At 54.9% G+C, this 53,976-nt stretch carries 67 protein-coding genes, 1 tRNA gene and 1 pseudogene; 26 read left to right on the plus strand and 43 right to left on the minus strand.

From position 1 onward, the window contains the following. Positions 1-103 precede the first annotated feature (103 nt). Both U2949_RS18125 and U2949_RS18130 read right to left on the minus strand, forming a co-directional pair. Positions 104-1,015, minus strand: coding sequence for an MBL fold metallo-hydrolase (locus tag U2949_RS18125; RefSeq protein ID WP_321289203.1), 912 nt, complete (start codon positions 1,013-1,015; stop codon positions 104-106). A gap of 505 nt (positions 1,016-1,520) precedes the next feature. After that, positions 1,521-1,754 (minus strand): hypothetical protein, encoded by a 234-nt coding sequence (locus U2949_RS18130; RefSeq protein ID WP_321289205.1) that lies wholly within the window; start codon positions 1,752-1,754, stop codon positions 1,521-1,523. Positions 1,755-1,920: 166 nt separating this feature from the next. Between U2949_RS18130 and U2949_RS18745 the strand changes: the two genes are divergently transcribed. Beyond that, positions 1,921-2,103, plus strand: a complete 183-nt coding sequence (locus U2949_RS18745; RefSeq protein WP_035267762.1) for a YodC family protein — start codon at positions 1,921-1,923, stop codon at positions 2,101-2,103. A 180-nt stretch (positions 2,104-2,283) separates the two neighbouring features. Beyond that, positions 2,284-2,454 carry a DUF2158 domain-containing protein gene (locus U2949_RS18135; protein WP_221079897.1) on the plus strand — a complete coding sequence of 57 codons (171 nt, stop codon included), beginning with the start codon at positions 2,284-2,286 and terminating at the stop codon, positions 2,452-2,454. 199 nt (positions 2,455-2,653) lie between these two features. On the opposite strand, the gene U2949_RS18140 is transcribed toward U2949_RS18135, so the two are convergent. The 34 genes from U2949_RS18140 to U2949_RS18300 all read right to left on the minus strand — a co-directional run bounded on the left by U2949_RS18140 (position 2,654) and on the right by U2949_RS18300 (position 32,506). After that, positions 2,654-2,902 (minus strand): hypothetical protein, encoded by a 249-nt coding sequence (locus tag U2949_RS18140; protein ID WP_321289209.1) that lies wholly within the window; start codon positions 2,900-2,902, stop codon positions 2,654-2,656. Next, positions 2,899-3,519, minus strand: a complete 621-nt coding sequence (locus U2949_RS18145; protein WP_321289211.1) for a transglycosylase SLT domain-containing protein — start codon at positions 3,517-3,519, stop codon at positions 2,899-2,901. Before U2949_RS18145 ends, U2949_RS18140 begins: the two co-directional genes overlap by 4 nt. Beyond that, positions 3,516-3,917, minus strand: coding sequence for a hypothetical protein (locus tag U2949_RS18150; protein WP_258307787.1), 402 nt, complete (start codon positions 3,915-3,917; stop codon positions 3,516-3,518). Before U2949_RS18150 ends, U2949_RS18145 begins: the two co-directional genes overlap by 4 nt. Before the next feature lie 80 nt (positions 3,918-3,997). Next, positions 3,998-4,432, minus strand: a complete 435-nt coding sequence (locus U2949_RS18155) for a DUF4376 domain-containing protein (RefSeq protein ID WP_321289215.1) — start codon at positions 4,430-4,432, stop codon at positions 3,998-4,000. Further along, entirely contained in the window at positions 4,416-4,826 is a 411-nt protein-coding gene (locus U2949_RS18160; RefSeq protein ID WP_321289217.1) for a hypothetical protein, read from the minus strand. Before U2949_RS18160 ends, U2949_RS18155 begins: the two co-directional genes overlap by 17 nt. Beyond that, entirely contained in the window at positions 4,823-6,391 is a 1,569-nt protein-coding gene (locus U2949_RS18165) for a hypothetical protein (protein WP_321289219.1), read from the minus strand. The genes U2949_RS18160 and U2949_RS18165 overlap by 4 nt, the downstream gene beginning before the upstream one ends. Continuing rightward, positions 6,378-6,590 carry a hypothetical protein gene (locus U2949_RS18170; RefSeq protein WP_321289221.1) on the minus strand — a complete coding sequence of 71 codons (213 nt, stop codon included), beginning with the start codon at positions 6,588-6,590 and terminating at the stop codon, positions 6,378-6,380. Before U2949_RS18170 ends, U2949_RS18165 begins: the two co-directional genes overlap by 14 nt. Before the next feature lie 24 nt (positions 6,591-6,614). Then, on the minus strand, positions 6,615-6,806 hold the full coding sequence (locus U2949_RS18175; RefSeq protein ID WP_321289223.1) for a hypothetical protein: 192 nt from the start codon (positions 6,804-6,806) through the stop codon (positions 6,615-6,617). Then, on the minus strand, positions 6,781-7,155 hold the full coding sequence (locus U2949_RS18180; RefSeq protein ID WP_321289225.1) for a hypothetical protein: 375 nt from the start codon (positions 7,153-7,155) through the stop codon (positions 6,781-6,783). The genes U2949_RS18175 and U2949_RS18180 overlap by 26 nt, the downstream gene beginning before the upstream one ends. A gap of 3 nt (positions 7,156-7,158) precedes the next feature. Continuing rightward, positions 7,159-12,348: a phage tail protein gene (locus U2949_RS18185; RefSeq protein ID WP_321289227.1), complete on the minus strand. Its 5,190-nt coding sequence runs from the start codon at positions 12,346-12,348 to the stop codon at positions 7,159-7,161. A gap of 2 nt (positions 12,349-12,350) precedes the next feature. Further along, positions 12,351-12,749 carry a DUF6950 family protein gene (locus U2949_RS18190; protein WP_321289229.1) on the minus strand — a complete coding sequence of 133 codons (399 nt, stop codon included), beginning with the start codon at positions 12,747-12,749 and terminating at the stop codon, positions 12,351-12,353. Beyond that, on the minus strand, positions 12,746-13,321 hold the full coding sequence (locus tag U2949_RS18195; protein ID WP_222668344.1) for a hypothetical protein: 576 nt from the start codon (positions 13,319-13,321) through the stop codon (positions 12,746-12,748). The genes U2949_RS18190 and U2949_RS18195 overlap by 4 nt, the downstream gene beginning before the upstream one ends. Positions 13,322-13,947: 626 nt before the next feature. After that, entirely contained in the window at positions 13,948-17,265 is a 3,318-nt protein-coding gene (locus U2949_RS18200; protein ID WP_321289230.1) for a phage tail tape measure protein, read from the minus strand. A gap of 5 nt (positions 17,266-17,270) precedes the next feature. Continuing rightward, a complete protein-coding gene (locus U2949_RS18750; RefSeq protein WP_222653334.1) occupies positions 17,271-17,573 on the minus strand; it encodes a DUF1799 domain-containing protein in 303 nt (100 codons plus the stop codon). Between the two features lie 68 nt (positions 17,574-17,641). Then, complete coding sequence (locus tag U2949_RS18205) at positions 17,642-18,052, minus strand: phage tail assembly chaperone (protein ID WP_321289233.1); 411 nt, start codon at positions 18,050-18,052, stop codon at positions 17,642-17,644. 24 nt (positions 18,053-18,076) lie between these two features. Next, the gene (locus U2949_RS18210) at positions 18,077-19,006 is read right to left on the minus strand and encodes a phage tail tube protein (RefSeq protein ID WP_009459047.1); all 930 of its coding nucleotides are present in this window, start codon (positions 19,004-19,006) and stop codon (positions 18,077-18,079) included. Between the two features lie 215 nt (positions 19,007-19,221). Further along, positions 19,222-19,641: a hypothetical protein gene (locus U2949_RS18215; protein WP_321289235.1), complete on the minus strand. Its 420-nt coding sequence runs from the start codon at positions 19,639-19,641 to the stop codon at positions 19,222-19,224. Continuing rightward, positions 19,638-19,964: a head-tail joining protein gene (locus U2949_RS18220; RefSeq protein ID WP_321289237.1), complete on the minus strand. Its 327-nt coding sequence runs from the start codon at positions 19,962-19,964 to the stop codon at positions 19,638-19,640. Before U2949_RS18220 ends, U2949_RS18215 begins: the two co-directional genes overlap by 4 nt. A gap of 1 nt (position 19,965) precedes the next feature. Further along, on the minus strand, positions 19,966-20,964 hold the full coding sequence (locus U2949_RS18225; RefSeq protein ID WP_009459039.1) for a major capsid protein: 999 nt from the start codon (positions 20,962-20,964) through the stop codon (positions 19,966-19,968). A 64-nt stretch (positions 20,965-21,028) separates the two neighbouring features. Further along, positions 21,029-21,382, minus strand: coding sequence for a head decoration protein (locus tag U2949_RS18230; protein WP_321289240.1), 354 nt, complete (start codon positions 21,380-21,382; stop codon positions 21,029-21,031). Between the two features lie 14 nt (positions 21,383-21,396). Beyond that, positions 21,397-22,446: a head maturation protease, ClpP-related gene (locus U2949_RS18235; protein WP_021446719.1), complete on the minus strand. Its 1,050-nt coding sequence runs from the start codon at positions 22,444-22,446 to the stop codon at positions 21,397-21,399. A gap of 20 nt (positions 22,447-22,466) precedes the next feature. Next, a complete protein-coding gene (locus tag U2949_RS18240; protein ID WP_321289243.1) occupies positions 22,467-23,975 on the minus strand; it encodes a phage portal protein in 1,509 nt (502 codons plus the stop codon). Further along, positions 23,975-24,184: a phage head-tail joining protein gene (locus U2949_RS18245; RefSeq protein ID WP_009459028.1), complete on the minus strand. Its 210-nt coding sequence runs from the start codon at positions 24,182-24,184 to the stop codon at positions 23,975-23,977. The genes U2949_RS18240 and U2949_RS18245 overlap by 1 nt, the downstream gene beginning before the upstream one ends. Next, positions 24,184-26,241: a phage terminase large subunit family protein gene (locus tag U2949_RS18250; RefSeq protein WP_321289244.1), complete on the minus strand. Its 2,058-nt coding sequence runs from the start codon at positions 26,239-26,241 to the stop codon at positions 24,184-24,186. Before U2949_RS18250 ends, U2949_RS18245 begins: the two co-directional genes overlap by 1 nt. Then, positions 26,241-26,732: a terminase small subunit gene (locus U2949_RS18255; protein WP_009459026.1), complete on the minus strand. Its 492-nt coding sequence runs from the start codon at positions 26,730-26,732 to the stop codon at positions 26,241-26,243. Before U2949_RS18255 ends, U2949_RS18250 begins: the two co-directional genes overlap by 1 nt. Next, positions 26,729-27,508 carry a hypothetical protein gene (locus U2949_RS18260; protein WP_321289247.1) on the minus strand — a complete coding sequence of 260 codons (780 nt, stop codon included), beginning with the start codon at positions 27,506-27,508 and terminating at the stop codon, positions 26,729-26,731. Before U2949_RS18260 ends, U2949_RS18255 begins: the two co-directional genes overlap by 4 nt. A gap of 219 nt (positions 27,509-27,727) precedes the next feature. After that, positions 27,728-28,522, minus strand: a complete 795-nt coding sequence (locus U2949_RS18265; RefSeq protein ID WP_321289249.1) for a DNA adenine methylase — start codon at positions 28,520-28,522, stop codon at positions 27,728-27,730. 623 nt (positions 28,523-29,145) lie between these two features. Next, positions 29,146-29,526 carry a RusA family crossover junction endodeoxyribonuclease gene (locus U2949_RS18270; RefSeq protein WP_321289251.1) on the minus strand — a complete coding sequence of 127 codons (381 nt, stop codon included), beginning with the start codon at positions 29,524-29,526 and terminating at the stop codon, positions 29,146-29,148. Beyond that, entirely contained in the window at positions 29,523-30,230 is a 708-nt protein-coding gene (locus U2949_RS18275; protein ID WP_321289253.1) for a hypothetical protein, read from the minus strand. The genes U2949_RS18270 and U2949_RS18275 overlap by 4 nt, the downstream gene beginning before the upstream one ends. Continuing rightward, the gene (locus U2949_RS18280; protein WP_321289255.1) at positions 30,214-31,092 is read right to left on the minus strand and encodes a hypothetical protein; all 879 of its coding nucleotides are present in this window, start codon (positions 31,090-31,092) and stop codon (positions 30,214-30,216) included. Before U2949_RS18280 ends, U2949_RS18275 begins: the two co-directional genes overlap by 17 nt. After that, a complete protein-coding gene (locus U2949_RS18285) occupies positions 31,086-31,610 on the minus strand; it encodes a hypothetical protein (RefSeq protein WP_321289257.1) in 525 nt (174 codons plus the stop codon). The genes U2949_RS18280 and U2949_RS18285 overlap by 7 nt, the downstream gene beginning before the upstream one ends. Beyond that, positions 31,597-31,731, minus strand: coding sequence for a hypothetical protein (locus tag U2949_RS18290; RefSeq protein ID WP_321289260.1), 135 nt, complete (start codon positions 31,729-31,731; stop codon positions 31,597-31,599). Before U2949_RS18290 ends, U2949_RS18285 begins: the two co-directional genes overlap by 14 nt. After that, positions 31,728-31,988, minus strand: coding sequence for a hypothetical protein (locus U2949_RS18295; RefSeq protein ID WP_321289262.1), 261 nt, complete (start codon positions 31,986-31,988; stop codon positions 31,728-31,730). The genes U2949_RS18290 and U2949_RS18295 overlap by 4 nt, the downstream gene beginning before the upstream one ends. Continuing rightward, positions 31,985-32,506: a phage regulatory CII family protein gene (locus tag U2949_RS18300; RefSeq protein ID WP_321289264.1), complete on the minus strand. Its 522-nt coding sequence runs from the start codon at positions 32,504-32,506 to the stop codon at positions 31,985-31,987. Before U2949_RS18300 ends, U2949_RS18295 begins: the two co-directional genes overlap by 4 nt. A 103-nt stretch (positions 32,507-32,609) precedes the next feature. On the opposite strand from U2949_RS18300, the gene U2949_RS18305 reads away from it, so the two are divergent. The 5 genes from U2949_RS18305 (at position 32,610) to U2949_RS18325 (ending at position 35,376) form a co-directional block, all read left to right on the plus strand. Beyond that, a complete protein-coding gene (locus U2949_RS18305) occupies positions 32,610-32,813 on the plus strand; it encodes a hypothetical protein (protein ID WP_321289266.1) in 204 nt (67 codons plus the stop codon). Positions 32,814-32,880: 67 nt separating this feature from the next. After that, the gene (locus U2949_RS18310; RefSeq protein ID WP_321289268.1) at positions 32,881-33,192 is read left to right on the plus strand and encodes a hypothetical protein; all 312 of its coding nucleotides are present in this window, start codon (positions 32,881-32,883) and stop codon (positions 33,190-33,192) included. Between the two features lie 479 nt (positions 33,193-33,671). Then, positions 33,672-34,049, plus strand: a complete 378-nt coding sequence (locus U2949_RS18315) for a hypothetical protein (RefSeq protein ID WP_321289270.1) — start codon at positions 33,672-33,674, stop codon at positions 34,047-34,049. A 137-nt stretch (positions 34,050-34,186) separates the two neighbouring features. Further along, the gene (locus tag U2949_RS18320; protein ID WP_321289272.1) at positions 34,187-35,038 is read left to right on the plus strand and encodes a DUF7946 domain-containing protein; all 852 of its coding nucleotides are present in this window, start codon (positions 34,187-34,189) and stop codon (positions 35,036-35,038) included. Between the two features lie 83 nt (positions 35,039-35,121). Beyond that, on the plus strand, positions 35,122-35,376 hold the full coding sequence (locus U2949_RS18325; protein WP_321289274.1) for a hypothetical protein: 255 nt from the start codon (positions 35,122-35,124) through the stop codon (positions 35,374-35,376). Between the two features lie 450 nt (positions 35,377-35,826). On the opposite strand, the gene U2949_RS18330 is transcribed toward U2949_RS18325, so the two are convergent. Beyond that, positions 35,827-36,186 (minus strand): hypothetical protein, encoded by a 360-nt coding sequence (locus tag U2949_RS18330; RefSeq protein WP_149720979.1) that lies wholly within the window; start codon positions 36,184-36,186, stop codon positions 35,827-35,829. 132 nt (positions 36,187-36,318) lie between these two features. Beyond that, complete coding sequence (locus tag U2949_RS18335; protein WP_321289275.1) at positions 36,319-36,666, minus strand: hypothetical protein; 348 nt, start codon at positions 36,664-36,666, stop codon at positions 36,319-36,321. A gap of 245 nt (positions 36,667-36,911) precedes the next feature. Between U2949_RS18335 and U2949_RS18340 the strand changes: the two genes are divergently transcribed. From U2949_RS18340 to ssb, 3 genes and pseudogenes are all read left to right on the plus strand, one after another. Next, positions 36,912-37,133: a hypothetical protein gene (locus tag U2949_RS18340; RefSeq protein WP_321289277.1), complete on the plus strand. Its 222-nt coding sequence runs from the start codon at positions 36,912-36,914 to the stop codon at positions 37,131-37,133. A gap of 1,029 nt (positions 37,134-38,162) precedes the next feature. Beyond that, a complete protein-coding gene (locus tag U2949_RS18345; RefSeq protein ID WP_321289278.1) occupies positions 38,163-38,390 on the plus strand; it encodes a hypothetical protein in 228 nt (75 codons plus the stop codon). Between the two features lie 2 nt (positions 38,391-38,392). After that, positions 38,393-38,731, plus strand: a pseudogene (gene ssb / locus U2949_RS18350) (single-stranded DNA-binding protein); the annotation flags it as partial. A 228-nt stretch (positions 38,732-38,959) separates the two neighbouring features. Here ssb and U2949_RS18355 read toward each other — a convergent pair. Continuing rightward, positions 38,960-39,685, minus strand: a complete 726-nt coding sequence (locus tag U2949_RS18355; protein ID WP_321289280.1) for a hypothetical protein — start codon at positions 39,683-39,685, stop codon at positions 38,960-38,962. A 78-nt stretch (positions 39,686-39,763) separates the two neighbouring features. Between U2949_RS18355 and U2949_RS18360 the strand changes: the two genes are divergently transcribed. From U2949_RS18360 to U2949_RS18370, 3 genes are all read left to right on the plus strand, one after another. Further along, positions 39,764-41,350: a DNA cytosine methyltransferase gene (locus U2949_RS18360; protein WP_321289282.1), complete on the plus strand. Its 1,587-nt coding sequence runs from the start codon at positions 39,764-39,766 to the stop codon at positions 41,348-41,350. Positions 41,351-41,557: 207 nt separating this feature from the next. Next, positions 41,558-41,884: a hypothetical protein gene (locus U2949_RS18365; RefSeq protein WP_321289284.1), complete on the plus strand. Its 327-nt coding sequence runs from the start codon at positions 41,558-41,560 to the stop codon at positions 41,882-41,884. After that, on the plus strand, positions 41,881-42,108 hold the full coding sequence (locus tag U2949_RS18370) for a hypothetical protein (RefSeq protein ID WP_321289286.1): 228 nt from the start codon (positions 41,881-41,883) through the stop codon (positions 42,106-42,108). The genes U2949_RS18365 and U2949_RS18370 overlap by 4 nt, the downstream gene beginning before the upstream one ends. A gap of 27 nt (positions 42,109-42,135) precedes the next feature. Here U2949_RS18370 and U2949_RS18755 read toward each other — a convergent pair whose 3' ends face one another. Next, positions 42,136-42,426, minus strand: a complete 291-nt coding sequence (locus U2949_RS18755; RefSeq protein ID WP_371317349.1) for an HNH endonuclease — start codon at positions 42,424-42,426, stop codon at positions 42,136-42,138. A gap of 199 nt (positions 42,427-42,625) precedes the next feature. Here U2949_RS18755 and U2949_RS18375 point away from each other — a divergent pair, with 199 nt between their 5' ends. The 6 genes from U2949_RS18375 to U2949_RS18760 all read left to right on the plus strand — a co-directional run bounded on the left by U2949_RS18375 (position 42,626) and on the right by U2949_RS18760 (position 46,022). After that, positions 42,626-42,775: a hypothetical protein gene (locus tag U2949_RS18375; RefSeq protein WP_321289288.1), complete on the plus strand. Its 150-nt coding sequence runs from the start codon at positions 42,626-42,628 to the stop codon at positions 42,773-42,775. After that, entirely contained in the window at positions 42,772-44,523 is a 1,752-nt protein-coding gene (locus U2949_RS18380) for a hypothetical protein (protein ID WP_321289290.1), read from the plus strand. Before U2949_RS18375 ends, U2949_RS18380 begins: the two co-directional genes overlap by 4 nt. Before the next feature lie 178 nt (positions 44,524-44,701). Then, positions 44,702-45,058 carry a hypothetical protein gene (locus U2949_RS18385; RefSeq protein WP_321289293.1) on the plus strand — a complete coding sequence of 119 codons (357 nt, stop codon included), beginning with the start codon at positions 44,702-44,704 and terminating at the stop codon, positions 45,056-45,058. Beyond that, positions 45,055-45,348: a hypothetical protein gene (locus U2949_RS18390; RefSeq protein ID WP_321289295.1), complete on the plus strand. Its 294-nt coding sequence runs from the start codon at positions 45,055-45,057 to the stop codon at positions 45,346-45,348. Before U2949_RS18385 ends, U2949_RS18390 begins: the two co-directional genes overlap by 4 nt. 104 nt (positions 45,349-45,452) lie before the next feature. Then, complete coding sequence (locus tag U2949_RS18395; RefSeq protein ID WP_321289297.1) at positions 45,453-45,680, plus strand: hypothetical protein; 228 nt, start codon at positions 45,453-45,455, stop codon at positions 45,678-45,680. An 87-nt stretch (positions 45,681-45,767) separates the two neighbouring features. Beyond that, positions 45,768-46,022 (plus strand): helix-turn-helix domain-containing protein, encoded by a 255-nt coding sequence (locus tag U2949_RS18760; RefSeq protein WP_035272393.1) that lies wholly within the window; start codon positions 45,768-45,770, stop codon positions 46,020-46,022. Here U2949_RS18760 and U2949_RS18400 read toward each other — a convergent pair. The 3 genes from U2949_RS18400 to U2949_RS18410 all read right to left on the minus strand — a co-directional run bounded on the left by U2949_RS18400 (position 45,970) and on the right by U2949_RS18410 (position 47,707). Further along, the gene (locus tag U2949_RS18400; RefSeq protein ID WP_035272391.1) at positions 45,970-47,088 is read right to left on the minus strand and encodes a site-specific integrase; all 1,119 of its coding nucleotides are present in this window, start codon (positions 47,086-47,088) and stop codon (positions 45,970-45,972) included. The genes U2949_RS18760 and U2949_RS18400 overlap by 53 nt on opposite strands. Positions 47,089-47,267: 179 nt before the next feature. Further along, positions 47,268-47,343: transfer RNA gene (locus U2949_RS18405), tRNA-Val, on the minus strand. A 91-nt stretch (positions 47,344-47,434) separates the two neighbouring features. Then, on the minus strand, positions 47,435-47,707 hold the full coding sequence (locus U2949_RS18410) for an HU family DNA-binding protein (protein WP_003799450.1): 273 nt from the start codon (positions 47,705-47,707) through the stop codon (positions 47,435-47,437). A 574-nt stretch (positions 47,708-48,281) separates the two neighbouring features. Here U2949_RS18410 and cobA point away from each other — a divergent pair. The 7 genes from cobA to nirJ all read left to right on the plus strand — a co-directional run bounded on the left by cobA (position 48,282) and on the right by nirJ (position 53,684). Next, entirely contained in the window at positions 48,282-49,064 is a 783-nt protein-coding gene (gene cobA, locus U2949_RS18415) for a uroporphyrinogen-III C-methyltransferase (protein WP_051316258.1), read from the plus strand. A 62-nt stretch (positions 49,065-49,126) separates the two neighbouring features. After that, positions 49,127-49,438, plus strand: a complete 312-nt coding sequence (locus tag U2949_RS18420) for a c-type cytochrome (protein ID WP_266140672.1) — start codon at positions 49,127-49,129, stop codon at positions 49,436-49,438. Beyond that, on the plus strand, positions 49,435-50,595 hold the full coding sequence (locus U2949_RS18425) for a cytochrome D1 domain-containing protein (protein ID WP_321289300.1): 1,161 nt from the start codon (positions 49,435-49,437) through the stop codon (positions 50,593-50,595). The genes U2949_RS18420 and U2949_RS18425 overlap by 4 nt, the downstream gene beginning before the upstream one ends. Further along, a complete protein-coding gene (gene ahbB, locus U2949_RS18430; RefSeq protein ID WP_407654206.1) occupies positions 50,576-51,571 on the plus strand; it encodes a siroheme decarboxylase subunit beta in 996 nt (331 codons plus the stop codon). The genes U2949_RS18425 and ahbB (U2949_RS18430) overlap by 20 nt, the downstream gene beginning before the upstream one ends. Further along, complete coding sequence (locus U2949_RS18435) at positions 51,564-52,049, plus strand: Lrp/AsnC family transcriptional regulator (RefSeq protein WP_026483435.1); 486 nt, start codon at positions 51,564-51,566, stop codon at positions 52,047-52,049. Before ahbB (U2949_RS18430) ends, U2949_RS18435 begins: the two co-directional genes overlap by 8 nt. Position 52,050: 1 nt before the next feature. Beyond that, positions 52,051-52,548: a siroheme decarboxylase subunit beta gene (gene ahbB / locus U2949_RS18440; protein WP_257722694.1), complete on the plus strand. Its 498-nt coding sequence runs from the start codon at positions 52,051-52,053 to the stop codon at positions 52,546-52,548. Positions 52,549-52,550: 2 nt separating this feature from the next. Beyond that, positions 52,551-53,684, plus strand: coding sequence for a heme d1 biosynthesis radical SAM protein NirJ (gene nirJ / locus U2949_RS18445; RefSeq protein ID WP_321289305.1), 1,134 nt, complete (start codon positions 52,551-52,553; stop codon positions 53,682-53,684). Positions 53,685-53,976 lie beyond the last annotated feature (292 nt).

Consider the following 53,976-nt stretch of genomic DNA (forward strand, 5'->3'; position numbering starts at 1 on the left):
GTCGGCGGCAGTGTAAGCGGGAGAGACAAGACAAGTTGCAGAAATAGCCCCTTGACTCCCCTCCCCGTACCTCAATTTCAAACGCGGGCCGCTCGAATCAAGATCATCGACGTGGTACCTGCATCAGTTCCTTGCCCGCCTCGTCATAGGCGATGACCGCCTTGTCCTCAACCGTAAACTCCATCAAGTCACGGCCAGCTACAACCGGGCCTTGATAAGAACTGCGCGTGCGCTCCAGCAAGACTTGCTCAGTGATCTTCGCTCCACCCTCAGGCGAATAAAACACGATATGCGTATAGGCTCCCAACAACGGTTTGCTCTCGGCAAAGACCTGCCCAACCTGCTCCGGTGTTGCAAAATGCTTGAGCGTTTCATTCAAGATAGGGCGGACTTTCAAAAACGCCGGATCAATCAGGGCCACGGAATGCACAAATACATCTGCATTGGCGGCCGCATCAATCAGGCGCTTGTCATACATCGCATCCCCAGAGATCGCTACCTTCTTGTCTTCGTACTCCACAATAAAGCCAAAGGCAGGAATCACCTCGCCACCATGATCAACCTCTACCGCTGTCACGGTAACCCCATTCTTGCTGTAGACCATCCCGCCCTTTTCAAACTCCTGGGTCACAAAGGTCACGCCCTCCACCGGCAGACCCTGATCCTCCACGCGGATACGAATGTCCTCGTCATACGCCTTGGGCAGGTAATCCGTCATGGTCTTGGTCCCCTTGGGACCATATATCTGCAAAGGCACTGTCCGGCCTGGCCAAGGGCGACCAAACCAGCCCGTCAGCCATAAGTCTGGCAAACCTACGGTGTGATCCGAGTGCAAATGCGTGAAGAAATGCGCCGTAATGGAATTGGGCACAACGCCTTTCTGAAATAGCCGCGTCGCCACCCCGCGCCCCGTATCAAACAGCAGAGTTTCTCCGCCCGCCTGTACCAACGTTGCCGGGCCTGCTCGATCCGCATACGGTGCAGGCGTACCCGTGCCCAATAGAGTCACCTTCATCGTGCCAGCCTGACTGACCGCCTCTGCACCTTAAAGTCAACACGCCAAGCTCCACGCTGGTTCGCCTGCCCTGCCTGATGGACGCTTGCAGCACCTCATGAGCAGGGATTACGTGGCAACGCCGTTCCGGCAAGCGACTTACCAATACTTACATGGTTTCAGTATGCTTATATCGCAGCACAAGGGCCCGAACCTGATAGAGCAGCGTTAGTATGGATTGACCTGAAACACAACCCAAACAGGCACAAAAAAAGCACTTAGTTTTACCTAAGTGCTTGATTCGACTAGCAAAAGAAATGGTGGGTGCTGAGGGGTTCGAACCCCCGACCTACGCCTTGTAAGGGATTAGATATTTCTTTTATATCAACTACATACAGAAACCATCAACCATCAAACCATCTACACTATGCTGACCTGCAGATTGTGGCGTTAGGACGACGATTAGCAACTGAATAGATTATCGGACTAATTATTACTGCCGCAATCGTCCAATTCTACTCCGCTTTCAGCTCTCCCAGCTTGCTCCGTTGTAGCGCTGCCAGGTGCCATCCATCGAAATCTTGTACGGAATCCCCTTCTCTTCCAAGAGCTTTAAGAGGCTTTCTGCATGATGTGGCGCGATGTTTTGGTAAATCATCACCCCCGGTGACTTTTCACTGGGAATGCAAGCCTCGTTGGTACTCGCTACAAGGGATACATACGTAGGGGTCAGATGGCCAGCGTTAATCTCAAAATGCATATCAGCCTCCATTATTATCTTCGTGATGCAAGATCAGTGCACCACCCAGACTATAGCTAATGCAGTCAAAGCTGGGACAGCCATTATATTTCGATCGAAATAATTTTCTGGATAATTTAACGACCCGTTGGCATACTGTGGCCTCTATTTACTTGCGGGAGGTTTCATGAGCACGTTCAAGGTCGGCGATGTAGTCCAATTGAAAAGTGGTGGCCCTGAAATGACAGTTATTGACAAGAGCCAAGAAGGCAGCGACGTAAAGTGCATGTGGTTTGTGATTGACAACAGGGCCAGGACTCAGTCAATTCCGGCTCTCGCCCTTATGGCGGTAGAGTTAACAAACCCTTAAATAGACCGCCCTCCGGGCGGTTTTCTGCATTTGGCGTTTGAGATAAGTTAGAGAGCAAAGTCGCACAAACAAACAGCCGTTGTTGTCATTTTATATTTTGTTTGACCTATGACAATGAATTGTTTATTCTTTCGGCTTATAAACTTATGACACTAACTTTCATCCCACTGGTAGAGCGCCATGACAGATCAGATTGCCCCTGGAAACATTGTCACCTTAAAAAGTGGCGGCCCTAAACTGACGGTAGAGGTAGTTACCTCTGATCATAAAGCCAGCGTTTCTTGGTTCGTCGCTGGTGAATACAATTTAATGACAATTCCAGTCACCGCTCTAGAGCTGGTAAAAGACTAGCTAGTACAACGAGACGCTAACCGCCTTTTGGCGGTTTTTTTGTGTAAAGATTCCCCACCTCTTCTGCTGTATTTACTGCAAACACAACCTCTTCCACGTCTCGGCTTCCACCTCTACATAGCGCACTACCCTGATGGGCGTGGCGTCGATCTCCGCGTCAGATCGCCACTGAAACGGCCGCTGTGCGGCGGCGCAGTAGCTACCGCCCCTCGGCGTCGCGCATCCGCTGACGAGCACGATCACGCACAGCATCATCGTCCAGGCGCTCAATCGTTTCAGCTGCATCTCTCGATACCTCCACGGCGGCCATGTCCGCCTGCTCCTGTTTCTGTTCCGCCTCGCGACGCCCTTCCTGCCGCCCTGCTCGCTTGGCCGTGAGCCAGCCGGCAGCGAGCGCGAGCAAGCCCAGCAAATAGGGCCAAATCTGACCAATAATGACTTCGATCATTCGCCCTCCCATTGAAACTGCGTCTCGCGCCCGCGCTCCAACTTGGCCAGCACCTTAGCCGCCGCTTCGGCTTTTGTGATCTTGCCGTCCTTATTCAGGTCAAGACCCGCATTCTGTCGGTAAGTCGTGGGTCGGCTGGCTTTATCCCACAGCGTCCAGCCATCAGCCTTGCCAATGGCCGCTGGCCAGAGGATCGCCATATACACATCGGCCAGTGTCTTGAGTCGGCCTTTGTAAGGCATGAAATACGCCAACACCCATTCAAGCTGCTGCTCGGCCGTCATCCCCGACAGCACGTCCGTGGTCGTGCCCAGACCACGGGCTGTAGCTGGCATGAACTGGATCAATCCTGTCGCCCCACTGCCAGCGGCGTTCTTAATCGACGGGCTGAATGTCTCCGCTGACTCAAACGCTATGCACGCCATCAGATAGTCTGGCTCCACGCCTAGAATCTGACAGATCTCGAACAGGCGGTCACGGAACGCCTGGGACACTTTTCGTCCCCAAGCAAGCTGACGCAGCGGCTTGGTCTCAACCGGAGTGGGTACAGGCTCCGTTTTCTGCGGACGAAAAAAAAGGGCCAGCAGGCCCGTGATCAAACTCAACAACGACTTCATTCTGTTTTCCCTCCAATCGCACCTTCGCGCAGTTCTGTCATGACTTCAAGCAGGTCAGCCTTTCGCCGCTTGTCGAAAAAGTTGAATGCCCAGCGCACCACGGCCCACCCAGGCAACCCGCATGCGAATGCCAGACCAAGCATGGCCACCAAGCCCACCGGGTTGTTTGCCCAGTGATGCAGCTCGTACTGCTGGATCACAGCGGCACCGCCAGAGATCGACGCCACCACAGTGCTGACTACGCCCACAATCCATTCAGACTGCGTGCGCGGCCGCAAAATACACATCACCACCAGCGTAGCCAAGCCCGCACCGATGGCCCCCATCCCTGCTATTCCTCCCATTGCTTTCCAGACGGCCAGACCAGCCGCCGATGTCCCCGTGCTTGTCGGTTCCAAGTCCTTCCCCTTGTGTAATACGGTCGGCATGGCTGTCTCCCGTGAAGCGCTGCAAAAGCAGCAGACGTAAAAAAAGCCGCTTAGGCGGCCGGGTATTCCCAGATGATTTGGTCGACTGCCGTCTTATCCGGCGCCATTTGGACCTGCTCGGCCAGCGCCGCATTGTGCTGCATCAAACTCAGAATCCGAGCCTTGGCCTCTCGACCAACCTGCTGGATCTGTGTGGCGGTGTGCGGGCGCATGGCCCACTCCCCAGTGGAGTCCGCGCACCAGAACGGCGTTACCCAGTCTGCTGGCAGGTCGGCCAGTAGCGAATCGGTCACGCTACCGGCCAGGTTGAGCTGGTCGGTCTCTTTACTGGGATACAGATGGGGGTGACCCAAGGCAGTGGACTCAAACCCTGCCGTGATAGCCTGCCGACATGCCGCGGACAGGGATGCAATCTTGGCGTCCTTATGCTCTTGCATCTTCAAGGTGGCAGTACGCAGCTTACTGGTATCAATCTTGATGTTCATCGTCTGACTCTATGTGGTGGGTGTCGCCAGGCTCCAAATCGGGGCAAGGCTCTGGGGTCGGTGGTGGAGGCGGTGGACTTTGAGCAGGGAGAGGCACAATGCCGTCCTCGACAATAACCACCGGCTCGGGGAAACACGATGCCAGGTCTGTTTGATCCGCTGCGATATGAAAAAGCAGGCCGTCAATCAAAAATCCGGACTCATCACGTTCAATCGTGGCGCTTGCAAGCAAAGGGTGATCTATCGAGCCAGGCGGCAGCGAATCACCAACAGACATAAAGGACAAGTCCAGAACTTCGCCATTAATTACAAGCGCTTCCCCCAGCCGCTCGACAACCAGGGGCAGAACCTCACCGGACGGGATTTGCGGGTTCAACTTCAAAGTAATAATCATGCTTTCCACCTTCCAATTGCAACTCCGTATGCGGGCAAACCTTCTTTCCATTCAGAACCGCTGGCCAGTTTCCACTGGCACGACGAATTTGTTTTGTTCTCCCCGACCATGCCCCAAATAGGGTGAAGGCTAGTCGTGGCTTCTATGTGTAGGACGTAGTTATCAAGATTTATAAAAGCCATGGGAAAGGTCCAAGTGCTACTAGCGCTCACCCAAAGACTTCCCGATGTGCCATCTATCCACTTTGACGTCATAGGGGGGGACCAGCAAATCAGAGTCCCGTCCGCGTATTTTGCCCACTTCCCATTTGCATTAAAGCCTGTCTCGATTACTGAGCCAGCCGCGATAGAGCCAACAATATTTTTATCGTGGACCAGCTTGCACGCATCCCGGAACGTCTTTTGGCCAGACACTGCACCGTTCATATAGAAATTATCGGAGTAGGGGTCGGTTGAGAGTCGCAGGCCAGCGTTCTGGTTGCTGCTGTAGGGCATATCCAGGAAGAAAGAACCGCCACCCCAGGTTGGCACGGGCGAAGCTGCGTAGTACCAGCCAAACGGGTTAACGCTATCGAGCCCGTTTGGCGGGGTGACAGTCCCGCCTCCTAGTCCGAAATCGGTGACATTAAGGACGGTAGACCAGGCGCGGTATGCACTGGAACGTCGTGCCCGATGCAGCAGCAATCCATTGACGGAAATATAAATTTGCCCGCCAGCACTTCCCGCCTGCCTGTGCCAGACGATACCGTCTTCAGTGGTCGGCCTATCTGCTATTGAACCGTTAACGTAATACATGCCAGACGGCACGTTCACATCATTGAGCGAAGCAGACGGCCACTTGTCGTAATCATTAGATACTCCGACGCTTCCCAGGCCAAATTGGCCCACCTGCAGATACTCGCGCCATGCAGAATAATTTCCGGAAGTGCGAGCCCGTACAATTAGCTGACCATACCCCCATACTACTATCTGACTACCCGCAGTTCCTGCTTGACGGTGCCATATTACTGCATTGTTGTTACCGATCTCTGGAGGCCGGTCAGCAATGTTAGGGGGCAGCAGATAAATGCCGGCCGGCACATTCAGATTATTCAAAGAAGCGGACGGCCACACATCATAACTACTCCCCGCCTCTACACTACCCAGGCCAAACGACTTCCCAACAGCAAGTAGCTTACCGACTGTATTGTCATTCGGACTTGATTGCACATTTAGGCCCAGCCCGTAGGGCGTCAAAGCCTTTGTCTTGCTGGTGCGCGCCGTCGCCTCCGCATCTGATGCCAGGCCGTACTCGTTGAGTAATTGCGCGGCGCGGTCGGCCAGCTCCTTCACGTACCCCTGCATTGGCGCCAGCGCATACTGCTGGCCGGTGGCGGTCGTTCCTCGGTACGGTTTGGTCAGCGTCAGCGACGTGTTCGAGGCAATGTTCAGCACCTCATACAAACGGCCATCCGGGGCAACGAATGCCTCCCCCCGACGCGCGCCGGCGAGCCACTGCGTGCCTACGCCCGTCACGGTGGCGCTGTTCGCGGTGACGTTGACCGTCCCTGTGTCATACCAGGCCATTGTCGCCCTCCTGTTCGTCAGGATGCCCCTGGCCAGCCGACTGTACAGGTTCGCCTGCCGGGTCCACGTCGGCCCGCTGCTGCACGCCGGCAGCCAGGATGTCGATCAGGCTGCGGATCATGCCACCGGCGAGCTCCGGCGTGATTCGGTTGCCCATGTTGTTCTCGAATACCTGGGCGATGGAGTGATGAATGTTCATGGCGTTCCCATAAAAAAAGCCGCGCTAGGCGGCTGGATACTTTTGTTTGACGGCCCGGCATTGGGCCACCCACTGCTCAACATCGGGCGGTAGTCGCTGGCCCTGCTCCTGCAAATGCTGGGCCAGCTTGTAGACCGCATCGAGCTGATCCCCGATGTCGGGGTACTCAGCCCGTCGGCGCTCGGCGTGATTATTCGGCTGGTGGTGGATTTTCAACGTTGAACCTCCCATCAAGATACGGCCAGCGCGTGACCGTGACCTCATACATGCCTGGATACTGGAACGACAGCTCCACGTCGCCGCCCTCTTCGCACTCGTACTGCTCACCCTCAATGATGATGGTGCTGCCGGGACGAACTCCGCGCAGGACTAGACCGTCTATTACGACTGGGCACGCCTGACGCTGGCGCGCCTCGCCACCGTAGAACCACCATGAGTCATCCAGCTGCCCTTCTGCCCATTGCCCAGGCCAGCTCTGCAACGTAGGCTGCACGACGAACGCATCAGGCCCCGACACAACCGCATGAAATCGTCCCTCGCGGTTGAACAATGAAACTGTTCTCATCTATCACCTCATAGCTATCAGCGCGACCATCGACGCAGCGGGGAACACCGTATTTCCGCCCAGACTGGGTTTCTGTCGCATCGTAATCGAATGCGGACCGGCAGCCAGCCAGCCCTTGAATGTTGCCGACCCGCCTGTCGATAACACGGAGTTCAGGTCGCGTACAGAGGCAACCCGCGCAATGATGTAGCCCCCGTTGTCGTACCAGATATCGCTGAATGCATCTCGCGCTCCGCTGCCATTAAAAATCGTGAATGGCTCAACGTTTGCGATCAACGTGATATCAGCCGCGTACGGCAGGTAGAAGGCCAGATTGACAGCCCTCTCGACTAGAACATAACCGGGCGAAAAATATGGTGCGGTGACCGATGCGTGAATCGTGACTGCATTCCCCGCCAGCTTGAGCGTTTCAACCTGTGCATCACCGATCTTCGCGGACGATATGGCGGCGTCTCGGATTTTTGCATTCGTGATCGCTGCATTCTCGATTTGGGCCTCTCCAATGGCGGCACCCTGGATCTTGGCCCGCGAAATTGCGGCGTCCGCAATTTTCGCCTCGCCGATCGACGCATTCCCAATCAGAGCGGAATTCAAGATGCTCGTCCCACCCTGAACGGAAAACACCGTCGTCGGGCTACCGTTGACCGCGTGCATGACAGCGAACCGATCGGCCAGGACCGCGAACGTAGACTGCATCACGCCCGATTCGTTGGTCAGGTCCAGGCCCACGCCGGCAACGTATTTCACCCCATTCTGATTCGTTTGCAGCTTCAGGCCCCAGGAGGCGGCGATTCTGCCATCCAGCTCGACCAGAGACCGCATGATCTCCTCAACGGCGGCAGAGTCCTGTCCGATCACAGCTGTCAGGGTAGTGATCGACTCTGCCAGGGCACGGTTCTCGTCAGCCTGCACGCTCTTGAACTCGGACAGATTGGCCTGCGTCTGCCACTGGTTGAGCACACTCTCCAGGTACGCATCCTCGTCAGACTGCAACCGTTTCACCTCGGCGTTCAGAACGAGCTGGTTGGTGGCCTGCGCCTCCTGCTTGCCCTCAATGCTGGTGACCCGGCTGTTCGTGTCGTTCAGCGCGCCTGCCGTGGCGGCCAAGCCCGTGCTCGGGTCGTTGACCGTGTTCTGCAACGCCGTCAGATCCTGCCCCTGAGACGTGATCGTGTTGCCCTGCTGGGTGACTGTGCCGCTCAAGCTGGTAACGGACTGGGCTGTGGCAACCTCCTCGGGGTTGATGTCGGCGCCCTGCGCTACCCGTGTGACGCGGTAGCCCTGGATCTCAGCCCAGCCTGCCGTATTGATGTGGTTAATGGCGAACCCGAACCGAACGCCTGTGAACCCATGCTCCAAAAAAACAGGGTTCGCTTTGTACAGAAAATCAACGAGATGCCACTGCCCATCAGCAGGAACCTGAGCAGTAACATCAACAGCGCTGTAGTTGGCCTGTACTCCTGAGTCCCCATCTGTCGTTTTGCGGTACTTGTAGGTAATCCGCATAGTTCCGTCAGAGTTAGCAGACCGCCGCATCCACGCTCTAATCCGGTACTGATCTGCAATAGGCAGGGTTGTTTTGCTGAAATTAAAATTTCGTTCGGTAGACGTCCAACGGAATACCGTCGGAGAAACAACCCCGTCAGAGATCGTCGCGAAATTGCCCGACAGGTCTGGCTGGCTGGTATAGTAGCTATACCAGCTGTCGGGGTTGGCCATCATGTAATCGGGCAGTAGCGAGTCACTATCAAGGCCAGCGGCCAGCCGGGCATCAATCTTCGTCACGCTCTCGCCCTGGGCCATCAGGCCCTGCTCCGTCGCCGTCACCCGGTTCGTTAAGGCCTGAACTGTGCTGGCGTCGGCCTTCTGACTCGCAATGGCCTGGGCAGCGTCGGCGGCCGCTTTCGCAACAGCCGCAGCCGCGGCCGCATCCGTTGCCGCTTTATCTGTGACGGCCACCCACGCCGAGCCATTCCAGCGCTTAGGCGTATTCGCATTGCCCGCGGTATCGATCCACAGGTTTTGAGCCAGGCGCTTAGCGGCGGGCGGGGCCGTGCTGCTGAAAATCACTTCGCCTTTAGCGCCAGCCGCATCCGCTGCGGCGGCGGCAGCTTGCTGAGCAGCGACCGCCTTGGCGTCGGCATTCGTGACGCTCGCGCCTAACTGCGTGATGCTGCTGGCCTGACTGTCCAGCTGGCCCTCGGTGGCCGCGACTCGCGTGCCCAGCGAGCTGACAGCCGTCGCCAGCCCCTGCTGGGCCTGGTCAAGCCCATCGACGCGGCTGGACAGCGCAGTCGTGGCCTCAGACAGGGATTGCAGGCCGTCCTGCAATTGGCCAACCTGAGTCCGCATGGACTGCACTGCCGACCCCAGAGCGCCCAGGCCCGTTTCAGGATTGTTGACCTGACCGGCGACCGTGCTGATCTGCTCGGCGTTGGCCTGAATCAGGCCCTCGGCATTCTCCACACGGCTGATCGTCTCCTGCGCCTGCACGGCGAGCGCGGCCAGGCCGTCCGCGATCGAGGCGTAATCACCGATCAGCTCCCAGTGTGCAGCATCCGATACAGGCGTTCCGGCCGGTACGGCCTTTTTGGCGCGGTACATTTTGCCGTCGGCAAACACCACCGTGCCCACCGCATACGCGACGGCCGGATCCCACTCGCCCGCGCTCAGCAACTCCTGGACCTGGCCGTTGATCTCGTCTACCCGACCATTCAGCTCGCCCAGATCGACGCTGATCTCGTCCACCGCATCACGGATGTTCGGAATGTCCCGGATGTCGCCCATGATCAGCTCGCCCAGGCCGCCGGCGACGATCTCCTCGGTGATCAGACCTTGGATCAGGTCAATATCCGTGCTTGCCTCACCCAGAACACCCGGTTTATCGGGTGATGGATGCCAAGGCCCTGGTGTGCCGTTCTCATCAACCAAACGGCCCCAGAACCAGAACTTGGCACCCGGCACGAGCTTGAGCAAGGTGCCGCGATCTGTCGGCCAGGCAAAATGCCCCATTAAAGCGGCATCGTCAAACCTATCGCTCACACTGAACCGGATTTCCGTGTGTCGCAAAGCATTACGTGTTCCGGGAAAGGTCCAAAAAACATTAATCCCAGAAAGAAGGCTCTCGGTAGACAGCCCAGTTAAGGCGGGAGGAGCCCCAATCAACCCATCATAATCATCCCACCCATCCGTCCAGTTGGATGTCGCGCCTAGTCCACTTACAGCGCGGGCCTGATATTGGTAGGTAATCCCGTCTTCAAGAACTGCAGTAAAAGACGTACCCAGTGCGTCGCCAGCAACCGCTGGATTCCAAATCCACTCCCCGCCTGGCGCACGGTAGCGGGTTTCTATACGTCCACCCTCCCGCACGTAAGGCTGCGGGTGAAGCCCCCAGGACAGGTCAACCCGAACGGTTGCCTTCCCATCAGTCAATGATTGCGGCTTCTGAGGCGAAACAGCAAAGCCAGAAACAGGAGCAATATTCCACAGATAACTCGTATCGGGCACAGGAGTCGGATCAGTGGGCAAGAACGTATCCGGATCGAGCTGCCAAATATTGGGCCGGATCTCTTGGAGTGTTAGTTTGAACGTACCGTCCCAATTATCAATGCGGTTGACGACCTGGAATGTTCGCCCCTCGTACTGCGGTCGATTCGATAACTGCAAGCGCAAGGTGTCCAGGACCGAAATATCTTCTCCGACACCGAGCACCGTGATCTCGCCAGCAAACGCCGGCCGCGCTGACTCCAGCATCACTCCCATCAAGTAAGCTGCATGCCTTTCATCGGTCGTAGCCGGCAACGAAATATCAAGCGGTGACTCGGCCCCATCATCAGAGATATACCTTTCATTGCGAATGGGGCGAGGGCTGGACTCCAACCAGTTCCGAGCAGCATTCACAAATGTCGAAGTCACGATATTGGCAGGCGCATCATCCTGCCCGGACTTATCCATGACGATGTCTTTATCGCCAACCACATCATCATCTGTAATCGTTATCGTGGCGGTACGAAAGGCGCCTGCAAAAATACGATACTTGCCCGCTGTAAACACATACTCACCAGCCATGGACGACATGACAATATTGAGGTTGTCTACGGGCGGATTGGCGGTATCCAGAAGTGTGTGACACTCGTAACGCCGGATGGAGTCATAACCATCTCCATCCAGCTTGCGCACGATAATCCACTCATCACAGATATTGGCCGCCATGGAAACATAGGGCCAATCAATCCATGACTCAGGGATACCCATCCCACCTCGACCACGAGGCAGCGTCATCCACCACGCTGCAATGAGAGCCGGGTTAGCCGTGTATGCCGGATACGTGTTTGTACGCGGGTCGAAGAAACGATGCCCACCTACCCAGCCACCCTTGAGGACAGCCCCCATCTGAGGCGCGCCCGAGTGATAAATATCCTCATCCCACAGGTTCAACGTCCGTAGATAAGCCACCCCACGCAAGCGATGATCCTCAAGCGTCCAGAGCGGCGTCTCAACATCATCCCAGCCGCTGGTAAATTGGTTAGGGTCACCATCCTTATAAATCACACGCAGCTTTTCAGCTTCGTACGTCTTATAGATAATCAGAATACGGCCGCCCTTCTCGGACGTGGATTCAAATTCGACCGTCGTACCGGTCACAGTCACGGGCCCGAAACTAGTCGGAGATCTATCCCCAATGAACCAGTTCACTGGTTTAACGCTGTCGGCCAGAATTTCTTCACCTAGGTCGATGGACACCGTGCTCGTGCCTTGAGGGACAAAATGAGTGCGGGTCTTCCCTACTTGCTTGCGATTGCCATATTTTTCACCGGGAAATTGTGCGGGCGTCACATACTCGTCTCCGACGTAATACCCGACCAGCTCGCATTTGTTTCCAGCCAAGGCCAACACGGAGTCCAAGGCAGTATTGTCTTGGCCGTTGGCTTCGATATGCATGAGCGTGCCACCGACTCGCACCGTTCCCAGCACATACTGACGCGTAGAGACACCTGAACGAACCGTCACATGCCGATCTTTCAAGCTGTTGTTGTAAGCATCGCGCTGAGCACGCTCTTGCGCTCTGGCTTTTCTGCGCGCTTGGCTCTGCTGATAAGCACCCAGCGCAAGCGACAAGGCCACCGTCGCAACGAACTTCATCACGGCCGCTTTGGTCAACGCTGCAGCAATCGCCGCTCCCACTGCTGGCATATTTACACCTCGAACACAGTTTCAACTTCCGACATGGGTCGAAATACCAAGCCATCTTGTCCTGGGCCACACCAGTACCCATTGCCCACTACGACCCCAAAAGTTTCACGACCTTCAAGGTCAACCAGGACTAGATCACCTCGCTGGGCTAGGCCGGGGTGCTTCTGGGGCAGAGATGCCACGAAGCCGCGCATGCCACCGGCTTTCTCGATCCGAGCGGCCGCGTCGCGCGCAGATTTATAACCACGCAGCCCAGAGGCCAAATCAACCCCTGTCATCTCCAGCACCGCGTCAGCAGCCAGCAACGCACAATCTTGCTCACCCCATGAAAAAACCCGCTCGCGGCGGGTTTCTATAAAGGTGGCCAGTTTCTCAGGCCAATCAGGACGTCGTTTCATCATTTCATCAACGCCTCTTTGGTCGGCCATACAACGGTCTTATCCTCAAGCTGGTCGGCATACTCAGCCCCTCTATCACCTGGATAGAGGCGCTGCTGATCAGCATTATTCAATCGTAGCGGGGCTGGACGCTGTAGTTCCGCTTCGTAATGCTCAGCCAGAACAGCAACCGTACACGTATCATTTGTCTCTTGAATCGGCATGCTCCGAATGCGCCCCACGAACTGGACAACAGGCGCACCAATAAGCACCCCATCCTCAGGATTGATATATGCCTTCAGAACCCGGACAAGTCGGCCTCGATAGGGTTCGTCAGCGGCCAGAGCCATTATCGAAACATCCAAGCCAGCCATTGTGAGCTTTATCCCTTCAAAAGATTTGGATGACTCATGCGCCGCATCAATCTTCAGTAACTGACCAGTACGCTGATATGTCACTCCGCCATGGGTTAGGTCCCATGGAGACAATGCCAAGGACAAAAGCCCAGCCTTGAAATGCAGCTCCACCAGGGCGATCGCCATACGATGTGCGGCAGAGGCCGCAGAAAGCTGTGCTGTACTGAGACCTCGACTCATATCCAGTCCTCAACCAACTCAATTGAAAACCCAGGACGAGAGCGCCCACCTTTATAGGGAAACTTCACTGCATCCTGTTCCTTCAAAATCCAAAGAACATGGGGACTGTCCCACACTACGGAAGTATTCACAGCCAACGACTGTCGTACAGCAGGATTTACGGCAACCGTTAGGTGTCCTGCTACCGGCGTGACATCATCCTCTACCATAAACAACTGTCCCGCTACTCCAATAAAGTCGCCAGCTCTCAAGGAGCCATTACAATCCTTCAACTTTATGACTCCAGCACCACTGGTCGCCACTTCCGCCACGCGAGGAGCTCCACGCAAAGTACCGTTTGGAACAGGCCGCCCAAAGTGGGGTGCGGACAAACGATTGGCACCTCCGCGCAGACTGGTGATTAAAGCCTCCACTTTGGGGCGATCCAACCACTCAGCCGAGTTTGGGAAGGTCAAAGTCATTTCCCATGATGCCCCTGGCATCTCGAACGTACTGTATTTACCAGACCGTGATCGGGTTCTTTGAACGTCCTGCTGCAAACCGACATCTACAGACTCAGGAACAACCCCTGGTGGCCATACTTTTACTTTCATGACAAACCCAGAAAAAAACACCTAAAAGAGGTATTAGATCTCTACTCGGCCTCGGCGCAGCTCTTCAAAAATAGTGCCCATAAGTTGAGCATCACGTTCATCTAAAGCAGCGTTCAGCGCAGCTACATCAGTTCCAGGGGCTGCATTGACAGTTGAGTTAATCACTACACCAGGCTCCTGGCGAGGCCGATTCGGAGAACTGGAAGATAACGAAATCGGTAGGGATGGCTTTCCGCCCAAACCGCCTAAAGAGTGTCCAGGACCACGGAGCGCCTGCCGGAGACGATTGAACCCAGACTCACCCCCTATCGCCCTCATGTCATCTTGATTGAGTACCCCCTCTCCTTTATGCACAATGCCAGCTGGCTCATACCGCCCTCCTTCACCTGTGTAGCCACCAACACTAAACCCAGAAAACGTACCAATCCCCGTCAGGCCGCTGGCCGCCCCTCCACCAACTGGCATCACTGCACCCCACGTTGCGCCAGCTAAACTTCCTTCGGTAAGGTTGGTGCCGGCCGTCCCCGCACCAAACAGTGCGCCAATTCCAGCGCTGAGCAATCCAGCGAGCGGCCCCGTGACGTTCTGCTGAATGGCGATACGCATCATGTCACTGATGATGGAGTCGGCCAGACTCTTAAAGTCCATCTTCCCTGTTCGAACAAACTGCACCAACGCCCCCTCCATACCAGAGAAGACGTTAGAAACCATGTTCCCAACGGACTCAAAGAGGTTCGCAGCCTGATCCGCATAGTTTTGAAGTGCGCTACTTGCGCCTAGGCTCCAATCACCCTGCAGCTTTTTCAACTGAGCATAGTGATCCCGCACCATGATCAGTTCTTCGTGTAGCGATTCTTGAATCGCCTTCAGCTCATCCTGGCTTAAGCCATGTGGTGAATTTTGCCGATCACGAATGATCTGCCGGTATCGCTCCTCTACAGAAGAAAGCGCCTCGATAACGCCGTTTGCCCAGTCGCCCTTCCCAAAGGCGTCAAGCTCACGCATGAACTCACGCTGCGTGACGCTTTGCTCCTCCCTTAGTGTCTTAAGGGTTTTCTCCAGATCAATTTGACGTTGCTTATCATCAAGTTGCTTGGCAAGCCTCTTGGCCTCTTCCTCCATAGACCCCTTGTGAAATTTGACCGCCCCCGAAGAAATGTTTGCCAGCAACTTTTCGTATTCGGTCTCTTTACCAAGCAGAGCCAGGCGTTCCTTCATCTGCTTCAGCAGGCGCTCGCCCTCGTCCTGCTTCTTAGAGCCTGCGCCCTTTCTGGTCAGTTTGGTATTGGCTGCAATGTTGTCCTGTATGGCCTTAACTCTGGCCAGTGCTTTTTCTTGAGCCTCTGCCCCTTTTTTCTCCCCAAGCTCATCAGCATCAAGAGCCGCCCGTATAGGACTCACGCCCAACGCAATCAAGCGGGCATATTCAGCAGCACTCGCAATGTTGGCTACTAATTGGACCTCCTGGGCTACTAAGGCGGATAGCAGTGCTTTCGCTCCCTCTTGAGCCTTAGCATCTTTATCTGCGGTGGCTTTCTGCAGCTTATTCGCCGTCTCGGCCATTCCTGCCAAAACGCCAGCCAAAGCAGCCTGCTCGTCCGTCGCCCCACGAAGCTTTGCTCTATATTCCTCGGCCTGCTGCGCACTCATCCCGATTACTGCCAGACTTTCGGTCAGGCCTGTAATCAACTTGCTGAAATCTGCCTCAGCCATCCCCTTAAACGAGTCTGACAATGCAGTAATCCCGGAGGCACTATCCACCAACCCGGCAGCCTTTCGCTTGAGATCCTCGACATTCTCCCCTGCCTGAGCAAGGCTTTGCACCGCACGCTCCAGCGTTTTTATAACCTCCGCTGGAACAATGCCCTTCAATCCATCCAATGAAGACCTTAATCGCTCAGACTTTACCGCTGCTGTCTCGGTCGAGGCTGCAATGTCATTGAGCCCTGACAAAAATCCACGAATAGCATTTGTACCCGCTAGCGGGCTTTCTGCCATTACCCAATTCAACTCCCGCTTAATCTCCTTAGCAGCCTCTTTCGCTTTGGCTCCTTCTTCCTCTATCTCCTTCTCGATAGATAAAATCATGCCGTTCCGCTGCGTAGCGTTCAGCTTGGCAAAATCTTCCTCTAGCTCTTTCAGAGGGCGCTTCGCAGCATTGATTGACCTAATCGAACTCTCGGTTGCATTGCCCCAATTCATCCATGCAATCGCACCAGCGCTCAGGGCCAGAGTCACCAAGCCTGCAGGACCACCTACTAACGACATCGCAGCGCTCGCTGTTCGCGCTGCCATCGCCATTGCGCCGTAGGCAATCACCGCTGTCTGACTCGTGCCAGCAATCCCTGCCGAAAGCGCGATTAATGAACGCTGCTGCGCAATCGATGCCGTTGTGGTCACCCACAATGCCTTAGCCGCCTCGTACTGAGCTCCGACAAACCGTGCTGCGTGAACCGCGGCCACCAGACCAACAGCCGTGGCCAACAAATCAAAGTTCTGTGCCAGGAAATCAATACCAGCGGCGAGCGTAGCCGTCACACCGATTGCTTCGTTATTCTTGCCAAGGAACTCCGTTGCAACGGCGGCCAGACGGCCAAAGGCGTCCCGCACCGTCGTGGGCATCAACTCAACTTGCTTGATGACCTCAGCATTCCCTTCGACCAGCGCCTTTGCCAAGTCCTTGGCGGTCAGTTTCCCCTCTGCCCCAAGGCGACGAATCTCAGCTGCACTGCGCCCCATGGACTGCGCCAGCAGATCCACAATCGAGGGCATCGTGCTCAGAATCGTGCCCCAGCCGTTGGCATCCAGCTTGCCCTTCTGCATCGCAGTAGAAAGGGCACCAATGGCGGACTTACCTTTCTCAGCGCTGGCTGCGTTCGTCACCAGCAGGCCGGAGAAGGTATCGATTGCATCAATCGATTGGTCGAGCGACAGCCCCAACTCCCGCAAGGGGGGAGACATATTGATAAAGCCCTCACGGGTTTCAGCGAGCGAGCGGTACGTGACAGCAGCAGACTTTGCCAACCGCTCCTGGGCGTGACCAAACTCTTCAGCACTGCGCGTGGCCATCTCCACTCGGCTCGCATACTGTCCCCATTCGTCCGCTGTATCAATCAGCTTCATAATGGAGAAGCCAGCCGCTACACCTTTGACCAGGCCCCGCACTTCCTCCAGGGCGCTGACAGCCCCTTTTGTCGAAGAGGCGTAGTCACGGTTGGCCGCTTTGGCCTGTCCCATAGCCTTTTCAACAACCGCACCAAAATTGCTGGCGGCCATTGCCCCAGACGCAAAGGTCTGCTGGAGCTGGGAGGCGTTACCCTTGAGCGTTACGCCAATAACTCGATCTGTCATACCCGCTACTCATAAAAAACAGATAGGGCCGCTCGTTCCATATCCTTGAGATATCGAAACACTCGGGCACGCTTGCGCCTGGGAAACCCCAAAAGACGTAAAGTCGATTCAATTTCTGTGGAAGGCAGACCGAAGTAGAGAAGATCCCCCATCGGGGGAATGACTACGGTCCAACAGCTAGACAAGTGAAGGAAAGCCTCAACAACCGCTTCGTTTTCAGGCCACACTTCATAGTCGGTGCGCTCTTCTTGCTGAACGCGTTGAATCACTGCATCAGGCGCACCGGCTGCTTTGAGTGCCTCAAGCACCAGAGCATCAGGCTCAAAGTCATCAGACTTCGAGCGCCAGCCTTTTGCCCAGTGACGAGCGGCCTCAATTAGTTTTTTGCGCGGGCCCCAATGTGTGCACTAAAAAAGCCGTCAAACAACGGCTGATGAAACTCGGGATACTCCGTGAGCAGATCGGCTAAAGCCTCGTGCGAGAACGCCAGGTCTTTGCCGTCCTCGCCTTTAACGCCAACCCAGCCACACACATGGGCCTTGAAAAAGTCCTCGTCGGCGACATAGGGCCATTCTTTCGGCTTACCACCTTCTTCAGCGATTGGCTCCAGACCGGCATTTTTTCGTGCCAAGTTACGAGCAGCCGCAATAAGGCCTTGCAGCTCAGGCCGTTTCGAGCGCTTGTACTGCGCGATAAATTCCAGCTTTTGCGTTTTACCTTTCTCGTCATAGACAGAGATGGACACGGGGTAACCCACCACAGGGCGCTGGGCGATTTTGAAACTCATGATGACCTCGGAATGAAAGTAGGTTTACGAGACGACGATCTTGATATCGTCATTGCCCTGGCCAGGCTGCAGGCTCATGTTCATACCGAGCATGGCCACGTTGTCGGCTTCGGAGTACGAAGGTTCACTCAGTTGCGCACCAGGTGCGCTGAGGGTGACGATGTTGCCTGGCTGCGTGCCATGTGTGATCGAAAGCGGCTGCAGGACGGCGTTTCGTACCATTTCAGGCCAGTTCAGGTCTGCAATTTTGGGCAATTCCAGCGAGATTTGACCGGTGGGCTGACGGTCGGTAATTTCTGCGCCTTCGCAGCTAATCAGGGAGCGCCAAACCAGTGAGTTGGCCAGATCCAAATTCAAGGACTGCAAGCAACCGCTGTACCCGCCCAGGCTCCACTGTGGAGTGTTCTTTTTGTTCACACCCAGCGGAGTCTGGAAAGCACTGAAGTCCACATCAGTGGGCGCGGCTTGATCGGTAATCGGGTGGTACACGCCCATAAATCGGAAGCGCATGAACGGAATGCCTTTGGCACTGATATCAAAGGACACTGTACCCCGCGCATCAGTGATCTTGTGGAACAAGCCATCAAGGTAGTAATGCAACGTCAGCATCTCGAAATCGTCAGACACCGGCGTGTAGACCACTTCTGCGTCTTCAACAACTTCAGCAAATCCGCAGCCTCGCAACAGGCCGCCCCATGCAGGGGCCTTGCCTGGCGTACCCGAACCGGCCAACTCCACTTCGCCCTCGATCTGCGTGTACACCGTAGTCACGATTTGACCCGCGTTGCCCATATAGGGACGCAGCAAGGCACGCTCTACGGTTTCTGTGCTCAACGGTGTGGCCGTAAGATTGCGCAGCAGAATCGAATCTGTTGCGCCGGTCGGTACCGCCTCTGTACCTGCTGCAGTCTGCAGCTTGGCCATCAACAGTGTTTTCTTGGCAGACTTAGCCATGAACTACCCCTTTTGAGTTGGCGTCAGCACGCAGTCTTTACACGTTTCCGTGTACTGGACCCGCTTCAGAACGCCAGTTTGCTTGTTGCGAACGTAGCTCCCACCACGGCCAGGACTCTGAGCTGCTGCCACAGGCCCGGCCGCATGCACCGAATCTGGAGGCAACACTTCAGCCTCCCGCTCAGCCACGGGACTTGTTTCTTTCATGATTGCTCCTACTCGCTGAGAGAGTCGTCAGCGGTTTGGTAATAGAACAGGTAGCGCTTTGTGATCACCTGCCGCTCCAGATCGCCATTGGCGTAGCGCGGCTCATCGGTGCGCAGCTCTTGGACCTGCACAAGGCCTGGGCCAGAAAAACTCATCACAATGGGATGGGCTGCCCCAAAGATCGACTCCGACAAATCAAGCCCGTTATCACCTGCTGTATGCACCAGTAGGTGGATCTCACGAATCCGGTTTACGCGGGGCGTCGCCCCCTCGGTCACCGTTTCCGAGCCGGGCTGGACAGTGATAACCCTGTCCTGGACAAATGTATGGGCGCGTACAGGCGAGTCTTCTACCTTGGCAGGGAACCCAGGCGCGGCGCGCAGTGCGGCTCGCACGCCTTCGACATACAACTGAACTCGTGTTTTCACTTGATGATCCCCAGCTCTGCTCTGGTCCAGTAGCCGTCACCTTGGACCAACGGCTCCTGCTTCACGCGGAAGTCCTGAAACTGCCCCTTGGAGACTTCCACTCGCAGCACTTCGGCATACTCAAGTGCAGGTTGTAAATCGGATGTGGTGAACTCAATCGAGTACTCAGTGGTGTGAACATCGCCGTCAAGAACAATCTGCTGTGGGCGATCAAAGCGAGCCTGAAACGGCTTACTTGCGGGCTGTCCGTCGACCAGGCGAACAACGGTTTGACGCATGCCCGCCTGGTCGAAAGCCCGATCAAAGACCGAGTTGTCCCACATATCAGGCTCGCAGCAGCTTGATAATGGCCTTAGGTCGAGTAGAGATATGCAATGGGTTGGACTGACTTTCAATCTCCAATCCCTTACCCATCCGCAAGGGCTCCACACGGCTGTAGTACGGCAAGCCGTCTGTATTCACAGTTTCCATGTAATCGGCAGGTGCGAATCGTGTGATGAAGAAATCGGGCACGCCCTCAGGGAAAGCGTAGGCCTCGTCATCACCCACAAACGGTTTGCCAGCTACACGACCACGATAGCGCTCGAAAGTAATACCGCCGAGTTCAAAACTGTCAGGCGCTTTGCCGCGCAGCTCAGCCGCCTGCTGAGTATTCAGAAATGTCTCGCGCACGCTTTTGTGCTCGATCAGTGAGTTCCAGAAATTTTTGCCGCACAGGGCCCGAGCTCCCTGCATCGGCGCGGCACCTAAAGCTTCTTCAATCTTGTCCAACACGTCGGAACACTTAGTGCGTACGATGGTGCCGGCAGTACCGAGCTCCATGTTGTACTCGGCCTGAGTGATGCCAAACGTATCGTAAATATCCAAAAGGACCGTCTTGCCATCGGAATCGAGAATTTTCCCCTTAATGGCACCTAAGCGATGGTGCTCATGGGTCATATCCAGCTGAAGACGGTGTTTCTTCAAGTATTTCTGTACACGCGACTCTGCCGTCTCCAGCTCGGACTCGGAGCCGAACGCACGAATCCCTTGGATCTCGTCGGCCATCATGGTCGAGCGCTCTGGCAAGTGCACCGTGTTGATTGGGATAATCCGTCGACCCGCCAAAGTCACGGACGAACCGTCACTACCGCGCGGCTTGGCAGCGACCAACCCGACAGTCTGACCGTCATACTCGATTTGTGCGACAACCGTCGGAATGCCCTCTTCCGCGAACAGGCCCAGAGCGCCGATGCGGCCAGGCACATAAGGGGTCTCGTTAATAGCAGCGGTCAGGTTAGGGACGGAGAACGCCTCATCCTGAAAAATATTGATATTTGCCATTACGGCTCCTGAAAATAAATAAAGACCGCTAGGCGGCCTGGAGTTTGTTTGCGATAGGTTGAAGTTAGTTGCGAACGATCACGCCGACTTCTTGCAAGTCCGTGGTCGCATCAGCATCCAGGCCAAAAAGCAGCTCACCAGCCACCTCAGCATCGCGCCGAATAACCACCACAGCCTGGGGTTCATCGGATGCGGGGACATTGGCATACAACACCCCGACCGCTTTGACAGGGGAGTCCGGCTCATCGCCCTTACCCGCAAATGGCACGTAGCGGCCATCAGCGTTCAATGCCAGGATTTGGCCGGCATAGATCGCGGTTGCAGTAGGTGCCATCTCTCCCGTCTCGCGAGAGCGGGAACCATTGGCTTCTGACAGCAGGAAATCTGCCGTACGGGGTTTCTGTTCAATAAAAGGCATGTGATTACTCCTGGTTATGCGGAGAGGGCTTTACGCTTGGCGTAGATCGCCTGAGGATTCGGCCCGCTCCGCTCCGGGACCGATGAACTATGGGAGGGCTGGTCGCGCTGCAAATTGCTGATATCAATTGAGTCCGCCGCAGTCACTACATGCTCAAAAAGTCGAGCACGCACCTGCTCGACCGACAAACCTGCTGACACGAACTCTGTCGCCTTGTCCTGCAGCTTGACCGATGCACACAAGACAGCGATTTGTTCTGCGGCTTCTAGGCGAGCGGTTGCCGCGTCTGCGCCCCCCAGCCCACCCGACAACAAAACAGCCTCAGCCAATTGAGGGATTCCGCGCTCACGACTTTGCGCATAGATCTTGGCAGCAAGAGTTGCTGCATCCTGAGGGGCTGGAGGCGTTAGTTCTGGTTCTGCGGCAGCATTAGCCGCCGCCAAAAGCTGAGTTCTTAGCGCAGCAGGAACATCCCTCATGCGATCCAAGGCGTCTTCAATGTTCGCGGATGCAACCAGCTTTACAGGCTCTTCAATAGCCGTGCAAAACCCTAGTGCCTGCGCATCTAGAGCGGTCATCCACGTTGTTGCATCCATCATTTCAACGACACTTTCTTCTGACTGACCGCTTCGGCGATATGCGGACACAATGCCTTCCCGAACCTTATCCATCATCTCTGCCGTATCGCGCAGATCATCTGCGGTACCTGCCGCAATCGTCCAGGCGTTATGCACCATTAGCGTGGCGTTCTCAGGCATGATCCGCTCGTCACCCGCCATAAATATCAATGAAGCCGCCGAAGCGGCCACGCCATCTACTCGGGTTTCCACCGGCAGCTCATGGCGCATTAGCTCGTTAAAGATTGCATTTGCAGCAAACACATCACCACCAAGACTATTGATCGGCACAACAATTTTGCTTGCGCCGACAACAGCCGCGGCCAGTTCTTCGCAGAACTGATTGGCGGTTTTCCCCCAAGGACCAATTTCATCGTAGATGCGCACCTGAGCGACTTTCTTCTGACCCGCTCCCTTTGCTTTGATTGAGTACCATTTTTTAGCCATATCGGCTCCTAAAAGTTAAGTCAGGCCCCAGAGGGGTCATCATCACGTTCACTTGGGTCGCCAAGCCCTACGCCTTTGTTTCGTGCATGGCGTGAATCACTGTCCAGGCTCAAGCTGTCGGAATCAGCTTGATCGTTATCAGCACGAATTTGAGCCGCTACCTCCTCGGGGTCTTCGCCCTGCGAGAGGATGATTGCGGACCGCGACGTAAAGCCAGCCCTCACCGCATCGGTATTCGCCTTTACGTCCTGCACGGGATTGAAGTAAGCCCACCCTTGAGGAACCCAGAGCACACGCCGAAACAGCCGACGCTCTAAGTACTTCATCGGCATAATTCCCGACAGCGCGATAGCGTTAATCCAGGCGTTCCAGATTGGGCGACACCATTGGTGGACAAATACCCCCCACTGGTACTGCTCAACTTGGCGGTGAAACTCGTTCACCACGACGCGCAGAGTCCTATCGCTTACATTGCGCAGGTCCCCCGTCGTCTCATATGGCATGCCGACGGATGCAAATGCGGCCATCAATTGCTGCCGCATGAACTCCGCGTAGTTGTCGGGCGCCCCAGGCGGCGACGCAAACTTAATATCTGTCCCATGAGGCAATGAGGTGACAGACCCCGGCTCCATACCAATCAGCGGTACACCGTCGGCATCAGGCTCTATGCTGGGATCAGCAAAACTGCTTGGGTCTGGCCCCTCGCTCTCATCTTCTTTTGTGACGACATAACCGGCAAACAGATTCGACACTTCCTGTCGGAATGCAACGGCATCATCAAAGTTATCTAAGGTTTTCAGTCGCAGAAGAACCGTGGCGAGCTCAGATACACCTCGCACCTGGCCTGGCCGAAGGACCGGATATGCGTGAACAACCATATCGGCAGGTACCGGACGTAAAGCTCTACTCCTGAGCCCGCCTGGCTCTGCAGGATGCCGATCCCACAAGTGGTAGTTCACACGCCGACCAATGCGGTCAAACTCCACGCCATTCACAATTTCATGGCCATTTGCCAGACTTCTCGTTTCCTCAACTGGCAGGAAGTCCCCTTCAAACTGCTGAATCTGCATGGGGACAACGAGGTCATCCTCCGGCCTACGCATACGAATCCGCCCCAGGGCCTCACCGTCGATAAACAGGCACCTGGCTGCCAAGGCTTGCTGCCCATAAAAGCCAAGCAGCCCGTCGGCATCAGACTCACCTACCCAATCCGACCATAATTCCTTAAGCGCCTTACGCACTCCCCGGTCAGGATGTCGAGGGTATGGTTGAATTCCTGTCCCTATAACGTTCGAGACCCAACGAGCTGCCGCTGTTTTTGCCCAAGGATCATTACGTACAGCATCCCGAGCTCGCCTGCGAATAGTTCCAAGATTGCCCGTAGCAGCGCTATTGGGGCCAGCCGCCGAAGGGTTCCAGCTCTTGGAGCGGCTCCCCGTGGCGCTACCACCCTCATAAGCGGAAGATGAGGCAGCATTTAAACGGGTAGGTAACACGAAACCGGCCTGCTGCAATGTTTGATACCGCATCAGACCCCCTTTCCTTTATTCCGAATGCGGAACACCCAAGGCTTGCGTCTGCCGCTCTCAGCATTGAGCTCAGCGACGATGTGCTGTTTTGCCCGAATCAGATCATTAACCGAGGGATACTGAACCTCCTTATCCCCATAGCGAACTTTCAGCACACCGCTGGCAATCGCTTTGTTCACTGCCTCCAAATCTTCACGCGTATACGCCATCAGCGTCTGCTCCGTAAGTAACTTGATGACCCCGTTCTCACCGCAGCCCGCCTGACACCAGTGGCCGGTTGTGTTCGTGGCTTAGAAACAGAAACGCCCGCAGTTGCGGGCGTTTTCTGTGGAGTTTCGGTGGGGCCTGGATCGTCGCCAGGCTCGTCAACGCCGAGCTTCTCAGCGAAGTTCGCCCACCATTTGTCTGTCTTTCTGGCCAATTCAAGGTGAGCCTCAAGCCAAAGCGCATAGACACAGCAGTCGAGCACTTCGTTTCGCTTACGAATTGGCGTCCATACTGAACGTGAGCCGAATGCGGTACGACGCACCGCTCGAACTTCAGCGGCAAACTGCCTGAACCACTCTTGCGACATATCTGCCGCTAAGTGAACATAGCCTCGACCCGGCTCTTCAACCTGCAGTCGCCCAAACAAAAGATCCTTGGCCATATTGGTGCCGACGTACCAAAGCCGCACACCTTTCTTGACACGCTTCCCGCGCCAGTCGATGTCCACTTGTGTGACACCATCCTTGATGTGCTTCTCACCCGTCGGCCGCCCCCGGATCGCATATACCCGGCGTGCACGATTCTTCCGAGCATATTCATAGACAGCATGAGAGTGGTGGCCGCCCGTATCGATGGCGGTAGCGTAGATTGGCATCTGTTGCCCGCCCTCATGCAAATATCGGCGTTCAAACAGCAGCTCATCCAGCCTGGTCCACACTTCGTCCTCAGACGGGTTCCCAAATAGGATTTGGTGGTCTACGACCCACATTTCCCCGCCCTTACCTACTCCCCATACCCCAACCTCAATACGGTTGCCCTGTATGTCAGCCCCCGCCAGCAACAGCATGCATCGCTTGGGGACCAACCCATCATCAAGGCCAGGAGAGCGGTAGCCTTCAACTTCAGCTCGGCGCTGCAGCTCATCGGACTCCATGCGTTCAATTTCACCCTCCCAGGTGCGACCGAGTGTAGTGTTCCAGAAGGTACGCAGCTCCTCATCCTCACCAGTGGATGCTTTTTCGTGGGCCTCCAGAAACTCCTTAACGATCTTGGACCATGAAACCAACGGGCTATATGCGGTCCACACGTGGAAAGCAACACGCAGATGCGGCTGGATTAAATTACCTTCTGAGTCGCGGAACACGCCATCTTGATCAATGGTCGTCCCATCATTCCCAACCCAGATACCGCGCTCTGCAGCAGCTAAATACTCACCTTGAGTCGCCAAGGCACCGCAATGCGGGCAAAGATGGCGCACCGTTTCAGGATCATCATCAACCCACTTAAAACCATGAGGCTCACTTTTCCCACCCCACTCCAAGTCATGGAGTTCGTCACAATGGGCACAAGGGATATGGTAGGTATAGCGAGCGTCCGCCCCCTCGGCCCGCTTTTCCATTAAGCACAGGCCTTTGATCTTCGGTGTAGAGCCGACGACCAACTTGGGGAAAGTCGCCCCCTCCAAGCGCTTAAGCGCGAGCTTGCCGGGATCGCCTTCCCCATCAATATTGCTATCGAACGAACTGAACTCGTCCAAATACCCAACGCTGACCGACAAGCGACGGTAGTTATCTGCTGACTTCCCCCCGCGCAGGTGAAGCATGCTGCCAATAAACTTCTTTACCAGCAGCGTATTGTCTTTGTGCCTGGCCTCCCGCATTGGGAATATAGGATGAAGCACAGAGACGTCACGAATCATCGTGTCCAGCTCAGTTTTTACAAACTCATCCCGCGCTGAATCGGTAGGCTGCCACAGCACCTGGTTGCGTCGCCTATGCTCCGCAAAGTACCCAACCGCCGCCAGCAAGATCTTGGTATAACCAACCCGCGCCGATTTGATGACATCCACCTCATGAACATCATCACTACCGATACAGGCCAGAATGCCACGCTGAAACGGCCAGGCTTCCCAACGCTGCTCCACATATGAGGACTCAGCTGACAGATAAAAGTGACTTTCAGCCCACTCCCGCAAAGAGATAGGCTCTTGTGCGGCGAAGCCGGCCAGGCCACGGCGCAAAGCGCGTGCAATCGCTGCTCGATTCTGCGTGACCAGCATTATTTCGCCTCATTTTCGTCTGCCTCGACATCCTCCAGGTTCAGATTTGCAACCGCGTTGCGGGCCTTCGCAATTTCTCGCCTGACGAAACCGATGTCAGAATCCGTCAGTGACGGTATGCGGCGTTTTAAAGATGCCGGTATCGTGTCGAGCTGTGCTGCGATCTTTCCGCCTGCCCGCACGAGCACCTCCTCCAGCACAGCAACAGGAACAAGCTCCCCTTTTTTGACGTTGTTTTCCATCTCGATCTTGTCTGCCTGGGCTGACGCCAGACGCGCTTTCTCAAGGACCAGATCAATTGAGTTATCAGACTGACGGGTACGACCAGCCGCTATCTCACGCAAATGCCCGCAGTACGACAAGAGCCAATTTCCGGCGTTGTCGCCTACAGTTAAGACACCTTGAGCAAGCAGGCCACTGACAGCAGGCTGGGTAATGCCCACAATTTGAGCAAACCTGGCCTGGGTGATTTTTTTATCTGGATCAATCATCGCGCTGTGGCCATGGCCTGCTCAAAAGCCTGGGTGAACTCATCCTCAAACCGCTTTCCATACACCTCATCAGCGGTCTCATAAAAGGGTAGACGCTTCGTATAGTTCACGTTCTCGACGTGTAGCAGCACCGGCGCTACATCAGCCCCATGGGTGCCTGTCTTGCGCCACACACCAGCCGGTAAATGCTGCGTCCGGTTCCCCGATACCGTGCCCTTCCCCCTGGAAATGAAGTACACGACTCCATTGATGCGACGGTAGCCAGCTTCACTACGCCGTACCTTCGCGGTACGTGCACGGCTCTTATCTGTCGCATTCGCCCGATATCCCTGCTCACCAAAGGCCTGCAAGTAGGACAGCAACTTAACGATCTGACCGCGTGACATATTCCCGTAGGCGTCTTGATCAGCACCACCAGCAGGAACGTAGTAACCGCTCGGGCCTATCCGGCCCAGGGCATTTTCGAATCGCTTCTGGCGACGCGTGCCGCCATCGACCTGGGGACGCAGATATTTACTTGCCGCAGTCCCCTTACCTGCAAAGTCTTTATAAGCAACGGACGCTGTCAGGTTCTGTTTTGTTGCCCGCTGCAACCGCAGCGATCGCAATGTATACGGCGTTGGGCGGTCAAACACTTGTCCCATTTGCTCAACAAGCGCTTTTTGAATTGCTGATGCCGTCTTATTAAGTGCCAGCGACGTTGCGTAGGGCACTTGGCGTTCGCCACGGCTGAGCCACCGAGCGCCCTCTTTCGCGGTGCTGGTGTATTCAAGCATGGGACACCCCAATAAATATAACCCCCCTCGAAAAATATAACCCCCCCCTCTTTTAAGGAAGGCCATTTTTTCTAAGGAAGGCGCATGTACATTGGCGTTGGAGGGGAAAAAATATAACCCCCCTATTGAAAAAACTCGTGAACAGCGAGAGTCCGGGGTTCGAATCCCCCTTACCGGGTCTATTCCCCCAGGGGCCCCCGGCTTTTCTCCAACACCCGCTTAAAAAAGTCCAGCTGGCGTCGCTTGTAGATCCCAACTGAAAATGAGAACTTCACCACGCTCCACTCCCTCTCCCCCGCCTACGGTGTAACGCAGGCTAGTGGACTCTATATGCATGCCCGCAAATACCCGGCGTATGTCTGGGTGGTCGTTAAGACTCACAATGGCCTTGCCTTGCATTGATCGCATCTGCTCGGCCATTGCCTCGTACTCTTTAAACTCAAACCCAACCCCATAGCCTGCTGTATCCCAGTAAGGAGGGTCCATGTAAAACAAGGTGTGCGGTCGGTCATACATCGATAAGCACTTCTGCCATGGCAGGTGTTCAATGTATGCACCCGACAACCGCAGGTGTGCCGCTGATAGAGTTTCCTCTAGCCGCAACAAGTTCAAGCCCGGTGGCGCTGTCGTGGCAGTACCAAATGTCTGACCATCCACCTTCCCGCCAAACGCAAGCTGCTGCAGGTAGTAGAACCGTGCGGCTCGCTGAATATCGGTTAGAGTTTCCGGCCTTGTGATCTGCTGCCATCGGAATATCTCCCGACTGGATAAAGCCCATTTGAACTGCCTGACAAACTCTTCTAGATGGTTCTGAACTACCCGGTACAGGTTCACCAGCTCACCGTTGATATCGTTCAACACCTCGGACTTAGCTGGGGTCGGGCGCATAAAGAACAGCGCAGCACCTCCTGCGAACGGCTCCACATAGCAATCGTGTGCGGGGAAAAAGGGAAATATCTTGTCGGCCAGGCGTCGCTTGCCGCCCATCCAAGGAATAATCGGTAATGCTGACATTATTGTGAATGACCTTAAATCCGTGTTACCGTCATCCCGCCTACGTAGGTGGGACCGGCCACGGGTCGTTCACAGGTTCGTTCTGTGTTCGGCTGTCTGGTCTGCGGTTGCCGCCGCATTCCATTCGCCGGCTCTTTTCCAAACAAAAAGCCCCTCCATTTCTGGAAGGGCTTTTTTGTTTCTATCTGGCTCTGGCTCAACAGGCTGAGCAATATCCAGCCTACGTGAAAAATGATAGTTCTATCCGGACACTCTCGCAATGTGTCCGGACACTTTAGTTTGCGCTCGACTGGCCCAGTTGTGCCCAAGGAATTGGTGGGCGAAGTCCAGACAGTCATAGTATGCAGTGCGCGTCATCCTAAGCGCATCCAGCTTTGTCTTCACAGCTCCCGCTCTCACGTAATGCGCTGTAAGCACCGCTCTCGCTTGAGGGTGAAGCAGATCAACCAAGGAGTCAACGGAACGCACATCATCATCCACCAGAGCAACATCGACTTCCACAGCCCTATCTCCATCTACTCGCATCTGCTGGAAAGCGCTTCGTGATGGATAACCAAGGCCTGTACGATTCTCCCCACGCTTCCAGCGCCCCCACTCGCCCAACAAGATTTCAATCTGCGATTTCATACTTCCCCCACTTCAATCTTCAGATACCCGCGCTTGGCTGGGTCCAATCCATCATCCACAATCAACGGTCTGAACCGCTTGTCGTCCACTCCCAGGGCCTTAGCTATACCGTCTATCTGCGGCTTGATGCAGGCCAGCAAGTTGTCCAGGTCTCTACCTCTGCGGTCTGGCGACATGAAAGTCACTTTCACTGGGATGCGGTCACTACCGATGAAGCGTCGTCGCCCCAACTCAGCGACAGCAACTACACGCCCATCACGCCGCGCCTGCTCCTTGGCTGACTGGACGCCTCCCCAGTGCCGACCGTTCTTGCGATTGGGCATCAGCCGCATATCAGGCCAAGGCAGCACCAGAGTTAATGCGGTCGCCTCAGTCATGCCGCCTCTCCTACTGCTGCTTGGGCCATGCGTACGATGGTGGGGGAGCGCCCCTTGGGATTAGCCACGATTCCCTTTGCCCACGCCTTGTGGTCCTTCCCTTTCCGGCTGATTGCCCGCTGAGCCATTTCACGCATGGCCTTAGTTCCCTGCTCAGTCTGGGCTGAGCCTGAAGGTGCTGGCAGTGCTGGTGCTGGGTCGGGAATGTCGGGCCAGGCCCCCAGGGCCAGTTGGGCATGAAGCGCTTTCTTCCAGTGCCCTTCCATCTGCTGGTAGGCTTGGTTGAGCAGATCAAACCGGCCCACAGTTGCTGCGGCATGAAAAATCGCGGGGTGTGACCACTCGCCACGCTCACCACGCTCTCGAGCTTGCATACCCCGCACAGCCTCAAAGAACGCCACATCAGGCTCCAGGTAGGGACGGCAGGCCCGCAGGAACTCGGTCAGGCTTGGAGGCCAATCGTACATGCGTCGGCTGTTCTGAATGCCCAGGGCAACGTCCACTGGCACAATGCCTTCCTCATCGAATGCTTCGGCCCAGGCCTGCTCCCAGTTCGACATGGCTGCCTCGCCCACAAAGTTGGATTTCCACTTGCCGGGGTACAGGCCGTCCATTCGGGCGTACAGGTGCTCCATCAGCGTTTTACCTTCCAGCTTGGGCACTGGCTTGAGCCAGGCACTTTCGCGCTCAAACGTCGACAACATCACCACCTCCTTGGCATCCCTTCATCCGATCTTTGCGCCTCTGCTCCAGAAACGCATTCGGATCAAACTTTCCACCCCGAACTACTTGCCCGCCCCCTAGCTGGTCCTGCGACATCCCCCGCGTTAGCCAGTCGGCTTTCCCTCCCCGCCAACCACGGAGCATGCACTCGGCCAGGAAGTCATCAACACTGAACCCAGCAGCCTGGGCTTTGTGCGCTTCCGCCCCCAAGCGGTTTGCAGCAGTCTGGGTCAACGGCGCTTTGATCGCTTTGCGGTGCTGCAAGTAATCCGCCCAAACGTCTGGCGATGGATTGACAGGCCAGTGCTCGAAGCTGAAGGCTGACGAACTTTCTTTTTTGGTATTTTTTTCTTCTGTAGTCTCTGTAGTAGTCTCTGTCTTTATTAACGAACTGCGCTTTGGGTGGTTCGGGGATGGCGCTTTGGGGGTTTCGGTATTTGCGCTTTCGCTATTCCCGAATTGCGTTTCCGCGTTTCGGGAATCGACGTTTTGTCGTTCGGGGTTTCCGGCTTCACCCACCCCCGCAATCAGTCGATCAAAGGCAACACGGTCGAGCTTGAAATACAGCTTGTGCTCTATGCGCTTGTGGGTCTCAGTGATGAGGCCACGGTCGCGCAATTGACGGCGTGCTGTGGTCTGCTCGCGCACAGACAGGCCTGTTTCTGCCTCCCATTGTTCTGCGGTCTTGTACACACCCAGCTCGGCGTCTTCCATGCGTTCATCCCAGTAGATAAGTTGGGACAGAAAGATGGCTGCGTTAACGCCCCCTACCATACGAGCCAAGGCGGGGTGATAGGCAATTGGACGCCCTATCGTGCGCATCAGGTCGGATGCACTTAGCATGTCACCTGCCTCCTCAAATACGCCCCCACGAACGTCTCTACGTCGCGGTCGGCTTCCTCAGGCCATTGGCCCAAGCGTTTCAATTCATCGCGTGTCTGGTGCAGCCAGGTGATCTGCAGACCTACTGCAGTGGCTTTGTCGTAGATCCCGCCCTGGTCGAGCTTGCTGTGACACCCCCGCCCCCAGGCGTTATCGGTGCACAAGGGAAACATCAAGGCATCTGATACTTTCAGGCCCAACCCTTTGCCAAACTCAACGCCATTCATGTGGGCAGCTTGGGACCGGTACCAGCGGCCGCAGTTGGCGCATGGCAATGCTGCGACGTTGCGACGGTGCTGCTCAGAGCGGAATACAGCCGGCAGTTTTGGCTGGTGCTTGAAAAGGGTTCCCACCAGCTTGGCGACGACCATAGGCATGCTCGGGCCCTTCTTTTTCTTTGGCTTGGCGTTGAACGCGCTACGTTTGAGCATTTGGCGGCGCTGCAACTGGGTGCGCTGGGGTAAATCAGTCTTTTTCATCAATCTTCCCCAGTGCAATCCACAGTGATGCACCCATACTGGTGCTCACAACAGCCAGGGCTATCCATAGGATCATGGGATAACCGGCGTAGATGATGTTCAGGATTTCAAGCGTCTTCATCGCAGTTGGTCCTTGAGTGATGTGGGCAACGTGAAGAACAGGCCCATGCCGTCCAGCGTGCGCACGAAGTGCTGTGGGTTCACCATCGCGAGGCTGTCGGTGCCGAACTCTGCGTACAACTTCGCTTTGATCTGCTGCTGGCGTTCATGAGGCTGTTGATCGAAAGCGACTTTCAGGGCCTTGCATACCTGGGGGTTGTTGAACCAGCCAAGTTTGTACAAGTCGGTGTAGTACGTGCCGTAGGGTGCTTTGGTCATACCGATGTCTCCTTGCGGTGCCAGCGGGTCACGTTGCGGATGATGCGAAAGCAAAGGCGGATCAGGTCCAAGGCTTTAGCCACCACACGCTCCCGCTCCTCATGAGTCACACGACCGTCGGCTGTGGTGCCGGTGATGGCGCTACACATTTCGCCAAGCTCAGCGGCTGCTTTGAGCGCCTTCTCGTTCAGAGCACCGGCCTCGTTCTCGAATCCCCCTACCGGCTCAGGTGGTAGATCAACCACATGCAGGCCTCCCTGCTGAGCAGCAGCGATAAGCCAGTCCCGTGCGCTTTCACGGCAGTCGGCAAGTTCATCCAACCACTCGGTCAGCAAGAAGGCCATGTCGATGTCCAACTGCTCCCCACCGGTCAGTTTCCGGCGCAGTGACTCGGGATGGATCGACAGGCCACGACGGTCAGAGAGAAACACGGCAGCCGCGCCAACGCCGCCTGGGGCCTGACGGACGGCACTGTAGAGCGCGTCTCGCCAGTTCAAGGAAGAAAAACGTCTTGTCATTGGGCTGAACTCCTGTGTATTTCAGCGTTTCGCCCACCTCTGACAATCGCTACAGTAAAAGTGTGAAAAGTACGTAGTGATTAATCGGGAGTGGGAACTACAAATGGAAAAATTAGCTACTGGGTCTGAAAATGCAGGGATGGATAAAAAAGAACTCCCCCGCTTTGAAATCATTGATAGAGCTACTGAGCTGGCCTATCAGGCCTTCAACTGCCCTACCGATGACCACATAACCGGCATCTATGACCGGCTTATTTGGAATGAACTGCATGGTCTGGGTGAGCTCGGGGCCGTTACCGTTCATTGAGGTGGTCAATCCCGATCAGCTATGCTTAGAGATGCAAGTAACTAAACTTTTCTGAAAAGGATTGACCGTGACTTCTACTGATCAGCAATTAAGAATCAATAGCGACTTGGTAAACACCGCACTCTCCTTAAATTCGACGGTCGGATCGCACAGCGTGCAGATCACAGCCCTGGAGATACTTCTTTCCGCCTTGCTAGATGAGGCGGCAACTGACCCTCAACGAGCGGAACGATTGAGGACGCTCATAAACCAAAAGGTACAAAGCCATGCCCGGTTCAGAGCCGGAGTAAGTGATGCCGATGAAGTGTCTGGCGAGCTGACTCAGCAGCTAAGGCAGCTTTTGCCAAAAGCTCTGCATCCCGAGCCTCTTGATCTGTGAACCCTGCAGCCTGGGCTAGACGATCCCCCTGGAGCTTGATGGCCGGTTGAATCAGCCAGAGCACCAGGCGGGCGTACAGGGTCTTAAGCATGTGCGCCCCCTTTCGTAATGCAGTCAGGGGGACCGATGGGGATACGGTCATCGGGTTTAGGATCAGGGGTTTTGGGCATGAGGGGCTCCTTGGTCTGCTGCTCAGCAAACTCAGCGATTAAGTCATTAGCTTTCAGTCGACTATCCGCTTTCAAAAGTCGGTCCAGCACAAGCAGAGATGGGCGCTTACCTCTCCAGCCTGTGGCTATCTGCCATAGATAGCCTTGACCGACGTCTGCGCGCTCCGCAAGAAGTGCGCGTTCAGTTTTTGAAAGAGATTTGTAGAGTTCTGATAGCTTCATGCCGAAAGATTAGCGCGGCGCTATGCTCAATGTCAATAGCGCAGCGCTACGCCATTTGCTTAGCTCTGCGCTGTTTAATTGAGTTCTATGAAAACTGTTGAAGAAGTCCGCCGCATCAGACTAAAAATGCTCATCAAAGAGGTGGGTGGCACTGCTGCGGACTTAAACCGGGCTACCGGAAAGAATGATCGCGATTCAACCTATAGCCAAATCCTTAACCAGTCGCTAGGCAGCAAAACCGGAAAACCAAAACAAATGGGCTCTCCTCTGGCTAGAGCACTGGAGGAGGCTTGCGGGAAGCCCTTAGGATGGATGGACACAGACCCAGACCTCTCTAACGACTCATGGCCATTCTCTGCCATTCCTAAGAGCAAGCTTCTGACGCTGGAGCGGGCAGACGTGATTCGTCTCGAATCTGCTATGCGCGTAGCTGCAAAAAACCTTGGGCTGGAGATTGAAGATTGATAGGCAACGATTTAACCCAGCCCAGGGAGGCTGTACGTAAGAGGGACTGAGCAGGAAGAGACAAGGAGCCATACGGCTCCTTATTTTTTACTTAACAAGTAACTAAAAATAGCTATACGTAAAAAAAGGGGGAAGGAATGAGCTACCAGCCGGCATTATCAGTTAGTGAAGAGGGGGACCTGACACTTTCCATCCGCTACGAAGGCGGTGACGCCAGATCACATGCGATAGACCTCCACCAGTTAGGCCAGTCCCTTCAAGGGATGGCACGAGTGCTAGCAGTGACCTCGCATTTCGCAGAAACAGGCAAGTACAATAAACAATTTGATACCCTGTCAGTAAGAGTTTTGGCAACTCCAGTTGAAGAGCATAATTGCTATGAGATCGCTGCCACCATACTACGCGTAGCATCTAGCGGTGAGCTTTGGTCTGGCCTCGGTACCGCCCTATTCATGGCCCTAGTTGGGTACGTATTTAACCGCAGAAAGGAGGAGGAGATGAAGCACTTAAGCGATGCCTTAAAACAGTCCCTCAGCCAACAGGCGGACACCCAAGAAAGACTGTTGGCTACCATAGAAAAACTTGCTGATGCTTTGCAGCCATCAGTAAAGCAAGCCTTGGCCCCAATTGGCCAATCAGTTGAAAGCATAAACCTAAGACGAGACTGTGATAGTGCAGCTGTGGTGATTCTTGACAGGGAAACTAAAGAGCTTGCCAATATCGATAAAAATAATACTATCACTGAAGCAAGAGCATTTTCGGGCGTCATTTCTGAACTCGACATGATGACTGGGTCTTGCAAAGTAGCCCTAGAGAGTGACCTTACGTCACGCATATCTGCAAAAATTGTTGACCCAGAGGTTCGCCTGCCAAATAACCCTTATGTGACCGCGCTCTCGAAGCTTTCAATAATTAGCTTCACTGCCAAGGCTGAGGTGGATGAAGAAGGAAACATAGTGAATCTGTACATCAGTGACTACCATCGATAATCTGACTGCCAGCCATCCGTTGATTACTTATTGCTCATCACTATATTTCGGTAGCTATCGAATATTTCCTTAAAGGCAGCACAATGAGTGACACCCCAGACATTGAAGACCTTAAAAAGCGGAAAGAGCAGCTCCTGCTGGAAAAACAAATAGCTAGCCTTGAGCGTCATAAACAGCTTCGTAAGGCCGGTGAATGGTCCTGGAAATGGGTAGCCCCATTAGCTCTATTGGGAGCATGGCTATTAATTGCCGCGGCTGACGAAAGAAGCCCAGCGATACTGATAATCGCTTTACTGGCCTTAGCACCTATCACCATCAAACTTTACTTCAAGCGCTGATGCTGGCCGCCCGAGGAAGCGTTACAAAGCACTTCTATGCTTTAGTGGGCGAAAAGCCCATACTGGTACAATGAGACTGATCTCATTCAAAGGTAGCAATCTCGCTATCTCACTACCCTTCAAATTCCACGCCACATCATTGCTTAGGAGAACCCCCATTTCCAGGCTGCAGCGGTAATTTGAAGCCATACAGAAGGTATTACTATCTACGAAAAACTTAACCAGGCTAGTCGCAGCCCGCTCCACACTTCTCCGTTGCGCGAGCCCGCTCGCCGAACAGTCGAAAGCCATCAAACCTATACAAAACAAGTGGTGTCGACCCGGCAAAAACTTATCCGACAGCTAAAAGACCGGTTCCCCGGCCTTCCGTTCTGATACGTCAGCTCACGTGACGAGCCTATACGACAAAGCCCCTCACGGGGCTTTTTTGTTTGCGTGAGACTACACACCTCAAAACAGTGCAGCTTGGATCTTTGTGTATGTCTTAGCGTCCACAGTCGCCAAGAAACGCTGCCCATCTTTGAACTGCGCGACGAAGGTAACGTCCTTCCCCCGCCCCCCAGCAATTAACCCCGCTAACAGCCCAACAGGTCCCAGCAACGTAGCTCCAACCACGCCCCAGCCAACTGTTCCGCCTACCCTCTTTACTGCCTCTTCCGTTGCGATCTCAATCGACTGCAGCTCAGAAACATGTCGGCTCTTCCCCACGCTAAAGCCATCTCCAGGCTGCCAGGGAAAACTGAAAGCACCAAGCATGTATGCACCGGTGCCTTTCCCAAAATCACCTGCATGGATTTTCAATTTCGCCATCTTCCTCTCCCTATGCGTTACCAGTGACCTCAACCCAAGAAACCCAAACCACAAAATGGCCGCTCCGATTGCAAAGCACTGTCCTTAGCAATCAATAGATCAGCCAAGGCCATACTAGTACCCGCCACTACATTATTTGCAAAACTGCTCCCAAACCTCAGCAAACGCTCCACGCTCTAGTGCAGGGTCATTCTCCATTACTACAAAATTTTCATTGGAAGCCATAAAGCGGGTGTAGCCAGTCATACCGCCAAACGAGTTTTTAGCATTAACCTCTCCACATATTCCTTTTTGGTTCCTAAACTGAGCAGAGTCTGGGTCTTTCAGCTTGGCAGTGACAAACCCTCTAACCAGACGCTGGAGCTTAATTTCAGTCATCTGCGCTTCGCTTGCCTTTTTACTCGCAGAATCTTTCCCGTCTCCACACGCGGCCAGCAGCCCCGCAAGCATAAAGACCGATACAACAACAGCCCTTTTCATTCCCCTCTCCCAAGTAACAGGTAAAGACAAATCGTACCAGCTTAGGCTGTCGTAGGGCTTACGCCCCCCTCTCTAAGGCAGCATTCGTCACAACGCCCACCCGTTACGCCTTGACCAAAAATACTGTATAGATATACAGTTAAATTATCCCATGCCCAGTAATGCCCACGTCACCCTGACGCCAACTCTCCCATGCCACTGCTCAATGCAGGGCTCAATGGAGTGCGACATGCTTGGAGAATTAGATGAAGAAGCGGAAGTACAAGACCAAAAAACAAAACACTGGAAATACTAAAAATCACAATCCTCAAATAGATCAACAACGGGCTGAACACCTGGAAACATACAAACTCAAAACCTTAACTCCTCAAATTGACTTTGATCTAGAGCGAAAAGCTGTCCAAGAAATTTTGGATGCAGTGGTTCGGCTGCAGACATATTTATCTTTTAGAGAGAGGTGCGGCTGATCCAGCACTGGCACCGCTAAGGCTCACCTACCCGCGAAAGCGGGTTTATTTTCCCTATTAAGATTAGCGCCCCGCTATTGACACTATAAGTAGCGCGGCGCTAATATTAAGTCAACGATCTTTAACAACCCACCTGCCGATGTTGCTCACCCCGCCTATGTGGGGTGTTCGTCCGGCATCAATAGCATCCACAAACATGGTTGTGGCTCTGCGCGGTGTCCCTGCCGTCTCCAGTCCGTCAAAGCACGGTTCACGGAGAAAGGGGGTGAGGCGTAGACGGCCAAGACAAGAAATGGTCACGCTGGTTGGAATCCCAGCACCAGGCCCTACTCAGGGCCATCAAGAGTGTGGAGCTGCATGGTTCGACTCCATGAACTACTCCGATTGTCGGCCAGACCGATAGGACTAGACGGCCCGCCCACACTCTTGATGGTGGCACAGGCCGAATTGACGGCAAAGGAACCCGAGAACCACCCTGTGGGTGCGACGGCAAGGCGGAGGCATCGAGAGCGTATGCGTCACAAATCTGGACTTGTCCGCCATGAAGCTCAGGGGAAGGCACGGCAGGTTGGGATGCCTGCCACTATCAACCCATTCATGCTCACGGCGTAGCGTCACGCCGAAACAATTCATTGGAGATAGCCATGGGCAGCAATGCAGCGTAGCGGTGTAACCCGCTAAATCCCTGAGTACACGGGCGCAGAAAGCTGGGCGATACCGGCATGGGATCAAAGTTGGCTGATGGCTGGAGGAGCACCCACCCTCTGTACGCCAGGAGACGCCGCCAAATAGCACTAGGTAGTACGCGAGCCTGGGGTATAGCCCACGCGCACAGGCCCATGGCCCGCATGGTGAGAGCGGGCACCCTCCAGCCGCAGCATTCCCACTCCCTTAACCAATTCGATATCAAAACCGCCCACGCCATGGGCGTCGGGAGTGCTGCGACTAGAGGGTAATCATTTTCATAACCAACAAAGCCCCACCTTCAAACGAAGCGTGGGGCTTTTTCTTTTCTCAACAGGAGGCGCTATGACTGCGCTCGCAAATCTGTTTATGTGGGCTGGCGTGCTTTCCATCGCACTGCTGGCTGACAAGTTCTGGGTGCGCTCTGTGCGCCCTCCCCTGGCCGCTTACTTTGGGTGGGAGCCTTTGCCTACTGAAAGCGAGACTCCGGCCAGCTGGTGCCTGGGGATGCCCACTGCGTTCTTTGTCATCGCAGTGATCCTGAAATTCATCGCCCCCGCAGCGGGCTTCTAACCATGGCTTCAGTCAACAAAGTAATTCTCGTCGGCAACCTTGGGCGAGATCCCGAAGTTCGATACAACGCCGGTGGCGCCCCCGTATGCAATATCTCCATTGCGACCACGTCCACCTGGAAGGATAAGCAGACCGGCGAACCCCGAGAGGAAACCGAATGGCACCGTGTGGTGTTCTACAACCGTCTGGCTGAAATCGCGGGTGAGTACTTGCGCAAAGGCCGCCCTGTTTATGTAGAAGGTCGTCTGCGCACCCGTAAATGGACGGGTCAGGACGGTCAGGAGCGTTTCACGACTGAGATTATCGCGGAGCAAATGCAAATGCTCCCCAGCGGCAACTCTACGCCGCAGCCAGACTCCTATTAGGAGGACATCTTCCGTGGATACCCCGACACTCTCCGCCCCGGCGTTGCCTCGGCGAGCGCTTACGAGCGCTGGAATGAGAAGACATTCTAGTTTCCAAGTGGAACGAAATACAGATACCCGTGAGCGACATTCTAGCCTTGACAGACCAGAAGCCACTGGTAGGGCACAAGTCGGGCAAACCTGTAGATACGCACTGAATTTGTTTTATGTAAAAACCGGAGAAAATGCCTTTCTCATCTTGCCCATAAACTCGGCCTGCGGTGGCAGCCAGTCAAGGGACCCACTCATGCAAGACAATTCTGCCAACTCGATAAGAACTCTACTCAAGTCCTTGTACGCACGCTGCAATCGAGATTCGTCAATGTAAAGCTCTCTCTCCTCCCTGCCATCCCGATGACACCTTGTGCAGCTCACGACCAATCCAGCCCTATCTCGCTCTTGAAATCGCGATGTCAAAGCACGAACTGAAAAATTCAAGGCAACGACGCGCTGGAAAAGCTCAGTATTGATTGAGAGCTTATCCTCTTTACTTAGGACAATGCCGTCAAGCTTTGAAATTGCTGCCACAGCATCCTCAAGAGCACCTAATGACGTATCTCTTTCTAGTTTGTCTCCATCACCAAACGCCTCGACCACTCTATCTGCTTTAGCAAAGAAGTTATTAGCGTGCTTAACCCACTCAGCAGCGACAGGACTCACAAACTCATGAAGAAGAACTTTTGTCTTATGCTCCCTTTCCCGTGAGTCTTTTCGCCACACATAGACCCAGGATAGAGCGCCAATCAGCGTTGCCCCAACGGTGCCCACAGCCTCAGCAATGCTCCACCAATGTTTATCACTCGACGCATGCAGCCAACTTGGCGCAGTGGATATAACCCATCCGCCGACTAAGCCAATCAGCAACATTATCCATTTCTCAGATTTTTCCACAGACCCTCCCATTCTCGGAGGAAATCATACCCCTTTCCTTCGGAACCACCTTGGCTAATAACTAAGGCGGCTAAGTTATTGCTCACTCCACAATTCCAGCTCCCTGTTAACGATGAGCTTGTTGTTGATCTTTTCGCTGGCGGTGGTGGCGCTTCCACCGGTCTGGAGCAAGCCCTGGGCCGGCACGTTGATATTGCCGTCAACCACGACCCGGAGGCCATTGCCCTACACACAATCAATCACCCTCAGACCGAACACTATGTCAGTGATGTGTTTGAGATCAATCCACACGTCGCTACTCGCGGTCGGCCAGTCGGGCTGCTGTGGGCCAGCCCAGACTGCAAGCACTTCAGCAAGGCCAAAGGCGGTAAGCCGGTATCCAAGCGAATCCGGGGACTGGCCTGGGTCGTCGTCAAATGGGCCAAGGCCGTCCGCCCCCGCGTGATTATTCTTGAGAACGTAGAGGAGTTTCAGACCTGGGGACCACTGACTGATGACGGCATGCCTTGCCCTGAGCGTAAGGGCCAGACGTTCCAGCTCTGGAAAGAGCAGTTGCGCGGCCTTGGCTACCGTCTTGAATACAAGGAGCTGCGGGCCTGCGACTATGGCGCTCCCACCATCCGGAAGCGTTTCTTTATGGTGGCGAGGTGTGATGGGCTGCCTATCGTGTGGCCGCAGCAAACTCACTTTGCCAAGCCCACCAAGGGCCAACAGGCCTGGCGCCCTGCCTCGGACATTATTGATTGGTCCATCCCGTGTCCGTCCATCTTTGAACGCAAACGCCCCCTGGCTGATGCGACATGTCGGCGCATTGCGAAGGGAGTGATGCGGTACGTGATAGAGGCAGAGGACCCATTCATCGTGCCGGGTGGCGTCAGCTTCATCACAAAGTTTCGCTCTGGCTCGGTGGGCACAGGCCTGGATGAGCCGCTGCACACCGTTACGGCCGGTGGCGAAACAAAACGGATGAGCACAGGAAACGTGATGGGAATGGTGACGGCATTCCTAGCCAAGCACTATACCGGCGTAGTGGGCAGCGACCTGCAAGCCCCTATCGGGACCGTGACAAGCGTGGATCACCACAGCCTGATTACGGCCAACCTGATTCACATGGGGCACGGCGAAGGCAAGGCAGGCGGCAAACGGTTCAGCCACGGCATCCGCGATGTTGAGCAACCACTGAATACCGTGACGGCGTCCGGCTGCCCTGCAGGTCTGGTGACAAGCCACCTGGTGAAGCTGCGCAAGAACCAATTCGGCCAGAGCCATGATGAACCCATGCCAACTCTGACGGCCGGCGGCGGGCATGTTGGAGAAGTTCGCTCATTCCTGGTGAAGTATTACGGCAATGAGCAGGATGGGGTAAGTTTGCACGAGCCTCTGCACACAATCCCCACCCGTGATCGATTCGGACTGGTGACAGTCCATGGCGTCGATTACCAGATCGTAGATATTGGCCTACGCATGCTGACGCCACGCGAGCTCTACCGCGCCCAGGGCTTTCCTGACTCGTACATCATCGACCGCAAACCTGACGGCAGCCCGCTAACAAAGACGGCGCAGGTCCGCATGTGCGGTAACAGCGTCTGCCCGCCCTTGGCGCATGCCCTGGTGCAGGCCAACTACTCCGATCAGCAGATCTCCCCTCGGGAGAAAGTCGCATGACACAAAGCGCCTACAGCAACAAACCCCTGCCCCGCCTTCGACACATCGAACCGGGGCAATTTTTTACCCTTCGCCATGACTCCGAGGTGCGCGTGCTCCTGCACAAAACTAGCACTCACGGCCATTTCAATAACGGATATGCATCCCTGTGCCATGAGCTTGAACGCTCTTGTGTGGTCTGGGGTGAGAACGGATGGGAGGCTAAACATGAGCCACGACTTTGATTGCCCGTACTGCGAAGCTCCCTTTGAAGTTTGTCACGATGACGGGCACGGTTACGAAGAAGGTGTTCTGCACCACGATCACTGCCGATCATGCGGAAAGCACTTCACTTTCACAACGTCCATCAGCTTCTACTTTGAGCCCGAAAAAGCTGATTGCTTGAATGATGGCCAGCATATCTGGGAGCCAAGACGCACCTATCCGGTTGAGGCCACTCGCATGGAGTGCCAAACATGTGGCGAAGTACGCCGTCCAACGCCTGAGGAAATGGCCGCTATTGTTGCTGCACGCCAGGAGGACAGCAGGCCATGAAAAACAAACTCGATGTTTCGCGTTTCATCGAAATCAATGAAATACCGCCTGCGTCGCAATCTCGATTCCTGGTGGGTGCTGGAGACTCACGCGCGGGCCAATTCGGCGTGGCCATCGCAACCATCGCTGTAAAAGGCGCTCGCGGCTATGGAGTCATTCTTCATCTGGATAGCGGAAAGCTGGATTGCTTTGATCCCCAACAACTTTTTCCGGACTTGTCATGAGCAACCACCCACACAACCGATTGCGCTCTATCCCGAAGTGAGAGTCGGCCACCGTTTCTGCTGCATCTTCCTGACGACATACGCCTGCCATGCCTTTGGCTCAAGCGGAGCCTTCCTTCTGTGCCTGCGACTATTACAAAACCAACACGCCGCAACGATGTTGCCAGCTATCCGGCCGCCGTCACAACGAGCCTTGAGATGCTCCGCAGTGCATTTTGTAATGGGAGATTGATCCATGTGCTGCCCGCAATAAAAGCAGCAACCATTTTGAAGTTTGAATGCCCGCGCACGAGCTTTTTGAAGTGATGTCTTAGCCATAGCGGCTCCTAATCAATGAAGAAAAGGCGCCAGCCATCAAGGCTATGTCTCATCAGTTTCCTGTCTGAGGCATGGGTCCGTGCAACGCACATTGACCAAGATCGTGAAATTAATCGCCGCTCTCCCACGGAGCATTCCCGTGGCGGTTTCGAGTATAGGCCAAAACACTACGAATGGCCAAAGCTCAAGGAGTTGAAGAATGAATTACAACCCAGTCCAGGCGATCAGCCAGCTGGCTATCAACCAAGAACGCGCAGCACAGGTATACGGCACACGCGCATTCATCCCGGTGACTTCAAAAGCCGCCCCCAATCCTAATTACCCCCAACTGAGGAAGAAGAAGCGATGACCGACAAGTATCCAAAACTCCGTCAAGACCTGGCAGCAGCTATTGCCGATGCTAAACGGCAAGGTGGAGTGAATGAGCGGGCAGAGCAAATCGCTGCGCTACTAGCCGAGCGTGACACACTTGCTGCGGCCCCTGTGAGCGCGGAGCCGGTGGCGATGCCGTTCGGGCCGATCAGCGAGGATGTGCGCGCCGCTCTGCTTTTCGCACTATGGCATCACCAGGGCGGTAGCAGCGGCGTAGGCCAGCCGATCCGGTTCATGTTGGGCATGGGCCAGCATGAGCGCATGACCCCAGATCAGTGTGACATTGCCCGCCGCGTGCAGTCCGCTTTGTCCGTGAGCCCGGAGCCGGTGGGCATCCTTGAATGCAATGCGTCGGGAGACGGCATATTCCATCCCAACGAAAGAAAGGTTTTCATGCTTCCGGTGGGCGATTATCCGCTTTACGCCGCCCCCGTTGCCGCCCAGGCTGATCTTAATCCAGTGGAGCCGACCGCACTGGATCTATCCATACGCGAACTGGAAGAATGGGGGGCAAGCTGCGACGTATATGTCACCCCCAGCATCGGGGAATCCATCATGCTGGTGTTGCAAGAATTGAAGCGGCTACGTGCGGCCCAGGCGCAGGACAAGCCGAGCGGCGATGAAATAGACGCTATAGCCCGGGCAATGCCAGGTGGCCTGAATGGGTTTCTGGAAGGCTGGGGCTGGAGACAGTTTGCCCGTGCTGTGCTGGAGCGATATGGGAATCTCGGTGCTGTGGGCCAACAAGCAGCGGGCACTCAGCCGGTGGACGACCGCATTTCTTTAGACTTTTCCATTCAGCCAGTTTCGGAGGCGCTGGCCGCCGAACAGGCGAACAAAATGCCCAACGCAGCCCACATTGCACTCGATAGCCTGGATGCTGACGCTGTGTATCTGCTCTCCCGTGTCAAACAGGGAACGATGTCCCTGGCAGAGGGGGCAATGGTAATCCGACAGCGCATCGAAGCGGCCAGAACCTCCATAGTTGCCGCCCAGCCAGACGTCACACAGCAAACGCTCGATGATGTGATGGCAGGTATCCCAGCAAGGGATGCGGAGATTGAAGCGCTGCGTAAAGAGATTGAGGCCCTGAAGGCCGCCCAGGTGCAGCCAAGCGACAAAGAATCCATATCATACCCGTTTCTTCCTGATGGCCTGATTGTAGCTACGCGACACGACAAACTGAGCGGCACAGTATACCGAGCAGAGCATCGTGACGCTGAGGATCGACTCGTCATAGGCGGCGGCTGGCGGCCGACACGACAAGCTGCAACAGCCGAAGCATGGGCTATCAAGTGCGAGATTATGACAGCGCAGCAACCTGTAAGCGGTGCTGATGGAACAATACCCCGTCACGTAGCAGCAACATTAGCCAATGCGATCTACGAAACCGCTCAGAAGATAGGTATAGCTAATGGAGACCACTCCAATTTGTCTGTAGGCCAGTGCCTGCATCTATTGGACTGCATGGCAGGCCAGTTATCCGGAAATCCCGGACAAGTGGATCAATTTCGTGACGCCGCGCAAATGATCGAACCATCCGGAAATTCCGGAGAGTTGCCAGCAAACATAACAGATGCACTGGACCTTATGGATGCGATACTGGCCCCGGAACGAGGACTGCTTTCTGTTCCGTATACATCGGCAACTGTTACAGCCGCTCGCGAAGACATGGCATTGATCCGCGCTGCACTCGCCCAGCAGGACGCAGACCGTAAGGAGTGAAAATAATGAGCTGGTACACAACGTCCGATGCTCGGCGCGATGCAGAAAAGCAGCGCGAAATCCGAGAGAAAAGCAATCTACCGACGTCATTATGCTCAACATTTTGCGCATATGAATCTGAGGGACGTTGCGCAATTACAGATGATGGGAAGTGTGACGCAGCCCGTAAGGAGCAAGCATGACCGACTTCAAATATCACCCCACACCGGAATACCGTTTCTTTCTTCATGACCCCGAGGGCGACGGAATGCGGTATTACCAGACAGCAGAAGAGCGTGACACAGACGCCGCCGACGCAATCCAGAGCTATTTGGACGATTGCTGGGCCGAAGAGGTTGTGAATGTGGTGGCCGGAGAAATCACTCACCACACCATTCCGAAAAATGTGGTGCTACGGCCAAAGCGTGAGGATTTTGAGAGCGACGAGGGGCACGAGCAGGCGCTATCCGAAGAGGGGTTCAGCGGCAATGACTGGCATTACTCCTGCAACTATGAGCTCGCACCAATCACGGACCCCGGAGAATCAACGCCATGATGGGTGACAGCACAACAAAAGCCCAGTACCGCAGCATGTTCCAGGCAGCATGTATTGAGCTGGGAACCATCAATGAAGCCTTGGGGCTTGATCCTGATGCCGGTGGCGCTGCACCAATCCTGGCCGCCATAGAACAGCTACGCGCCGAGCATGCTGCCAGTCTCGCAAAAATCGAGGCCTTCGTCGCCTGCGATGCGTCCGCAATCTCGTACCAGAGCCTGGGCCAGTACCGTACTGCCCTGCTGCGGATGCTGCAACAGGCGCCTGCCGAAAAGGAGCCTGGGGCATGAGCATTTCCCCCGAGGCCACTGAGGCCGGACGCAAAACACTCTGGGAGCTGTTCCTCAAATGGGTGGACAGCCTCCCCTTTTAATTCTTTGGTCAGGAAAAATACATGAACTACAGCTGTGAAAAACACAGTGAAGCCCAGGTACATCGAGGCCGCACCTGCGTCGCCTGCGAAATTGATGAGCTGCAGCGCCAGATCACCGGCGCTCAAATGCTCAGCACGCGCATGTGGAACTGGATGAACAACCCCGAAAACACCAAGATGCGCACCACGGACCTGGACACTGAGCAGTTCCGCCAGCGGTTCCTGCAGGAGTTTCGACAGGCCCGCTAATGCAAGATCGAATTTTGGAAGTCCTGGCCAGAACGGCCAAAGATTGGAATCTACCCGCCCCCGTGGCGGGTTTTTTATGGAAGAAACATGCAAACCAACAATCACACAACTGATCTGCGGGGTGCAGCCGACATTTTGAAGGTACACCCCAAGACCATGCTTGAGATCATCCAGTCTGGCGCCGTGCCAGCCGCAAAAGTAGGACGCGCCTACGTCATGTTGACACGCGACGTTCTCAATTACTTGGACCAACTCTTGATCAAGCAGACTGCTGACCGCATGCGTGGGATCACCAAAGTGAATCAGCCAGGTCGGACCCGCGCAGGTTCGCGTACCTCATGAGCATGCGCTGGCTCTTATGGCCAGTGATCCGCATGATCGCCGTCTCGGACAAGCGGGTTCTCTCAAACAGGCGGCTGGTAGCTTCATGGCGAAAGTCGTGGAAGTTCAAGTCCTCGATATCAGCCGCCGCAAAGACTCTCTTGAAAAGCTTTGAGAGGAAGTCACTTATTTTTGAAAGACTCGCTGCATCATGCCGCCCACCCCACCAAGGGAATAGCCGATCATGATCCCATCCCTGCTCCGATCGGAACGCTAAATATCGCTCCAATGCTGACATAGCAACTGAGGACAAAGGCACCTGACGCTTATCGCCATTCTTTGTTTTCTCTAAAAACACCGTGCGCTGACTCAGATCTACCTGCGCGAGCGTCAAGGTGTACATCTCCCTCAATCGCATCGCTGTCTCCACCGCCAGGATAAAAATGCACTCCAAAGCTGGCGCATACGGTAGATCAGTTCTTGCTCGCGGCAGTCGGCCCTCTTGAATTACTGCCAGTATCTTTTCATACTCGCCACGCTCAAGCCGACGGTCCCGCTCTGTATCAACACGTCCACCACCAGACAGCGCAGCATCCATCTTTGTGTACTGTGCGTATCCATCCGGTAACGAGCGCAGTGGATGATCAGGGAACTGGACGTAGCCCTTTCTCATTCCCCAATCGGTACAACGCGCCAACGCCCCCACACGGGCACGGATAGTGGCTGGCGCAAGCTGCTCCACCCTTTTCATTTCTGAAATCCAATTATCTACCCAGCCGGCAGTGATCCTGGCCAACGGCCAATCGCCATGCATGCGCACAATCACGCGCAGCGATGCGGCGTCCTTTGAGGATGGGTGGGCTTCACGCTGGTACTCTCTGTCCAGCGCAGCAATGGTCAGGATGCGCCCTTCTGGCTGATGCTCTGAAGGAATGATGCCCCGATCCAACAGTGCCTCTAGCCGTTGGGCATACTCATCGCCCTCTTGCTCTGAGGCGAATGTCATATAGATCGGTTTTTCCAGCAACCCGGCTTTTTTGAATACGTATTCCCAGGTGCCGTTTGTGCGAATCCGCTTACCAGCCATTACATTTCTCCAGCACGCCATTCAGGCATAAACAGGCTTCAATGTAGGGCGTAGTAGAGTTGGTAGCAAGCCAATCTTGGTTGGTTGAGGCTACCTTAGACTACCTAAAAAGCTGGTTAAACGGGCACAAAAAAAGCACTTAGTTTTACCTAAGTGCTTGATTCGACTAGCAAAAGAAATGGTGGGTGCTGAGGGGTTCGAACCCCCGACCTACGCCTTGTAAGGGCGCCGCTCTACCAGCTGAGCTAAGCACCCATTTCTGTGATGCCGTTCTTCTTGTGAAGAAAAAGAATTATAGGACCAAAGAATTTTTTTTGCAAGTCTTTTGCGTAAATTAATTTAAAAATTAATTCACAGCGTCTTTCAGAGCCTTACCGGGACGGAACTTGGGCACGTTTGCGCCTTCGATCTCGATAGTTTCACCGGTACGTGGGTTACGACCCGAACGGGCAGCGCGTTCCGACACAGCGAAGGTGCCAAAACCAACCAGAGTAACCGTATCTTTTTCTTTCAGCGTGGTGGTCACGGCATCGATAAACGCATCCAGTGCACGACCAGCGTCAGCTTTGGACAGATCGGCTTTGGTGGAAATGAATTCGATAAGCTCGGTTTTATTCATTGAGAAAATACCCCTGAAAATTATTTTACGGGCCCCCAGCGGGAACCAGTTTGTGGCGGTCAGACTTAATAGTGACAAACGACAGGGCAGGCAAGCACTACCGTCTGCCATGGCTACCGGGCGCACAAGTGCCCCGGTTGGCTACCGCGTATTAAGCCTTCGTTTAATACCCGTGTCAAGCAAAAAAACCCCTGTAACCCGCATCATTGCTCACTGTTGATACAAGTTGCAGGACTTTCCCTATTTTGCATCGAGAAACTTAACAGGCTGCCTCAAATATGTTATTTGGGCTTTGAAACCCCAAAAAATTAGCTGGCTGATACTACGTTTTTGAACATTTTTTCAAGCACTTGCGCGCATCCATCAGCGACTCTGCAGGCCGTCGCTCGCATAAATTTCCTTTTATGCCTCGTACTTAGCCCCACCCTAGCTTCTTGTCTGAGGGCGAGAAGCTTCCTTTCTGCACCCCTCTCCTGAACACCAACCATGCCCATATCGAAGCGGCCTGCCCTCCTACAATTTTCTGCATTGTTTGACTGTATTTCGGTACTTGCTACCGTCAAGGAGCGCAGCGATGCACGGCAAGGTTTATTTGGTTGGGGCGGGGCCTGGCGACCCTGAACTTCTCACACTACGCGCTTTATACCTGCTGCAACATGCAGATGCGGTGGTCTATGACCGTCTGGTCAGCCGTGCCATCATGAGCTGCATCAATCCTGAGGCCACCTTGCATGACGTCGGTAAAGTTGCCGCCTGCAAGCCCAGCATGCAGGACGACATCAACGACACGCTCTTGTCCTTGAGCAGAACACATCAGCACGTTGTTCGCCTGAAAGGCGGTGACCCCTTTATTTTTGGCCGTGGAGGCGAAGAGCAGCTGTATCTGCAACAACATGGAATCCAGGTTGAAGTCGTGCCCGGGATTACGGCAGCGACAGGTTGTGCGGCTTCTCTAGGCATTCCCTTGACCCATCGCGGGCTGGCCAGCAGTGTGCGCTTTATCACCGGGCACCTGCGCGACAACCAAGGGCTGGAACTGAACTGGGCCTCCTTGTCTGATCCCACCTGTACGCTGGTGTTCTACATGGCCATGGCCAATTGCAGCCATATTGCCCAGGCCTTGATTCAACATGGGCGCAGCCCGCATACGCCTATCGCCTTGGCACAAGATGCCACGCTTAAAAGCCAGCGCTGGGGCTTGGGTACTTTGCAAACACTTCCACAGCTTGCGCAAACCTTCAGCCCCCCGGCCTTGTTGATTATCGGCCAGGTGGTGCAGTTGCATCCGGATTACCCGCAACCTGCCTCAAACACGCAAGATGCCCTCGCCTGCGATCCCTCCTGGGCCGTGATGTGAAAGGTTTGCTCCTCCCTTTCAAGCTCAGTGGCAGGCAGTTTCTGGCCAACATGTGGCTAGCCATGCTGCTCTCCCTTCTTTGGCCACAACAAGCCGCTGCTGATGAAACCGCTTTGACACCGGAGCGGCAAGCCTCTTTACGGACGCTGCTTCATCAAGAATGCGGCTCATGTCATGGCTTGCTCCTGAAAGGAGGCCTGGGGCCTGCTTTAACGGCTAACGCCTTGCAAGACCAAAGCGCACAGCAGATCGCCCTGACGATCATGCATGGCCGTCCCGGAACAGCCATGCCTGCCTGGAACCGCTTCTTGCAGCCAGCCGAAAGTCTCTGGCTGGCTCATTTTCTTCTCCATGAATCGGATGCAGCACCATGAAAGCACTGATGACTCTGAGCCTGCTTGTCGCTTTAAGCGGCTGTGCCAACCCACTACGCGGCACGAATGACCTGGGGCTGGTTGTAGAGCGTGCGACGGGCAGTGTGGCTGTCGTTGAAACCAGTCATCGCAGCCGCTTGGCACGAATTGAAGGTTTGGGTGATCTGTCCCACGCCCATATCACCTACTCACGTGACGGGCGTTATGGCTATGTCTTTGGACGGGACGGCGGCCTGAGCAAAGTGGACCTGCTTCAACAAGTTCCAGTTCATCGCATCATTCAGTCCGGCAATGCCATAGGTGGCGCCATCTCCCAGGATGGCAAGCTGATTGTGGTGCAAAACTACGAACCGGGTGGCATCAAGGTTTTTGATGCGGACACCCTGGCCCCGATCAGTGAAGTCCCGTCTTACTACGCCCCCAACAAACGTGCCAAAGTGGTTGGTCTGGCGGACTTACCCAATCAGCAATTTGCCTACTCCTTGTTCGAGGCAGGTGAAATCTGGCTGACCGATTTATCCGACCCCTTACGCCCCACAACACGGCGTTTTGCAGCGGGTCGTCAGCCCTACGATGCCATGGTCACCCCGGATGGGAGGTACTACATTGCCGGACTGTTTGGCGAGGATGCCCTGGCCATGCTGGATTTGTGGAATCCTGAAAATGGAGTCCAAAAAATCTTGCAAGGCTATGGTCGGGGAGAGTCCGCCCTGCCCGTCTACAAAATGCCGCATCTACGGGGTTGGTCCTTGGCTGGCCAGGACTTGTTTTTACCGGCCATTGGACGCCATGAGGTTCTGGTCGCCAGCACCGTGAACTGGCAAGAGAAAACTCGCATTCCGGTTCATGGACAACCCGTTTTTGTGATGGCTCAGCCCGATGGCCGTCAGGTCTGGGTGAACTTCGCTTTTCCAGACAACGACAAGGTACAGGTGATTGATGTCGCCTCCCTGGAAGTGGTTCAAACCTTGGACGTAGGCAAAGCCGTTCTCCACATGGAATTCACCCCTAGGGGTGAGGCTGTCTGGATTTCAGCGCGAGACGACAACAAGGTCAGTGTGTACGACACCCACAATTTCAAGCGTCTGGACAGCCTGGATATTCAGCACCCGAGTGGAGTGTTTTTTACGCATCGGAGTGGTCGCATTGGTTTCTGATCTTTCCCCTTCTGCCTTTCAACTATTGAACGCCTGGCAACATGGATTCCCCTTGGAACCCCGACCGTTCCGCACGCTGGGACTGCTCTTGGGGCTTAGCGAACAAGCCGTGATGGACTACCTGCAACGCTGGCAAGACCAGGGCATCATCAGCCGTATCGGGCCAGTACTGAACCCTGCCTGTATGAGCAGCACTTTGGTGGGCATGCATGTGCCCGCCAAGGATCTGAACACGGTTGCAGACTGGATCAGTGCCCTGCCCGCCGTGAACCACAACTACGAGCGCGAACACGCCATCAATCTCTGGTTTGTGCTGACCTATGCGAATGAACAAGAACGGCAGGCGGCCTTGGAGCACATCGCTGAACATACTGGCTTGTTGCCCTTGTCCTTGCCCATGATCCGGGCCTATCACATTGACCTGGGGTTTAGCCTTGTTCCACATACCAAGAGCACCAGCCCCTTGTCGCCAAGCAAGGGTCTGCCCGCATTAGGCAGTACTGAACGCAAACTGCTGGAGTGTTCTTTGCAAGGTTTGAAGATTCAAGCCGACCCCTTCAAGCCTTGGGCAGAGCAAGTACAGATCAGCGAGAAACAAGCGCTGCAACAGCTGCGCGGCTTTCTGGAACAAGGCATCTTCCGGCGATTTGGCGTGGTCCTGCGCCATCGAAAACTGGGCTACCAAGCCAACGCCATGTGTGTCTGGACGGTAGACAAGCATCGCATTGATGCCGTGGGCGAGGAGCTGGCCAGGCAAGACGGCATCACGCTGTGCTATCAGCGGCAGCCCTGCCCGCCACATTGGAATCACAATCTGTTTTGCATGATTCACGGCAAAAACCGTCAGGACGTACTGGCACACCATGCGAAGCTGAATAGTCGTTTTGACTTGGGTCAGCTCCCGCAGGAAGTGTTGTTCTCCACTCGCTGCTTCAAACAACGAGGCGCACTGCTTAGCCCGGCTCATCATGACTGATCATCACACCCCACCATTGCATGCGCCGGTTGAACTGGACAATACCGATCGCCACATTCTGAATCGTCTGCAAGATGGTTTCCCCATCTGCTCCCGCCCCTTTGCACAGTTGGCACCTGACTTTGCCTTGAGCGAGTCTGCCTTGATTGCACGTGTCCAGCACTTGCGCCAATCCGGGATATTGACCCGCTTTGGGCCCCTCTTCCAGATCGAGGCTTTAGGCGGTGCTTACTGCCTGGTCGCTATGGCCGTACCGGACAAACGCTGGGACAGTACCGTCATAGCCGTCAACCGCCATCCTGAAGTCGCTCACAACTACCGGCGCGCCCATGCCTTGAATATGTGGTTTGTACTGGCCACGGCGACACCGCAAGACATCGAATCCTGCCTGAAGACAATCGAAGCTGAAACCGGCCTACCCGTCTTCGCTTTTCCCAAAGAGCAGGAATACGCCCTAAGCCTGAAACTGGAGCTTTGATATGGTGCATTTGAATCCTGCCTATACCACACTGATCCATGCCTCGCAGCAGGGTTTGGCGATAGAACCACAACCATACCTAAAACTGGCACAAGAGTTGGGTGTATCCGAAGCTTATGTCATGAAGCAGTTTCAAACCATGCTGGAACTAGGCTTGATACGGCGCATTGCAGCCATCCCCAATCACTATGCTCTGGGCTACGTGGCCAATGGCATGTGCGTCTGGAATATCACGGACGACAAGCTGGACGCAGTCGGTACATGGCTAGGCTCGCAAGCCGGAGTCAGCCACTGCTATCGTCGTCCGCGTCGTCTACCCCAATGGCCATACAACCTGTTTGCCATGCTACATGGCAAGGACCATGACACGGTACGTGCCCAGGCACAGAGCATCAGCCTGCAAATATCGCAGCGCTTTCCTGGCGTCCTGCACGATCACGATATTTTGTTTTCCACGGCCATTCTTAAAAAGACCGGCCTGCGTCTACGGAGGCCTTGAGCATGTTCCGGATATCCCGTTTTGTTGCTGCCCTGCACTCCCCTGTTGCGCCGACACGCGCCAGCAAGGCCCCTGTGGTGATCTGGAATCTGATACGTCGTTGCAATCTGCATTGCAGCCACTGCTACTCTGCCTCTACCAACAAGGACTTTCCTGGCGAGCTGAGCTACGAACAGGTCTGCACTGTCATGGATGACCTGCATCAATTCGGTGTACGCGCCCTGATCCTGTCCGGAGGCGAGCCCTTGCTGCGCCCAGATATTTACGACTTGGGCCGACGCGCGAAAGCACTTGGCATGTACGTAGGGCTATCGTCCAACGGCACCTTGATCACCGAGCAAAATATTGATCAGATTGCCGACTGCGGCTTTGATTATGTAGGCATTTCCCTGGATGGTTTGCAGGCCCGCCATGACCGAATTCGTGGAGAAGACGGAGCCTACGCAGCCTCCTTGCAAGGCTTGAGACTATGTCGTGAAAAACAATTGAAAGTAGGCCTGCGCTTTACCCTGACTCAAGAAAATGCGGTTGATCTTAAAGGCCTGCTGGCCGTGATAGAGCAGGAACAAATCGACCGCTTTTATCTCTCTCATTTGAACTATGCAGGTCGGGGTTTGGGCAACCGCGCCCTGGCCAGTCACCACGCCGTCACCCGGCAGGCTATGGAGCAACTTTTCACAACCTGCATGGCCTATCAAAAAGCCGGCAAACCCAAGGAGTTCACCTCGGGCAACAACGATGCGGACGGTGTTTTCTTTCTGCACTGGGTGCGACGCCACTACCCCGAGCAAGCTCCTAAAATTCTGACTATGTTGCGCCAATGGGGAGGCAACTCCTCCGGCCAAGGGATTGCGAACATCGATAACCGTGGCAATGTTCATCCCGACACCATGTGGTGGCATTACAGCCTTGGAAACGTGCTGCAACGGCCTTTCTCGGAGATTTGGTCCAACCATCAAGATCCCTTGCTGGCTGGGCTGCGGCAACGACCCAGGCCTGTACAGGGGCGCTGTGCTGGCTGTACCTACCTGGATATCTGTAATGGCAATACGCGCACTCGAGCTGAAAAAAGCACAGGAAATGTGTGGGCAGAAGATCCGGGATGCTATCTCAACGATCAGGAAATCACTGTCTGAACGCCCTCCAGGCAATTAACCAGAACCATTTTTACTCAGCCACAGTTCTGGAGCCTCTGCCCTGCCCCCTGACTTCTGAAGCCTCAAATAGTTCCCAGCACTCCCAATAGAATCAGGTGAGCCGCTGGGAAAAAGAGTGCAGAATCAAAACACAGCCAGCTTCAAGTGCCAGCCTGGACAGGCCTAAATTGAAGGGCCAAAAAAAGTGAGGCAAGCGATCTTGCCTCACTCAAACTCCACAACAACAACAACAACAACAACAACAACAACAACAACAACAACAACAACAACA

Origin of the sequence: Alcaligenes phenolicus (genome assembly GCF_032063905.1) — a bacterium.
In the GTDB taxonomy this organism is placed as follows: Bacteria; Pseudomonadota; Gammaproteobacteria; order Burkholderiales; family Burkholderiaceae_B; genus Alcaligenes; species Alcaligenes phenolicus.

Excerpts from the sequence above, each read along its gene's own strand:
- U2949_RS18235 (WP_021446719.1), bottom strand. The coding sequence starts at position 22,446 with ATGGCTAAAAAATGGTACTCAATCAAAGCAAAGGGAGCGGGTCAGAAG.
- U2949_RS18140 (WP_321289209.1), bottom strand. The coding sequence starts at position 2,902 with ATGATCGAAGTCATTATTGGTCAGATTTGGCCCTATTTGCTGGGCTTG.
- cobA (WP_051316258.1), top strand. The coding sequence starts at position 48,282 with ATGCACGGCAAGGTTTATTTGGTTGGGGCGGGGCCTGGCGACCCTGAA.
- U2949_RS18180 (WP_321289225.1), bottom strand. The coding sequence starts at position 7,155 with ATGAGAACAGTTTCATTGTTCAACCGCGAGGGACGATTTCATGCGGTT.
- U2949_RS18280 (WP_321289255.1), bottom strand. The coding sequence starts at position 31,092 with ATGCTAAGTGCATCCGACCTGATGCGCACGATAGGGCGTCCAATTGCC.
- U2949_RS18390 (WP_321289295.1), top strand. The coding sequence starts at position 45,055 with ATGATGGGTGACAGCACAACAAAAGCCCAGTACCGCAGCATGTTCCAG.
- U2949_RS18435 (WP_026483435.1), top strand. The coding sequence starts at position 51,564 with ATGACTGATCATCACACCCCACCATTGCATGCGCCGGTTGAACTGGAC.
- U2949_RS18320 (WP_321289272.1), top strand. The coding sequence starts at position 34,187 with ATGAGCTACCAGCCGGCATTATCAGTTAGTGAAGAGGGGGACCTGACA.
- U2949_RS18745 (WP_035267762.1), top strand. The coding sequence starts at position 1,921 with ATGAGCACGTTCAAGGTCGGCGATGTAGTCCAATTGAAAAGTGGTGGC.
- U2949_RS18345 (WP_321289278.1), top strand. The coding sequence starts at position 38,163 with ATGACTGCGCTCGCAAATCTGTTTATGTGGGCTGGCGTGCTTTCCATC.
- U2949_RS18285 (WP_321289257.1), bottom strand. The coding sequence starts at position 31,610 with ATGAAAAAGACTGATTTACCCCAGCGCACCCAGTTGCAGCGCCGCCAA.
- U2949_RS18305 (WP_321289266.1), top strand. The coding sequence starts at position 32,610 with ATGGAAAAATTAGCTACTGGGTCTGAAAATGCAGGGATGGATAAAAAA.
- U2949_RS18425 (WP_321289300.1), top strand. The coding sequence starts at position 49,435 with ATGAAAGCACTGATGACTCTGAGCCTGCTTGTCGCTTTAAGCGGCTGT.
- U2949_RS18330 (WP_149720979.1), bottom strand. The coding sequence starts at position 36,186 with ATGGCGAAATTGAAAATCCATGCAGGTGATTTTGGGAAAGGCACCGGT.
- U2949_RS18205 (WP_321289233.1), bottom strand. The coding sequence starts at position 18,052 with ATGAGTTTCAAAATCGCCCAGCGCCCTGTGGTGGGTTACCCCGTGTCC.
- U2949_RS18165 (WP_321289219.1), bottom strand. The coding sequence starts at position 6,391 with ATGGCCTGGTATGACACAGGGACGGTCAACGTCACCGCGAACAGCGCC.
- U2949_RS18295 (WP_321289262.1), bottom strand. The coding sequence starts at position 31,988 with ATGACCAAAGCACCCTACGGCACGTACTACACCGACTTGTACAAACTT.
- U2949_RS18125 (WP_321289203.1), bottom strand. The coding sequence starts at position 1,015 with ATGAAGGTGACTCTATTGGGCACGGGTACGCCTGCACCGTATGCGGAT.
- U2949_RS18260 (WP_321289247.1), bottom strand. The coding sequence starts at position 27,508 with ATGCTTGAATACACCAGCACCGCGAAAGAGGGCGCTCGGTGGCTCAGC.
- U2949_RS18200 (WP_321289230.1), bottom strand. The coding sequence starts at position 17,265 with ATGACAGATCGAGTTATTGGCGTAACGCTCAAGGGTAACGCCTCCCAG.
- U2949_RS18400 (WP_035272391.1), bottom strand. The coding sequence starts at position 47,088 with ATGGCTGGTAAGCGGATTCGCACAAACGGCACCTGGGAATACGTATTC.
- U2949_RS18375 (WP_321289288.1), top strand. The coding sequence starts at position 42,626 with ATGAATTACAACCCAGTCCAGGCGATCAGCCAGCTGGCTATCAACCAA.
- U2949_RS18335 (WP_321289275.1), bottom strand. The coding sequence starts at position 36,666 with ATGAAAAGGGCTGTTGTTGTATCGGTCTTTATGCTTGCGGGGCTGCTG.
- U2949_RS18410 (WP_003799450.1), bottom strand. The coding sequence starts at position 47,707 with ATGAATAAAACCGAGCTTATCGAATTCATTTCCACCAAAGCCGATCTG.
- U2949_RS18225 (WP_009459039.1), bottom strand. The coding sequence starts at position 20,964 with ATGGCAAATATCAATATTTTTCAGGATGAGGCGTTCTCCGTCCCTAAC.
- U2949_RS18160 (WP_321289217.1), bottom strand. The coding sequence starts at position 4,826 with ATGATTATTACTTTGAAGTTGAACCCGCAAATCCCGTCCGGTGAGGTT.
- U2949_RS18210 (WP_009459047.1), bottom strand. The coding sequence starts at position 19,006 with ATGGCTAAGTCTGCCAAGAAAACACTGTTGATGGCCAAGCTGCAGACT.
- U2949_RS18130 (WP_321289205.1), bottom strand. The coding sequence starts at position 1,754 with ATGCATTTTGAGATTAACGCTGGCCATCTGACCCCTACGTATGTATCC.
- U2949_RS18230 (WP_321289240.1), bottom strand. The coding sequence starts at position 21,382 with ATGCCTTTTATTGAACAGAAACCCCGTACGGCAGATTTCCTGCTGTCA.
- U2949_RS18325 (WP_321289274.1), top strand. The coding sequence starts at position 35,122 with ATGAGTGACACCCCAGACATTGAAGACCTTAAAAAGCGGAAAGAGCAG.
- U2949_RS18265 (WP_321289249.1), bottom strand. The coding sequence starts at position 28,522 with ATGTCAGCATTACCGATTATTCCTTGGATGGGCGGCAAGCGACGCCTG.
- U2949_RS18300 (WP_321289264.1), bottom strand. The coding sequence starts at position 32,506 with ATGACAAGACGTTTTTCTTCCTTGAACTGGCGAGACGCGCTCTACAGT.
- U2949_RS18385 (WP_321289293.1), top strand. The coding sequence starts at position 44,702 with ATGACCGACTTCAAATATCACCCCACACCGGAATACCGTTTCTTTCTT.
- U2949_RS18760 (WP_035272393.1), top strand. The coding sequence starts at position 45,768 with ATGCAAACCAACAATCACACAACTGATCTGCGGGGTGCAGCCGACATT.
- U2949_RS18290 (WP_321289260.1), bottom strand. The coding sequence starts at position 31,731 with ATGAAGACGCTTGAAATCCTGAACATCATCTACGCCGGTTATCCCATG.
- U2949_RS18380 (WP_321289290.1), top strand. The coding sequence starts at position 42,772 with ATGACCGACAAGTATCCAAAACTCCGTCAAGACCTGGCAGCAGCTATT.
- U2949_RS18245 (WP_009459028.1), bottom strand. The coding sequence starts at position 24,184 with ATGGCGTATACGCGTGAAGATTTGGAGGCAGTGAACAAAGCGATTGCC.
- U2949_RS18135 (WP_221079897.1), top strand. The coding sequence starts at position 2,284 with ATGACAGATCAGATTGCCCCTGGAAACATTGTCACCTTAAAAAGTGGC.
- U2949_RS18250 (WP_321289244.1), bottom strand. The coding sequence starts at position 26,241 with ATGCTGGTCACGCAGAATCGAGCAGCGATTGCACGCGCTTTGCGCCGT.
- U2949_RS18270 (WP_321289251.1), bottom strand. The coding sequence starts at position 29,526 with ATGACTGAGGCGACCGCATTAACTCTGGTGCTGCCTTGGCCTGATATG.
- U2949_RS18145 (WP_321289211.1), bottom strand. The coding sequence starts at position 3,519 with ATGAAGTCGTTGTTGAGTTTGATCACGGGCCTGCTGGCCCTTTTTTTT.
- U2949_RS18220 (WP_321289237.1), bottom strand. The coding sequence starts at position 19,964 with ATGTGGGACAACTCGGTCTTTGATCGGGCTTTCGACCAGGCGGGCATG.
- U2949_RS18195 (WP_222668344.1), bottom strand. The coding sequence starts at position 13,321 with ATGAGTCGAGGTCTCAGTACAGCACAGCTTTCTGCGGCCTCTGCCGCA.
- U2949_RS18190 (WP_321289229.1), bottom strand. The coding sequence starts at position 12,749 with ATGATGAAACGACGTCCTGATTGGCCTGAGAAACTGGCCACCTTTATA.
- U2949_RS18170 (WP_321289221.1), bottom strand. The coding sequence starts at position 6,590 with ATGAACATTCATCACTCCATCGCCCAGGTATTCGAGAACAACATGGGC.
- U2949_RS18275 (WP_321289253.1), bottom strand. The coding sequence starts at position 30,230 with ATGTTGTCGACGTTTGAGCGCGAAAGTGCCTGGCTCAAGCCAGTGCCC.
- U2949_RS18370 (WP_321289286.1), top strand. The coding sequence starts at position 41,881 with ATGAAAAACAAACTCGATGTTTCGCGTTTCATCGAAATCAATGAAATA.
- U2949_RS18240 (WP_321289243.1), bottom strand. The coding sequence starts at position 23,975 with ATGCGGTATCAAACATTGCAGCAGGCCGGTTTCGTGTTACCTACCCGT.
- U2949_RS18185 (WP_321289227.1), bottom strand. The coding sequence starts at position 12,348 with ATGCCAGCAGTGGGAGCGGCGATTGCTGCAGCGTTGACCAAAGCGGCC.
- nirJ (WP_321289305.1), top strand. The coding sequence starts at position 52,551 with ATGTTCCGGATATCCCGTTTTGTTGCTGCCCTGCACTCCCCTGTTGCG.
- U2949_RS18365 (WP_321289284.1), top strand. The coding sequence starts at position 41,558 with ATGAGCCACGACTTTGATTGCCCGTACTGCGAAGCTCCCTTTGAAGTT.
- U2949_RS18155 (WP_321289215.1), bottom strand. The coding sequence starts at position 4,432 with ATGAACATCAAGATTGATACCAGTAAGCTGCGTACTGCCACCTTGAAG.
- U2949_RS18755 (WP_371317349.1), bottom strand. The coding sequence starts at position 42,426 with ATGGCTAAGACATCACTTCAAAAAGCTCGTGCGCGGGCATTCAAACTT.
- U2949_RS18255 (WP_009459026.1), bottom strand. The coding sequence starts at position 26,732 with ATGATTGATCCAGATAAAAAAATCACCCAGGCCAGGTTTGCTCAAATT.
- U2949_RS18315 (WP_321289270.1), top strand. The coding sequence starts at position 33,672 with ATGAAAACTGTTGAAGAAGTCCGCCGCATCAGACTAAAAATGCTCATC.
- ahbB (WP_257722694.1), top strand. The coding sequence starts at position 52,051 with ATGGTGCATTTGAATCCTGCCTATACCACACTGATCCATGCCTCGCAG.
- U2949_RS18340 (WP_321289277.1), top strand. The coding sequence starts at position 36,912 with ATGAAGAAGCGGAAGTACAAGACCAAAAAACAAAACACTGGAAATACT.
- U2949_RS18420 (WP_266140672.1), top strand. The coding sequence starts at position 49,127 with ATGCTGCTCTCCCTTCTTTGGCCACAACAAGCCGCTGCTGATGAAACC.
- U2949_RS18395 (WP_321289297.1), top strand. The coding sequence starts at position 45,453 with ATGAACTACAGCTGTGAAAAACACAGTGAAGCCCAGGTACATCGAGGC.